The organism is Pseudomonas gingeri, from assembly GCF_013386115.1.
Classification (GTDB): domain Bacteria; phylum Pseudomonadota; class Gammaproteobacteria; order Pseudomonadales; family Pseudomonadaceae; genus Aquipseudomonas; species Aquipseudomonas gingeri.
This window is the reverse complement of sequence record NZ_JACAOR010000002.1, coordinates 71111-121730: the sequence shown is the minus strand read 5'-3', so window position 1 is coordinate 121730 and position 50620 is coordinate 71111. Positions and strand designations below refer to the sequence as shown.

The 50620-nt window shown below is 64.9% G+C and carries 48 protein-coding genes and 1 pseudogene (1 of these 49 only partly in view); 14 read left to right on the top strand and 35 right to left on the bottom strand.

What is annotated here, in order from left to right:
* Positions 1-280, bottom strand: a pseudogene (locus tag HX881_RS05445) (hypothetical protein); the annotation flags it as partial.
* A gap of 361 nt (positions 281-641) precedes the next feature.
* Here HX881_RS05445 and HX881_RS05440 point away from each other — a divergent pair.
* The gene (locus HX881_RS05440; protein WP_177083315.1) at positions 642-2711 is read left to right on the top strand and encodes an AsmA family protein; all 2070 of its coding nucleotides are present in this window, start codon (positions 642-644) and stop codon (positions 2709-2711) included.
* Positions 2712-3011: 300 nt separating this feature from the next.
* On the opposite strand, the gene HX881_RS05435 is transcribed toward HX881_RS05440, so the two are convergent.
* Entirely contained in the window at positions 3012-3542 is a 531-nt protein-coding gene (locus HX881_RS05435) for a ferritin-like domain-containing protein (protein ID WP_017125680.1), read from the bottom strand.
* Between the two features lie 87 nt (positions 3543-3629).
* Entirely contained in the window at positions 3630-4574 is a 945-nt protein-coding gene (locus HX881_RS05430) for a LysR substrate-binding domain-containing protein (RefSeq protein WP_177083312.1), read from the bottom strand.
* Between the two features lie 126 nt (positions 4575-4700).
* Here HX881_RS05430 and HX881_RS05425 point away from each other — a divergent pair, with 126 nt between their 5' ends.
* The 3 genes from HX881_RS05425 (at position 4701) to HX881_RS05415 (ending at position 6645) form a co-directional block, all read left to right on the top strand.
* Complete coding sequence (locus tag HX881_RS05425) at positions 4701-5339, top strand: FMN-dependent NADH-azoreductase (RefSeq protein ID WP_017125678.1); 639 nt, start codon at positions 4701-4703, stop codon at positions 5337-5339.
* A gap of 9 nt (positions 5340-5348) precedes the next feature.
* Positions 5349-5654, top strand: a complete 306-nt coding sequence (locus HX881_RS05420) for a DMT family transporter (protein WP_042935172.1) — start codon at positions 5349-5351, stop codon at positions 5652-5654.
* 100 nt (positions 5655-5754) lie between these two features.
* The gene (locus tag HX881_RS05415) at positions 5755-6645 is read left to right on the top strand and encodes an esterase/lipase family protein (RefSeq protein WP_177083310.1); all 891 of its coding nucleotides are present in this window, start codon (positions 5755-5757) and stop codon (positions 6643-6645) included.
* Between the two features lie 15 nt (positions 6646-6660).
* Here the strand turns inward: HX881_RS05415 and HX881_RS05410 are convergent, their stop codons facing one another.
* Positions 6661-7539: a DMT family transporter gene (locus HX881_RS05410; protein ID WP_017125675.1), complete on the bottom strand. Its 879-nt coding sequence runs from the start codon at positions 7537-7539 to the stop codon at positions 6661-6663.
* A gap of 98 nt (positions 7540-7637) precedes the next feature.
* Here HX881_RS05410 and HX881_RS05405 point away from each other — a divergent pair, with 98 nt between their 5' ends.
* The 4 genes from HX881_RS05405 (at position 7638) to HX881_RS05390 (ending at position 10715) form a co-directional block, all read left to right on the top strand.
* A complete protein-coding gene (locus tag HX881_RS05405) occupies positions 7638-8423 on the top strand; it encodes an AraC family transcriptional regulator (RefSeq protein ID WP_017125674.1) in 786 nt (261 codons plus the stop codon).
* An 86-nt stretch (positions 8424-8509) separates the two neighbouring features.
* Positions 8510-8806: a PsiF family protein gene (locus tag HX881_RS05400; protein WP_017125673.1), complete on the top strand. Its 297-nt coding sequence runs from the start codon at positions 8510-8512 to the stop codon at positions 8804-8806.
* Positions 8807-9013: 207 nt separating this feature from the next.
* Positions 9014-9643: a hypothetical protein gene (locus HX881_RS05395; RefSeq protein WP_177083309.1), complete on the top strand. Its 630-nt coding sequence runs from the start codon at positions 9014-9016 to the stop codon at positions 9641-9643.
* 61 nt (positions 9644-9704) lie between these two features.
* Entirely contained in the window at positions 9705-10715 is a 1011-nt protein-coding gene (locus tag HX881_RS05390) for an AI-2E family transporter (protein ID WP_017125671.1), read from the top strand.
* A gap of 164 nt (positions 10716-10879) precedes the next feature.
* On the opposite strand, the gene HX881_RS05385 is transcribed toward HX881_RS05390, so the two are convergent.
* On the bottom strand, positions 10880-12145 hold the full coding sequence (locus HX881_RS05385; RefSeq protein ID WP_177083307.1) for an Hsp70 family protein: 1266 nt from the start codon (positions 12143-12145) through the stop codon (positions 10880-10882).
* 300 nt (positions 12146-12445) lie between these two features.
* On the opposite strand from HX881_RS05385, the gene HX881_RS05380 reads away from it, so the two are divergent.
* Positions 12446-13399 carry a DnaJ C-terminal domain-containing protein gene (locus tag HX881_RS05380; RefSeq protein ID WP_177083305.1) on the top strand — a complete coding sequence of 318 codons (954 nt, stop codon included), beginning with the start codon at positions 12446-12448 and terminating at the stop codon, positions 13397-13399.
* Positions 13400-13401: 2 nt separating this feature from the next.
* Entirely contained in the window at positions 13402-13710 is a 309-nt protein-coding gene (locus HX881_RS05375) for a chaperone modulator CbpM (protein WP_017125668.1), read from the top strand.
* A 12-nt stretch (positions 13711-13722) separates the two neighbouring features.
* Here HX881_RS05375 and HX881_RS05370 read toward each other — a convergent pair whose 3' ends face one another.
* From HX881_RS05370 to cbiE, 26 genes are all read right to left on the bottom strand, one after another.
* Positions 13723-14868 carry a sensor histidine kinase gene (locus HX881_RS05370; RefSeq protein ID WP_177083303.1) on the bottom strand — a complete coding sequence of 382 codons (1146 nt, stop codon included), beginning with the start codon at positions 14866-14868 and terminating at the stop codon, positions 13723-13725.
* Positions 14869-14945: 77 nt separating this feature from the next.
* Positions 14946-16646 carry an urease subunit alpha gene (gene ureC, locus HX881_RS05365; RefSeq protein WP_177083301.1) on the bottom strand — a complete coding sequence of 567 codons (1701 nt, stop codon included), beginning with the start codon at positions 16644-16646 and terminating at the stop codon, positions 14946-14948.
* A complete protein-coding gene (locus tag HX881_RS05360) occupies positions 16643-16963 on the bottom strand; it encodes an urease subunit beta (protein WP_017125665.1) in 321 nt (106 codons plus the stop codon). The genes ureC and HX881_RS05360 overlap by 4 nt, the downstream gene beginning before the upstream one ends.
* Positions 16960-17493 (bottom strand): GNAT family N-acetyltransferase, encoded by a 534-nt coding sequence (locus HX881_RS05355; RefSeq protein WP_177083300.1) that lies wholly within the window; start codon positions 17491-17493, stop codon positions 16960-16962. The genes HX881_RS05360 and HX881_RS05355 overlap by 4 nt, the downstream gene beginning before the upstream one ends.
* A 7-nt stretch (positions 17494-17500) precedes the next feature.
* Positions 17501-18034 (bottom strand): GNAT family N-acetyltransferase, encoded by a 534-nt coding sequence (locus HX881_RS05350; protein ID WP_177083299.1) that lies wholly within the window; start codon positions 18032-18034, stop codon positions 17501-17503.
* 8 nt (positions 18035-18042) lie between these two features.
* Positions 18043-18345, bottom strand: a complete 303-nt coding sequence (gene ureA, locus HX881_RS05345) for an urease subunit gamma (protein WP_007937143.1) — start codon at positions 18343-18345, stop codon at positions 18043-18045.
* Between the two features lie 53 nt (positions 18346-18398).
* The gene (locus HX881_RS05340) at positions 18399-19238 is read right to left on the bottom strand and encodes an urease accessory protein UreD (protein ID WP_177083298.1); all 840 of its coding nucleotides are present in this window, start codon (positions 19236-19238) and stop codon (positions 18399-18401) included.
* 30 nt (positions 19239-19268) lie between these two features.
* On the bottom strand, positions 19269-19967 hold the full coding sequence (gene urtE / locus HX881_RS05335; protein ID WP_103033009.1) for an urea ABC transporter ATP-binding subunit UrtE: 699 nt from the start codon (positions 19965-19967) through the stop codon (positions 19269-19271).
* An 18-nt stretch (positions 19968-19985) separates the two neighbouring features.
* Entirely contained in the window at positions 19986-20861 is an 876-nt protein-coding gene (gene urtD / locus HX881_RS05330) for an urea ABC transporter ATP-binding protein UrtD (protein ID WP_042935141.1), read from the bottom strand.
* On the bottom strand, positions 20858-21937 hold the full coding sequence (gene urtC / locus HX881_RS05325; RefSeq protein ID WP_017125659.1) for an urea ABC transporter permease subunit UrtC: 1080 nt from the start codon (positions 21935-21937) through the stop codon (positions 20858-20860). Before urtC ends, urtD begins: the two co-directional genes overlap by 4 nt.
* A complete protein-coding gene (gene urtB, locus HX881_RS05320; protein ID WP_177083297.1) occupies positions 21937-23442 on the bottom strand; it encodes an urea ABC transporter permease subunit UrtB in 1506 nt (501 codons plus the stop codon). Before urtB ends, urtC begins: the two co-directional genes overlap by 1 nt.
* 159 nt (positions 23443-23601) lie before the next feature.
* Positions 23602-24867, bottom strand: a complete 1266-nt coding sequence (urtA, locus tag HX881_RS05315; RefSeq protein ID WP_177083296.1) for an urea ABC transporter substrate-binding protein — start codon at positions 24865-24867, stop codon at positions 23602-23604.
* A 423-nt stretch (positions 24868-25290) separates the two neighbouring features.
* The gene (locus HX881_RS05310) at positions 25291-26301 is read right to left on the bottom strand and encodes a FecCD family ABC transporter permease (RefSeq protein WP_042935140.1); all 1011 of its coding nucleotides are present in this window, start codon (positions 26299-26301) and stop codon (positions 25291-25293) included.
* Complete coding sequence (locus HX881_RS05305; RefSeq protein WP_177083295.1) at positions 26298-27248, bottom strand: ABC transporter substrate-binding protein; 951 nt, start codon at positions 27246-27248, stop codon at positions 26298-26300. Before HX881_RS05305 ends, HX881_RS05310 begins: the two co-directional genes overlap by 4 nt.
* Positions 27245-28033: an ABC transporter ATP-binding protein gene (locus HX881_RS05300; RefSeq protein WP_177083294.1), complete on the bottom strand. Its 789-nt coding sequence runs from the start codon at positions 28031-28033 to the stop codon at positions 27245-27247. Before HX881_RS05300 ends, HX881_RS05305 begins: the two co-directional genes overlap by 4 nt.
* A gap of 136 nt (positions 28034-28169) precedes the next feature.
* On the bottom strand, positions 28170-30287 hold the full coding sequence (locus HX881_RS05295; protein ID WP_177083293.1) for a TonB-dependent receptor: 2118 nt from the start codon (positions 30285-30287) through the stop codon (positions 28170-28172).
* A gap of 153 nt (positions 30288-30440) precedes the next feature.
* Positions 30441-31823 carry a PepSY-associated TM helix domain-containing protein gene (locus tag HX881_RS05290; RefSeq protein ID WP_177083291.1) on the bottom strand — a complete coding sequence of 461 codons (1383 nt, stop codon included), beginning with the start codon at positions 31821-31823 and terminating at the stop codon, positions 30441-30443.
* A gap of 144 nt (positions 31824-31967) precedes the next feature.
* Complete coding sequence (locus tag HX881_RS05285) at positions 31968-34097, bottom strand: TonB-dependent copper receptor (protein WP_177083289.1); 2130 nt, start codon at positions 34095-34097, stop codon at positions 31968-31970.
* 93 nt (positions 34098-34190) lie between these two features.
* A complete protein-coding gene (locus tag HX881_RS05280; RefSeq protein ID WP_425503460.1) occupies positions 34191-34634 on the bottom strand; it encodes a DUF2946 domain-containing protein in 444 nt (147 codons plus the stop codon).
* 12 nt (positions 34635-34646) lie between these two features.
* Positions 34647-35132, bottom strand: coding sequence for a copper chaperone PCu(A)C (locus HX881_RS05275; protein ID WP_177062623.1), 486 nt, complete (start codon positions 35130-35132; stop codon positions 34647-34649).
* Positions 35133-35179: 47 nt separating this feature from the next.
* Positions 35180-35584 (bottom strand): DUF2946 domain-containing protein, encoded by a 405-nt coding sequence (locus HX881_RS05270; protein WP_042935138.1) that lies wholly within the window; start codon positions 35582-35584, stop codon positions 35180-35182.
* Between the two features lie 147 nt (positions 35585-35731).
* On the bottom strand, positions 35732-36055 hold the full coding sequence (locus HX881_RS05265; protein ID WP_017125648.1) for a helix-turn-helix domain-containing transcriptional regulator: 324 nt from the start codon (positions 36053-36055) through the stop codon (positions 35732-35734).
* A gap of 5 nt (positions 36056-36060) precedes the next feature.
* Positions 36061-36396, bottom strand: coding sequence for a type II toxin-antitoxin system RelE/ParE family toxin (locus HX881_RS05260; protein ID WP_177083285.1), 336 nt, complete (start codon positions 36394-36396; stop codon positions 36061-36063).
* A gap of 54 nt (positions 36397-36450) precedes the next feature.
* Positions 36451-37173 carry a cobalt-precorrin-6A reductase gene (locus tag HX881_RS05255; protein ID WP_177083284.1) on the bottom strand — a complete coding sequence of 241 codons (723 nt, stop codon included), beginning with the start codon at positions 37171-37173 and terminating at the stop codon, positions 36451-36453.
* Positions 37170-38267 carry a cobalt-precorrin-5B (C(1))-methyltransferase gene (locus HX881_RS05250; protein WP_177083282.1) on the bottom strand — a complete coding sequence of 366 codons (1098 nt, stop codon included), beginning with the start codon at positions 38265-38267 and terminating at the stop codon, positions 37170-37172. Before HX881_RS05250 ends, HX881_RS05255 begins: the two co-directional genes overlap by 4 nt.
* Positions 38260-39471 (bottom strand): precorrin-6y C5,15-methyltransferase (decarboxylating) subunit CbiE, encoded by a 1212-nt coding sequence (cbiE, locus tag HX881_RS05245; RefSeq protein ID WP_177083280.1) that lies wholly within the window; start codon positions 39469-39471, stop codon positions 38260-38262. Before cbiE ends, HX881_RS05250 begins: the two co-directional genes overlap by 8 nt.
* A gap of 117 nt (positions 39472-39588) precedes the next feature.
* Between cbiE and cobG the strand changes: the two genes are divergently transcribed.
* The 4 genes from cobG to cobJ are packed head-to-tail and all read left to right on the top strand — an operon-like array spanning position 39589 to position 44039.
* Positions 39589-40986, top strand: coding sequence for a precorrin-3B synthase (gene cobG, locus HX881_RS05240; RefSeq protein WP_177083278.1), 1398 nt, complete (start codon positions 39589-39591; stop codon positions 40984-40986).
* Complete coding sequence (locus tag HX881_RS05235; protein ID WP_017125642.1) at positions 40979-41605, top strand: precorrin-8X methylmutase; 627 nt, start codon at positions 40979-40981, stop codon at positions 41603-41605. The genes cobG and HX881_RS05235 overlap by 8 nt, the downstream gene beginning before the upstream one ends.
* The gene (locus tag HX881_RS05230) at positions 41605-42336 is read left to right on the top strand and encodes a precorrin-2 C(20)-methyltransferase (protein WP_017125641.1); all 732 of its coding nucleotides are present in this window, start codon (positions 41605-41607) and stop codon (positions 42334-42336) included. Before HX881_RS05235 ends, HX881_RS05230 begins: the two co-directional genes overlap by 1 nt.
* Positions 42333-44039, top strand: a complete 1707-nt coding sequence (gene cobJ / locus HX881_RS05225; RefSeq protein ID WP_177083276.1) for a precorrin-3B C(17)-methyltransferase — start codon at positions 42333-42335, stop codon at positions 44037-44039. The genes HX881_RS05230 and cobJ overlap by 4 nt, the downstream gene beginning before the upstream one ends.
* A gap of 30 nt (positions 44040-44069) precedes the next feature.
* Here cobJ and HX881_RS05220 read toward each other — a convergent pair whose 3' ends face one another.
* The 4 genes from HX881_RS05220 to purH form a co-directional block, all read right to left on the bottom strand.
* The gene (locus HX881_RS05220; RefSeq protein WP_017125639.1) at positions 44070-44666 is read right to left on the bottom strand and encodes a MarC family protein; all 597 of its coding nucleotides are present in this window, start codon (positions 44664-44666) and stop codon (positions 44070-44072) included.
* Positions 44667-44727: 61 nt separating this feature from the next.
* Complete coding sequence (locus tag HX881_RS05215) at positions 44728-47508, bottom strand: hybrid sensor histidine kinase/response regulator (RefSeq protein WP_103033005.1); 2781 nt, start codon at positions 47506-47508, stop codon at positions 44728-44730.
* A 100-nt stretch (positions 47509-47608) separates the two neighbouring features.
* On the bottom strand, positions 47609-48904 hold the full coding sequence (gene purD, locus HX881_RS05210; protein ID WP_177083274.1) for a phosphoribosylamine--glycine ligase: 1296 nt from the start codon (positions 48902-48904) through the stop codon (positions 47609-47611).
* 134 nt (positions 48905-49038) lie between these two features.
* Positions 49039-50620, bottom strand: partial view of a bifunctional phosphoribosylaminoimidazolecarboxamide formyltransferase/IMP cyclohydrolase gene (gene purH, locus HX881_RS05205; protein ID WP_042935135.1) — the 3' portion only. 26 nt of this gene lie beyond the right edge of the window; 1582 of the gene's 1608 nt are visible here — the last part of the coding sequence; its start codon lies beyond the right edge, outside the window — the gene reads right to left on this strand; the stop codon is at positions 49039-49041.

Genomic DNA, 50620 nt, shown 5'->3' with positions numbered 1-50620 from the left:
TACCATCGGCAGCCAGGGTCTGACCTTGTGGAGTGCGCTCGGTACCGTCGGAAGCCAGGGAGCGGATTTGTGGGGCACGGTCAGAGGTGTCGTCGGCAGCAGCCTGGGTCTGGCCTTGTGGTGTGCGATCCGAACCATCCGCGGCCAGGGTGTTCAGCGACTGGCTGACAGTGGCGTGGCTGGCTTGTGCCTGGGGTGCGGCTTGTTCGCGGGCTGGCAAGGCATAGGCGTTGGCAGCAAGGACGGCAAGGGTGAGGCTGAGCAGTAATTGGCGTTTCATGATCGGTTGCTCCGTAGGAGGGCGAGAAAGTGGGTACGAAGCTAATGCTACTCTTGCAAAGTCGATATAAAAGTTCATAAAGACAATGGTAATAATCAACGGAATTGATTGTTCTACCCAAACCCCTCTAGGTCGGTGCTTTCCGGGCGTTACCGGTGCTCCGTATTGGGTATTTTCTACCCATGCTTGCGCCATGGCAGGGCGTCGGCGGAACAAAAAACTGTCTGATTGGTCAGCTCCGGCGGCCGTGGATTTGTCGATCAATGGTCTTTTTCATTAAACCTTGGCGGGTGTTTGTCAGTCGTAAAGGTATTCCGCGTCGCTTTTTGGACGTTCAGTTGTCATCAGGAGCCCCCGTGCAATGACGCGCACTCGAAAAATCCTCGCCTGGACCAGCGCCAGCCTTGTCCTGCTGCTGGCGGTGCTGGTGGCGATCATCGCGTTCTTCGATTGGAACCGGGTCAAGCCACCGATCAATGCCAAAGTCTCCGAGATCCTGCATCGGCCGTTCGCCATCAATGGCGACCTGGCGGTGCGCTGGCAGCGTGAGCCCGACGAGGGCGGCTGGCGGGCCTGGGTGCCCTGGCCCCATGTGATTGCCGAAGACCTCACGCTGGGCAATCCGGACTGGTCGAAGACCCCGCAGATGGTCGAGCTCAAGCGCGTCGAGTTGCGGCTGTCGCCGTTGCCGCTGCTGGCGCAACGGGTGGTGATCCCGCGGATCGACCTGACCGAGCCGAATGCGAGCCTCGAACGCCTGGCCGATGGTCGCGCCAACTGGACGTTCCAGTTCGACCCCAAGGACCCGAACGAGCAGCCATCCAGCTGGGTGGTGGATATCGGTGCCATCGGCTTCGACAAGGGCCATGTGACCCTGGATGACAAAAGCCTGAACACCCGGCTCGACCTGCTGATCGATCCGCTGGGCAAGCCCGTTCCGTTCAGCGATATCGTCGGTGACAGCGCGGCGAAGAAGGCCCGGGAAAAGGGCGTCGCGCCGCAGGACTATGCGTTCGCGCTGAAGGTCAAGGGCCAGTACCACGGCCAGAATCTCGCCGGTACCGGCAAGGTCGGCGGCCTGCTGGCGTTGCAGGACGCGACCAGGCCCTTCCCGGTGCAGGCCGATGTGAAAATCGCCGACACCCGTATCGCCGTCGCCGGTACCCTGACCGACCCGCGCAACCTTGGCGCCCTGGACCTGCGCCTGACGCTGGCCGGGAGCAGCCTGGGCAACCTCTACCCGCTGACCGGGGTGACCCTGCCCGACTCGCCGGCCTATGAAACCGACGGCCATCTGATTGCGCGGCTGCATGAGCCGGGCGGGGCGACCTTCACCTACGAGAAGTTCAACGGCAAGATCGGCACCAGCGACATCCACGGCGACCTGGCCTATGTCGCCAGCCAGCCGCGGCCCAAGCTCAGTGGCGTGCTGGTGTCGAACCAACTGCTGATGACCGACCTGGCGCCGCTGATCGGCGCCGATTCAAATGCCAAGCAGAAGGCCCGTGGTGGCGAAAGCAAGCAGCCCGCGGACAAGGTCCTGCCGGTGGAAGAGTTCCGTACCGAGCGCTGGCGCGATATGGATGCCGACGTGGAGTTCACCGGCAAGCGCATCGTCCACAGCGCGGAGTTGCCCTTCACCGATCTCTATACCCACCTGGTGCTCACCGACGGCGAACTGAGCCTCGAGCCCCTGCGTTTCGGCGTGGCGGGCGGCAAGCTCGATGCGCAGATCCGCCTCAATGGCCGTACGGCGCCGATGCAGGGGCGGGCCCGGTTGACCGCGCGCAATTTCAAGCTCAAGCAACTGTTCCCGACCTTCGAGCCGATGAAGACCAGCTTCGGCGAGCTCAATGGCGATGCCGACCTCAGCGGCACCGGCAACTCGGTGGCCAAGCTGCTGGGCACGTCCAATGGCGACCTGAAGATGCTGGTCAACGACGGTGCGATCAGTCGTGGCCTGATGGAGATCGCCGGGCTCAATGTCGGCAACTACGTGGTCGGCAAGATCTTTGGCGACAAGGAAGTGAAGATCAACTGTGCGGCCGCGGACCTGGGGATCAAGAGCGGTCTGGCGACTACCCGGCTGTTTGTCTTCGATACCGAGAACGCGATCATCTATATCGATGGCACGGCGAATTTCGCCAATGAGCAGCTGGACCTGAAGATCAGTCCCGAATCCAAGGGCTTCCGCTTGTTGTCCCTGCGTTCGCCCCTGTATGTGCGTGGCAAGTTCATCAAACCCGATGCCGGTGTGCAAGCGGTGCCGCTGTTGCTGCGGGGCGCGGGCATGGTTGCCCTGGGCGTGATCGCCGGCCCGGCGGCGGGATTGCTGGCGCTGGTGGCGCCCAGTGGCGACGTGCCGAATCAGTGCGCGCCGTTGCTGGAGCAGATGAAGTCGGGCAAGGCGCCCAAGACCGTCCGCAATTGAAGACCGGCCTCGGCCTGCTAGGCGTTGCAGGGTCGGTTTGTGGGAGGGGTGTGGGAGCGGGCCATATAGGAACGGGCCATGTAAGAGTGGGCCTGTGGGAGCGGGCTTAAGGTAGGAGCGGGCTTGTGTGGGAGCGGGCTTGCCCGCGAATCCTGAGAACGCCGCGCTGTATCAGGTACACCGCGACATCTTCTTCGCGGGCAAGCCCGCTCCCACAGGTGCGCCCCCAGGCTTCCACAGTTGCCCTCATGCTCCCGCAGGTACTCCCATCCTCCCACAAGGTCCAGATAGTTCCTGGACTCAGAGGTCTTTCAGGATATCCGCCATATCATCGGCATGTTCTTCTTCCTGGGCGAGGATGTCCTCGAAGATCCGCCGCGTGGTCGGGTCCTGGTCGCCGATGAACTGGATGATCTCGCGGTAACTGTCCACGGCGATGCGTTCGGCCACCAGGTCTTCATAGACCATTTCCTTGAGGGTCTTGCCGGCCACGTACTGGGCATGGGAGTGCTGGGACAGCAGGTCCGGATTGAATTCCGGTTCGCCACCCAGTTGCACGATGCGTTCGGCCAGGCGGTCGGCATGGGCCATTTCCTGGTTGGCATGCTCGAGGAACTCGTCGGCGGCGACGCTGGCCTTGAGACCGGTGGCCATGAAGTAGTGACGTTTGTAGCGCAGGGTGCAGACCAGCTCGGTGGCCAGCGATTCGTTGAGCAGCCGCAGGATCTCGTCGCGGTCTGCGCTGTAGCCTTCGGTGACGGCACCGTTTTCGACGTTCTTGCGGGCGCGTTCACGAAGGGTGGTTACATCGGACAAATGCATGTCGCTCATCTCGATCTCCTGACTAATCCGGTTAGGCGCCTCGCTCTGCTGGCGAGATCGCTACCTGGTTGTGAGTCTCGGGCGACGGGAAAAGTTTTATCCGATTGTCTCTTCGACCGCGAGGGGGCGGATCGGCCGGTGTCCGGACGCCCGCGCCTCTTGCGCCAACCACTGGAAAAACGCCCGCACCGGCGGATGCCGTTCGCGTCCGGGCACGCAGAGGGCGCTGTAGCCGGCACCGTCGACGCTGATGTCCGGGCGATAAGCCTGCAGCAGGCCACTGGCGACGCTTTCCGAGACCAGGATCGAACTGGCCAGCACCAGGCCCTGTCCGCCGATCGCCGCCTGCAATGCGTAATGCTCCTCATCGTATTCGCGAATGACCGGTTGTCCCTGCATCCAGCTTTCCCCCGCCAGGTCGCACCAGGCTTCCCAGCCCCTGGCGTAGAGCTTGGAGTTGTGCCAGTGGACGCTGATCAGGGTCGGCTGGTGTTGTGCCGCCAGGGCCACCTGGGCCGGTGAGCCGTAGACCGTGAAGCATTCGTCGAACAGGCATTGGCCGTACAGGTTCGGCCAGTCGTCGAGGCTGTAGCGGATCACCATGTCGATGCTGGCGTCCTGGTGCAGGTCGTGGACTTCGCAGTGGGTGTCGAGGCGCAGGCTGATGTTCGGATGACTGGCATAGAAACGTCCCAGGCGCGGCACCAGCCAGAGGGCGGCAAAGGCCGGGGTGGTGGAAATCGTCAGGCTGGTGCCGCTGCGTTGCGGGCGCAGGGTATCGACGCTCTGGGCGATCTCCAGCAGCGCGCCATGCAGGCTGCGGAACAGTCGCTCGCCCGCGTCGGTCAGGCGCACCTGGCGTGGCAGGCGCTCGAACAGCGGTACGCCGAGCCAGCCTTCCAGCGACCGGATCTGATGGGACACGGCGGTCGGCGTCACGGTCAGTTCTTCGGCGGCCGCCTTGAAGCTGCGCAGGCGCGCGGCGGATTCGAAGGCGCGCAGCGCGGTGAGTGGCAGGCTGGCGAACATGCTCGGTTCCATGGATGAATTGAACTCATCCTGAATGACTATTGCTCATTTGTTCCGATGAGGCGTTGCCTCTAGCTTCTGCGGCAGAAGGCAGGTTCATTCTGAGCTGGCCAGCAGTGTTCGGTAAAGGGGAAACAGATGAGCAGGATTCTTGTTGTCGAAGCCAGTCCACGGGGTGAGCGTTCCCAGTCGCGGCGTCTGGCCGAGGTGTTTCTGGGGGCCTATGGCGAGGCGCATCCCCAGGCCCGCCTGACGCGCCGGGAGACCGGGCGGGCGTTGATTGCTCCGGTGAACGAAGCGTTTATCGCCGCGGCGTTTTATCCACGGCCCGCCGAGCGCCCACAGGCGATGCAGGCGGACCTGGCGTTCAGCGATGAACTGGTGGGCGAGCTGCTGCTCAACGACCTGCTGGTGATCGCCACGCCGATGCACAACTTCAGTATTCCCAGCGGGCTCAAGGCCTGGCTGGACCAGATCGTGCGGGTCGGGCTGACCTTCGACTTCAGCCTCGACAATGGTGTCGCCCAGTATCACCCGCGGGTGCAGGGCAAGAAGGCGTTGATCATCAGCAGCCGTGGCGGGCACGGCATGGGGCCGGGCGGACCGCTGGAGGCGATGAACCACGCCGAGCCGTTGCTGCGTACGGTGCTGGGCTTTATCGGAATCGAGGAGGTCACGGTTGTCGCCGTCGAGGGCGAGGAGTCCGGCGGGGCATCGTTCCAGGCCGCCCTGGCCGACGCCGAACGGCGCCTGCTGGACCTGGCGCGGACGCTCTGAGGGATGGCCATGCCCTGGATCCATCTGCTGATCGCGGCGGCCTTCGAAGTCACCTTTGCGCTGGGCATGAAGTACGCCGAGGGTTTCACCCGCCTCTGGCCCTCGCTCGCCACCGTGATCGCGGCGGTGGGCGGGATCTACTTCCTGACCCTGTCGCTGCGGGTGCTGCCGGTCAGCATCGCCTATCCGATCTGGACCGCCATCGGTTCATTGGGCACGGTATTGCTCGGGTTCCTGCTGCTGGGGGAAAGCCTGACGGCGGTCAAGCTGGTGTCGGTCGGACTGATCGTGGTCGGCGTGGTGGGGTTGAAATAAGCCTTGTGTCGCCGTGTTGTCATCTTCAGTACCGATGCTTTTGCACCTGGCCGGTGCATTGCGGCTAGGCTCTATTTCTTCCCGTCATGGATGGTCGTCGATGTCGCAAGAACTCGCCACGCGTTATCCGCTGGTGCTGGTGCCGGGCATGCTCGGATTTGTCCGGCTGCTGCTGTTTCCCTACTGGTACGGTATCGCCGAGGCCTTGCGCCAGGGCGGGGCGACGGTATTCCCGGTGCAGGTGTCGCCGCTGCACGCCAATGAAGTGCGTGGCGAGCAGTTGCTGCAGCGCATCGAGCAGATCCGCCGCGAAACCGGGGCCGACAAGGTCAACCTGATCGGTCACAGCCAGGGGGCGTTGACGGCACGTTATGCGGCGGCCAGGCGTCCGGAGTGGGTGGCTTCGGTGACCTCGGTGGCCGGGCCCAACCATGGTTCGGAGCTGGCCGACCACTTCCAGCGACACTACCCGCCGACCAGCGTGCGCGGGCGCCTGCTGACCTTCGTGCTCTGTGTCGTCGCGCGGATCATGGGCTGGCTGGAAACCGGCTATCGCGGGCCGGGCCTGCCGATGGACCTGGCCGCCTCCCATCAGTCGTTGACCAGCGAAGGCGTGGCCCTGTTCAACCGGCAGTACCCGCAAGGGTTGCCGGGCAGTTGGGGCGGGCAGGGGCCCGAGCTGGTCGACGGCGTACGCTATTACTCCTGGTCCGGCACCTTGCAGCCGGGCATCACCGATCGCGGACGCAATCTGTTCGACGGCACGAATCGCAGTTGCCGCCTGTTCGCCAGGACCTTTATCCGCGAAGCCGGGCAGTGCGATGGCATGGTCGGGCGCTACAGCTCGCACCTGGGGACGGTGATCGGCGACGACTATCCCCTGGACCACTTCGATATCGTCAACCAGTCAATGGGCCTGGTGGGCAAGGGGGCCGCGCCGATCCGCCTGTTTGTCGAGCATGCCCGGCGCCTGAAGGCGGCGGGGCTGTAGCGCCCCGCCAGGCACTCAGCGGGCCTTGCCCAGTGGTGTGGTCCAGCGCTCGGAGAGGATCACCCCGCCCAGGGTCAGCGCCCCGCCCAACAGGTGGAACAGCGCCAGTTGTTCGTGCAGTACCGCGGCGGCGATGAGGGCGGTGAGGATCGGCAGCAGGTTGAAAAACAGCACCGTGCGGCTCGGCCCCAGCTTGCCCACCGCGCTCATCCACATCAGTGGCGCGAGCATCGACGCCAACAGGCAGGCGTACAGCACCAGGCCAGCGTTCTGCAGGTTCGGCCCGACCTTGGGCGAGAGCCAGAACAGCGGGAACAGCACCACCACCGCCACCAGGATCTGCAGGTACAGCAGTTGCAACGGTGGCAGGCGCAATTGCCACTTCTTCAGCAGCGTGCTGTAGATCGCATAGGCCAGGGTCGCGATCAGCATCATCGCATCGCCCAGGTTGACGCCGTGGGTCAGCAATGAGCCGAGGTTGCCGGCCGAGACCACCACCAGCACGCCGGCGAAGGACAGCACCGCGCCGGTCAGCGCCCCGGCGGTCAGGCGCTGGCCGAGGCTGATGATCGCCAGGGCCAGGGACATCAGTGGCATCAGCGAGAGGATGATGCCCATGTTGGTCGCCGTGGTCAGGGTCGCGGCGTAGTAGGCCAGGCTCTGGTAGACCGCCATGCCGAGCACGCCGAGGACGACGATCTTGCCCAGGTGCGCGCGGATCGCCCCCCAGTTGGCGATGACCGGACGGAGCATGAAGGGGGTGAACAGCAGCGCGGCGAGCAGCCAGCGGTAGAAACCGATCTCGGCGGGGAAGATCGAGCCGACGGCCATCTTGTTGACGACGGTGTTGCCGGCCCAGATGAAAATGGCGAGCAGGGGAAACGCGTATTGCATGGGGTGACGACCAGAGCAGTAGTGAGCGGGAATTATCCATCTGTCCGGATCAAAGCCTATACTTCGATCCGGTCAATCAGCGTCGGAATCCGGACAGCATGCGCAAGATCCCCATCGAGATCCCCCGTTTCCCCGATCTGCCGGCGCCGGTGTACTTTCGTTATGCCGAATTCGGCCCCGGCAGCCATGCCGAGTCCCATCGGCATTCCTGGGGTTCGCTCGACTACGTGTCCCATGGCGTCATCCACTACGAAGTGGCCGGCCAGCGCTTCATGTCGCCGTCGCGCTACGCCCTGTGGATTCCCCCCAACACCGAGCACAGCGCCTACAACGCCCACGCGATCGTCTACCGTTCGGTCTACCTCGCCGAGGAGCACTGCCACGGGATGCCCGAGGTGGCGAGCACCCTGGCGATCAGCGATATCCTCAAGGCGATTCTCAGCGATTTCGCCCGCCGCGACGTGAAGATCCCCAGCGATCCGGCCGATGTGCGGCTGGCCCAGGTGCTGGTGGACCAGTTGCACCTGGCCAAGGTCCACAGCTGCTACCTGCCGTATTCCGATGAGCCGGGGTTGCTCTCGGTGCTCGAAGGCTTGCAGGACGATCCGGCGGACAACCGCTCGCTGGGGCAATGGGCGGCGAGCCTGCATGTCAGCGAGAGGACCCTGGCGCGTCTGTTTGTCCGCGAGCTGGGCGTGAGTTTCGGCGAATGGCGCCAGCGCCTGCGCTTTGTCTGGTCGATCCAGGCCCTGGAAGGGCCGCGCAGCGTGCAGGAGATCGCGTTCGACATGGGCTACAGCACCGCCTCGGCCTTTATCGCCATGTTCCAGCGCCAGGCCGGTTGTTCGCCGGAGCAGTATCGCCGGCAGTCGCGCTCACTCTAGGGCGCCTGCGGCTGGAGGTGTAACAGTGTTTGTCTACACTCCTTCAGAGGCCGTGCCCATCGGCGCGGTAACAAGGAGAAAACTCCATGAAGATGCTGCGTATTCCTTTGTTGATGGTAGGCCTGCTGCTGTGTTCCCAGGGCTTTGCCGCCACCGCCGCGCAACAGGCCCAGCAGGACAAGATGAAGTCCTGCAACGCCGACGCCACCACCAAGGCGCTCAAGGGCGATGAACGCAAGGCCTTCATGAGCAACTGCCTGAAAGCCGCCAAGCCCGCCACCCAGCAGGACAAGATGAAGACGTGCAATGCCGATGCGACCACCAAGGCGCTCAAGGGCGACGAACGCAAGGCCTTCATGAGCACCTGCCTGAAGAACAAGTAGCCCTGCCCGGCAAGGCCTCCCCCGTGGCGGTGGGAGGCCTTGCCGTATTCCTCGTCGGTTTGCGAAATCCCCGCACTTCAGGCTGTCCCTTTGGTTATGATTCGGCGCGATAGTGGCGTTTTGTTATTGTGCGCCGCGGATGAGACGATACCCCTCCCTGGGGGCGTCCATTGGTCACCATAGGGATGTGCCGTGAAGAGAATCGTCTTGCTGCTCCTGGTCCTGACCCAATGCGCTTGCAGTGGCGCCCAGCTCCAGCGTTGGAGACCGGATTTTCGCCTGCCCCCCCGGCCTGAAGACCAGCCGTTGGTGGTGGACGCCGAGCATGCGAAAGTCATCCTGCAGGTGGCCGGGGATACCTTCAACCCGGTGCAGTTCTCGGCGAAGCGCGGCAGCGATGCGCAACAGAGCCCGGAAGAGCTGGGGACTCTGGTCAAACCCTCGAAGTGGGGATGGCTTCGTACCAGGCGCGAACTGCAGGTCGCCCCCGACCAGCGGTTCAAGGTACTTGGCTATTCGCAGTTTAATGGCCGCAAACCGGCACCGGGCTATATCAGCGAGTACACGACGGAGCACACGTTCAATTATTCGAGCAACAAGTGGGAGCAGAAACAGGTCGCCAATCCGACAGTGCCTACCTCCTACAGCTGCGGAACCCTTGGCAGCAGCTTTGTGCCGCAGAAGCAGAAGGTCTATCTGGTGGAGTTCAGCTTTATCCATGACGGCGATGCGTGCCGGCAGCAGGTTTATGACGTCACCCAGGCTGGTCAGCGCATCCCTGTCACGTTGCTCGATGACTTTCCCGCTTCGTTTGCCGAGGCGTCCAAGTCCCCCTAGTCCTGCCGGTGGAACGCTGGCAGACTGCCTATCCTTTAGCTGCATTTTGTTTTGAGGCTGTATGTCAGCGTTTTCCCAGCGTTACGTAGTCTTGGCCAGTTTGATCATCGTCTTCGGTGGGTTGCTGCTGGTATTGCCGTTGAAGTTGCTGCCGAGCCTGCTGGCCGGCCTGCTGGTGTTCGAGCTGGTCAATATGCTCACGCCCAAGCTCGAGCACCTGATTGCCGGGCGGCGCGCGCGCTGGCTGGCGGTGGCCTTGCTGGGCACGTTGATCGTCAGTGTGCTGAGCCTGATCTTTGCCGGCGCCATCAGCTTCCTGTTGCATGAGGCGGAAAACCCCGGGGCCTCCCTCGGCAAGTTCATGGTCGTGGTGGACAAGGCCCGCGGACAGTTGCCGCCGGTGATCGACGCCTACCTGCCGGCCAGCGCCGCGGAGTTCCAGGTGGCCATCGGCGAGTGGTTGAGCAAGCACCTGAGCGAATTGCAACTGGTGGGCAAGGATGCGGCGCATATGTTCGTGACCCTGCTGATCGGTATGGTGCTGGGGGCGATCGTGGCCTTGCAGCATGTCTCGGATGTCAGCCAGCGCAAGCCCCTGGCCGCAGCCCTGTTTGATCGCCTGCGCCTGCTGGTCCAGGCGTTTCGCAATATCGTCTTCGCCCAGATCAAGATTTCGGCGCTCAATACCGCCTTCACCGCGATCTTCCTGGCGGTGATCCTGCCGCTCTGCGGGATCAAGCTACCGCTGACCAAGACCCTGATCGTGCTGACCTTCCTGCTCGGGCTGCTACCGGTGATCGGCAACCTGATGTCCAACACCCTGATCACCATCGTCGGCCTGTCGCTGTCGATCTGGGTCGCGGCGGCGGCCCTGGGCTACCTGATGTTTATCCACAAGCTGGAGTACTTCCTCAACGCGCGGATCGTCGGCGGGCAGATCAGTGCCAAGTCGTGGGAGTTGCTCATGGCAATGCTGGTGTTCGAGGCCGCATTCGGCTTGCCGGGGGTGGTGGCGGGACCGATCTACTATGCGTATCTCAAGAGCGAGCTGAGGCTGGCGGAGCTGGTCTGAGTCGAACCCCGGGCGTGGTTCGAACCTTGTGGGAGTGGGCCTTGAGACTTGGAGCGCCGCTGATGGCCCCTTCGCTGGCAAGCCAGCTCCTACAGGTTCGGGGGCGCCGCTGATGGTGGTGGGCGACATAGAGTCCAGTGAGAGCCTGCCAGCTCCCGTGATTTTCAGCCGTAGCGCTTGCGCGCATCGATCGCCAGGCCGCTGCCGATGCTGCCGAAGATATTCCCCTCCACATGCCGCGCGTTCGGCAGCATGGCCGAGACGCTCTGGCGCAGTGCCGGAATCCCGCTCGAACCGCCGGTGAAGAACACCGTGTCGACCTGTTCGACGCTCACGCCGGCATCATCGAGCAAGCGGGTGACGCTGTTGCGAATACGCTCCAGCAGGTTGTCGATGGCCGCTTCGAACAGCGCCCGGCTCAACTCCACGCTCAGTCCCGGCTCGATGCGATCCAGCGGTACATGGCGGCTTTCGGCGTGGGTCAGCTGGATCTTGGTTTCTTCCACTTCCATCGCCAGCCAGTGCCCGGCGCGCTGCTCGATCAGCTTGAACAGGCGGTCGATGCCACCGGTGTCCTCGATGTCGTAGCGCATGCTGCCCAGGGCCAACTGGGACTTCTGCGAGTACACCGAGTTGATGGTGTGCCAGGTCGCCAGGTTCATGTGGTGGCTGGTGGGCATGTAGGCGCCGCTTTTCATCCGGCTGCCGTAGCCGAACAGCGGCATCACGCCCTGCAGGCTCAGTTGCTTGTCGAAGTCGGTCCCGCCGACATGCACGCCGCCGGTGGCGAGGATATCGTCGTGGCGGTTATCCAGGCCACGGCGCTCCGGCGACAGGCGCACCAGCGAGAAGTCGGACGTACCGCCGCCGATGTCGACGATCAGGACCAGCTCTTCGCGCTCGATGGTCGACTCGTAGTCGAAGGCCGCCGCAATCGGTTCGTACTGGAAGGACACGTCCTTGAAGCCGATCTTCTTCGCCACTTCCACCAGGGTGTCTTCGGCTTCCTGGTCGGCGACCGGGTCCTCGTCGACGAAAAACACCGGGCGGCCCAGTACCACCTGGTCGAACTCACGACCGGCGGTGGCTTCCAGGCGGCTTTTCAGCTGGCCGATAAACAGTCCGAGCAGGTCCTTGAACGGCAGGGCGGTGCCCAGCACGCTGGTGTCATGCTTGATCAGCTTGGACCCCAGCAGGCTCTTGAGCGAGCGCATCAGCCGGCCTTCGTAACCTTCCAGGTACTCGTGCAGCGCCAGACGGCCGTAGACCGGGCGGCGTTCCTCGATATTGAAAAAGACCACCGAAGGCAGGGTGATCTTGTCGTCCTCCAGCGCGATGAGCGTTTCCATGCCGGGGCGCAGCCAGCCGACCGTGGAGTTGGACGTGCCGAAGTCGATACCGCAGGCACGGGCTGGAGATGCGCTTTTCATGTCTTTCGAGTTCCGGTTAAAAAACGGCCGCGCAGTGTATGTCAGTCGGGCGCGGAATCGAAGGCCGACTATCCGCTAAATCGTGCCTTGTCGACTTGAAAGGCGGGCCATCACCCCCAAACTTGCAGTCATTGGTTCGACTTGTGTAACGGCGATGACAAGAAATCGCCGGCACGGCCGATAAACTTTTGCCGCACCGCCCAGTCACAGCCTTGAGATCGGTCAATCCTCGTTGCGCCGAAAAGCGCATGCTGTGGGCTGTCGGACGGTGCGATATCGATAACGCAGGGTGATCCTTAGATGGACTTCAAAGACTATTACAAGATCCTGGGTGTTGAGCCGACGGCGGACGACAAGACCATCAAGGCCGCGTACCGCAAGCTGGCGCGCAAGTATCACCCGGATGTCAGCAAGGAAAAGGACGCCGAGGCGAAATTCAAGGACGCCTCCGAAGCCTATGAAGCGCTGAAAAGCGCCGACAAGCGCGCCGAATATGACGATCTGCGCAAATACGGCCAGCATGGCCAGCCGTTCCAGGGCCCACCGGGCTGGCAGGGACGTGGCGCTGGCGGCGGTTTTGGTGGCGCTGGCGGTGGTGACTTCTCGGACTTCTTCAGTTCGATCTTCGGCTCGCGCGGTGCCGGTTTCAGTAGCGGACAATCGGGCCGCAGCGCCGGTCGTCGAGGGCAAGACGTGGAAATGGAACTACCGATCTTCCTGGAAGAGAGCCTGACCAACGAATCGAAGAAGGTCACCTTCCAGGTCCCGCAGTACAACGCGGCCGGCCAGCATGTGAGCAACACCAGCAAGAGCCTGAACGTGAAGATTCCGGCGGGGGTGACCGACGGCGAGCGCATCCGCCTCAAGGGCCAGGGCGCGCCGGGGCTCGGTGGTGGGGCCAATGGCGACCTGTACCTGACGATCCGCTTCGCACCCCATCCGAAATTCGATGTCGAAGGTGAAGACCTGATCATCACGCTGCCCCTGGCGCCGTGGGAACTGGCACTGGGCACCGAAGTGGCGGTGCCGACCCTGACCGGCAAGATCAACCTCAAGGTCCCGGCGGGCAGCCAGAACGGCCAGCGCATGCGCGCCAAGGGCCACGGCCTGCTGAACAAGGCCGGGCAGCGCGGTTATCTGTTCGTGCAACTCAAGGCGGTCATGCCCAGGCAGAGCGACGATGCCGTGAAGGCGTTGTGGCAGGAACTGGCGAAGAAGGCCGCATTCGACCCGAGAGAGCAATGGAGTAGCTGATCATGAGCCCAGCCCTGAGCGTCGTTCAACTGGATATGCAAGCCTTCTGCGAGGCGTCCGACCTGCCGGTCGCCTACGTGATCGAAATCGTCGAACACGGCATCCTCGAACCTCAGGGCCGCTCACCGGAGGCCTGGCGCTTTCTCGATCATGAACTGGTCATCGCCCGGCGCGCGGCGAAGCTGCGCCACGACCTCGAACTGGAGTGGGAAGGCGTCGCCCTGGCCCTGGAGCTGCTGGGCGAGGTCCGTGAGCTGCGGGCGGAAAACCGCATGCTCAGGCAGCGCCTGGACCGGCTGGTCGACGAGTAGCCCGGCAGCCGCTCAGGATTCGGCGCGCGCGACTCGCGGCAGCACGACCCTGAACCGCGTGCCTTCTTCCTCGCTGGAGCTGACCTCGACACTGCCCTGATGGGCCGTCACCACTTCCTTGACGATAAACAGGCCCAGCCCCAGGCTGGTCGAGGCGCCCGTCTGGCCGAGTTCCTCGGCGGCGTTGCGTACCAGCGGATCGAAGATCGTCGCCAGCGACTCGGCCGGAATCGGCGGGCCGAAGTTGTGCATGGACAGGCTGACGCTGTCTTCGCCGCCGATCAGGGTCAGGGTCACCTTGCGCCGGCTGGCCCCGTGCTGCAGGGCATTGCCGATCAGGTTCTGCAGCATCTGTTCGATTCGCCCCCGATCCCAGACCCCATGCATATCGCCTTCGACCTTCAAGGTCGGGCGACACTCCGGCTGGCCGGCCCAGGCTTCGTTGAGGGCAGCTTTCGCCGCGCTCACCAGGTCCATGGGCGCCGGGTCTATCGGCAACTGGCTGCCCAGGCGGCTGCGCACGAACTCCAGCAGGTCGTTGACCATCGCCCCCATGTGGCGGGCGCTGCTCTTGATGTTCTTCACATAACCCATGGCGGTCTCATTGAGCTGGGTCTTGCGCACCAGCATTTCCGCGGACATGGTCACCGCCTGCAAGGGCGCGCGCAGGTCGTGTCCGAGAATGGCGAGGAAGATGTCCCGCGAGCGATTGACCTGCTCGGCATAGGCGACGGTGGACTCGGCGAGGGCTTCGTCGATGGCTTCGTTGAAGCGGATCATGTCCTGGAAGTAGGTCAGTTCCGGCGAGGACAGGTTGTTGACCCAGCGCCGGATCACGCAGGCGCGCAGGTGACGGAACTCCGACGTCATCTGGACCAGGTCGAAACCGACGTTATGGCGCAATTCACCATGGCTGGCGGCGGCGATATCGAGGCTGGGGCTGTTCTCCGGGCCTTCGCCCTTGGCCTTGTCCGCCTGCTGGCTGGCGCTCTGGGCGGTTTCCATGTCCCGCGCGGCCGCCAGCAGGATCGACTTGGCATGATCGCGCAGGGCGACCCGGCCCATGCTGTCCGCCGCGGGCGTCAGGGTTTTGGCAAATTGCTCCCAATCATCGACGATGGCGTCAACATGCTGCACGATAAAGTCAGACAGGCGCATGACCGATACCTTGATGAAGACTGCGAAAGGGGCTGGATGTGTTGCATCTTAGCCCCTAATCATTGCCCTGCCTGCTCCTAGAAGAGGAAATACCTCTGCGCCATCGGCAGCACCTCCGCCGGCTCGCACCAGAGCAGTACGCCATCGGCCTTGACCTGGTAGGTCTGCGGGTCGACGTCGATCTCCGGCAGGTAGTCGTTATGGATCAGGTCGGTCTTCTGTACCGTACGGCAACCCTTGACCACGGCGATCCGTTTCTTCAGCCCCAGGCTCTCGGGCAGGCCCGCATCCCGGGCCGCCTGGCTGATGAACGTCAGGCTGGTGGCGTGTAGCGAACCGCCATAGCTGGCGAACATCGGCCGGTAGTGGACCGGTTGCGGCGTCGGGATTGAGGCGTTGGCGTCGCCCATGAGGCTGGCGGCAATCGCCCCGCCCTTGAGGATCAGGGTCGGCTTGACGCCGAAGAAGGCCGGGCGCCACAGCACCAGGTCGGCCCACTTGCCGATCTCGATGGAACCTACCTCATGGCTGATGCCGTGGGTGATCGCCGGGTTGATGGTGTACTTGGCGATATAGCGCTTGACCCGGAAGTTGCTGTTGCCCTCGCCATCGCCCGGCAGCGGCCCGCGTTGCTTGTGCATCTTGTCGGCGGTCTGCCAGGTACGGGTGATGACTTCGCCGACCCGGCCCATGGCCTGGCTGTCGGAACTGATCATCGAGAACGCACCGAGGTCGTGGAGGATGTCCTCGGCGGCGATGGTTTCCCGGCGGATGCGGCTTTCGGCGAAGGCCACGTCCTCGGCGATGCTCGGATCGAGGTGATGGCAGACCATCAGCATGTCCAGGTGTTCGTCGATGGTGTTGCGGGTGAAGGGCCGGGTCGGGTTGGTCGAGCTCGGCAGGACGTTGGCGAAGCCGCAGGCCTTGATGATATCCGGCGCATGGCCGCCACCCGCACCCTCGGTGTGATAGGTGTGGATGGTACGGCCCTTGAACGCGCCGAGGGTGGTTTCGACAAAGCCGGATTCGTTGAGGGTGTCGGTGTGGATCGCCACCTGCACATCGTACTGGTCGGCCACGCTCAGGCAGTTGTCGATGGACGCGGGCGTGGTGCCCCAGTCTTCGTGGAGCTTGAGGCCGATGGCGCCGGCCCTGACCTGCTCGACCAGCGGTTCCGGCAGGCTGGCGTTGCCCTTGCCGGTGAGACCGATGTTCATCGGGAAGGCATCGGCGGCCTGCAGCATGCGCGCCAGGTGCCAGGGCCCGGACGTGCAGGTGGTGGCGTTGGTGCCGGTGGCCGGCCCGGTGCCGCCGCCGATCATGGTGGTGACGCCGCTCATCAGCGCTTCTTCGATCTGCTGCGGGCAGATGAAGTGGATGTGGGTGTCGATGCCGCCGGCGGTGAGGATCATGCCTTCGCCGGCGATGACTTCGGTGCTGGCGCCGATGGCGATGGTCACGTCGGGCTGGATGTCCGGGTTGCCGGCCTTGCCGATGGCGGCGATGCGTCCGTCCTTGAGGCCGACGTCGGCCTTGACGATGCCCCAGTGGTCGATGATCAGGGCGTTGGTGATCAGCGTGTCGACCACCTCGGCGGCCAGCAACTGGCCCTGGCCCATGCCGTCACGGATGACCTTGCCGCCGCCGAACTTCACTTCTTCGCCGTAGGTGGTGAAGTCCTTTTCCACTTCGATCCACAGATCGGTATCGGCCAGGCGCACCTTGTCGCCGACCGTGGGGCCGAACATGTCGGCGTAGGCTTGTCGGGAGATTTTCATGCGGGTTCCTTGTCCAGGTCGCCCATGACGCGTCCGGCAAAGCCGAACACCCGGCGCAGCCCCGCCAGGTCCACCAGTTCCACTTCGCGGGCCTGGCCCGGTTCGAAGCGCACGGCGGTGCCGGCCGGGATGTTCAGGCGCATGCCGCGGCTGGCGGCACGGTCGAAGTCGAGGGCATCGTTGGTTTCGAAAAAGTGGTAGTGGGAACCGACCTGGATCGGCCGGTCACCGCTGTTCGCCACGTTCAGGCGCAGGGTGCGACGACCGGCATTGAGCTCGATCTCGCCGGGCTGGATCTGGTATTCGCCAGGAATCATGCAGGTAACCCCAGTGTCTTGTAGTAGAGGGTGGTCGCCTGGTGGCGACCGTCCGGTGTCATGCAGTAGTTCGGCAGCTCGCCGACGCGGGTATAGCCCAGGGCGCTGTAGAACGCCTCGGCGTCGGAGCCGGCCTGGGTATCGAGGTACAGCAGGCCGCGCCTGTGGTCCCGGGCCGCCTGCTCCACGGCCTGCATCAGTTGCTGGCCGAGGCCATGGCGGCGCGCTTCGCTGAAGACCAGCAGTTTCTGCACTTCGGCGCGGTTCAGGCCGTTGGGCTTCTGGCACAGGCCCAGTTGCACGCTGGCCTGCACCTGCTCGTTGCGCACCACCACCCAGAGCAGCAGGCTGCCGTCCCGCAGGGCGGCCTGCACCTCGTCGAAGTAGGCGCGGGCCTGGTGGGCGTCGAGATCGGCCATGAACCCCACGGAAGCGCCATGCCCCACGGCATCGAGCAAGAGATCGATCAGACCCTGGCGGTAGTGCGCAAAGCTTTCGGCATTGACGCGACGCAGTTGGGCGGCGTTCATCGGCGGATCACTCCTGGTTGGCGTTGGGCGGTTCTGCGCCCGGATTCAGGCAGAGCTGCATGAAAGTCAGGTCGAGCCAGCGGCCGAACTTGACGCCCACCTGGGGCATCTGCCCGGTGCTGGCGAAGCCCAGGCGCTCGTGCAGGCGGACGGAGGCGGCGTTACCGCTTTCGATCGCGGCCACCATGATGTGCTTGCCGCCTTCCCTGGCGCGCTCGATCAGCGCCGCCATCAGCCTTGGACCGAGGCCGTTGCCGCGCTGGTCGTTGCGTACGTAGACCGAGTGTTCGACGGTGTGGCGGAAACCTTCGAAGGGCCGCCAGTCACCGTAGGAGGCGTAGCCGAGCACGCTGTCCGTGGCATCGACGATCACCAGGATCGGATAGGCCTGGGCCTGGCGGGCGCTGAACCAGGCCTGGCGATTGCCCAGGTCGACCGGTTGCTCGTTCCAGATCGCGGTGGTGTTGAGCACCGCGTCGTTGTAGATGTCGCGAATGGCCGGCAGGTCGGCATGCTGGGCGTCGCGGATAACGTAGGACATGAAGAGCCTCAGGCAATCGGTTGGTGGACGGTGACCAGCTTGGTGCCGTCGGGGAAGGTCGCTTCCACCTGGATCTCCGGGATCATCTCCGGGATACCTTCCATCACTTGTTCCCGGCTGAGCAGGGTGGTGCCGTAGTGCATCAGTTCGGCCACGGTCTGGCCGTCACGGGCACCTTCGAGCAGGGCGGCCGAGATATAGGCCATGGCTTCCGGATAGTTCAGTTTCACCCCGCGGGCCAGGCGCCGTTCGGCAACCAGACCAGCGGTGAAAATCAGCAGTTTGTCTTTTTCGCGGGGAGTCAGGTCCATGGTTCAAGGATCCATTGGCAGGCAGGGAAAAGGCAGGCAGTTGAACAGGCACGTCATGTGTTCCAGATCCTTGGCGGCACCGCCTCACGACCCAGCAGTGCCGGGCGCAACAGCCGCCACAATTTGATCAGCCAGGCCCGGGCATGCAGTGCCTGGCCAGCCAGGCAGCGGGCCACCAGCAGGCCGGGGAGCTGGCTCAGGTCGCCGCGTACGACTGTCGACAGGTTGCGACAGCGCTCCAGCAGCTCGCTGTCGATTTCACCGGTGACCAGCAGGGTGGCGAACACCGGCTGGCCGTCGAGCCCGATTGGCGAATCCAGCAGGCCGTCGCCGCCCTCGATGCGCTGGCGCTCGTGCCACAGCGGCTGGCCGTCGCGGCGGATATCGAGGTGCGCCTGGAAGTGCCCGCGGTCGAAACGTTCGCCGCTGGCCGGGCGGCCGAGGGCGACCATGTCCCAGTAGAACAGTCGCGCATCGCCCTCCAGCTCGATGCGGGTGGCGAGCTCGGCCTGGGCCGCGCTGAAGACGATGGTTTCCTGGGGCAGCCATTCCAGGGTGGCCCCGGCGGCGACCTTGAGGCTGAGGGTCTGGCTGGCCGGGCCGGTTGCGCGATACCACTTGGCGGCGCCGGGGCTGGTCAGCTGTGCCCAGGCATCGCGTTCGACGCTGGCGCGGATATCCAGGCGATCACCGCCGGCAATCCCGCCCGGCGGGTGGACGATGATGTGCTGGCAGACCTCCGGGCCTTCGGCATACAGGTGCTTCTGCACCCGCAGCGGGCCCTTGTGGCGGCGCTGGACCGGGCGCGTGGTGGCGCCGAAACGGGCGTAGCCGAGCTCCAGCTCGGCGTACCAGCTGGGGGTGAACAGGGCGGTAGAGGCGGGCAGGTTCATGAGTTCCGATTATCGTCAGGACGCTACAGGTTAGATCGTAACCAGGCCGCGTACACCCTCGGCTTCCATATTTTCTCCGCGACCCTGCTGGACGATCTCGCCCCGGGACATCACCAGGTACTGATCGGCCAGTTCGGCGGCAAAATCATAGAACTGTTCCACCAGCAGGATGGCCATGTCGCCGCGGGCCGCGAGCTTCTTGATCACCGCGCCGATCTCCTTGATCACCGAGGGCTGGATGCCTTCGGTGGGTTCGTCGAGGATCAGCAGGCGCGGACGACTGGCCAGGGCGCGGCCGATGGCCAGCTGTTGTTGCTGGCCGCCGGACAGGTCGCCGCCACGGCGTTGCTTCATCTGCAGCAGGACCGGGAACAGTTCGTAGATAAACGCCGGGACTTCCCTGGCTTGCGAACCCGGGAAGCGCGACAGGCCCATCAGCAGGTTTTCCTCCACCGTCAGCCGGCCGAAGATTTCCCGACCCTGGGGGACGTAGGCGATGCCGGCATGCACCCGCTGGTGCGGCTTGAACTGGGTGATGGGCTTGCCTTCCCACTGCACGACACCTTCCTTGGCCGGCAGCAGGCCCATCAGGCACTTGAGCAGGGTGGTCTTGCCCACGCCGTTGCGGCCGAGCAGGCAGGTGACTTCGCCGACCTTCACGTCGAACGACAGGCCCCGCAGGATGTGGCTACCGCCGTAGTACTGGTGCAGCTTGTCGACTTGCAGCATGTTCGGATTCCTTGTGGTTCAGCGCCCGAGGTAGACCTCGATCACCCGCTCGTTTTCCTGCACCTGTTCCAGCGATCCTTCGGCCAGCACGCTGCCCTGGTGCAACACCGTGACATGGTCGGCAATCGAACCGACAAAGCCCATGTCGTGCTCCACCACCATCAGCGAATGCTTGCCGGCGAGGGTCTTGAACAGTTCGGCGGTGAATTCGGTCTCGGCATCGGTCATGCCCGCCACCGGCTCGTCGAGCAGCAGCAGTTGCGGGTCCTGCATCAGCAGCATGCCGATCTCGAGGAACTGCTTCTGGCCGTGGGACAACAGACCCGCCGGGCGATTGACCGAGGCCGTCAGGCGGATGGTTTCCAGGACCTGGGCAATGCGGTCCTTCTGCTCGCCGCTCAGGCGCGCCCGCAGGCTGGCCCACACCGACTTGTCGGTCTTTTGCGCCAGCTCGAGGTTCTCGAACACGCTGAGGGCCTCGAACACCGTGGGTTTCTGGAACTTGCGGCCGATCCCGGCCTGGGCGATCCGCACTTCGCTCATCTGCGTCAGGTCGAGGGTTTCGCCGAACCAGGCCTTGCCGTGGCTGGGCCGGGTCTTGCCGGTGATCACGTCCATCAGGGTGGTCTTGCCCGCGCCGTTGGGACCGATGATGCAGCGCAGTTCGCCGACGCCGATATACAGGTTGAGGTCGTTCAGCGCCTTGAAGCCGTCGAAGCTGACGCTGATATCTTCCAGGGTCAGGATGGTCCCGTGGCGGGTGTTCAGGCCCGTGCCGGCGGCCTGGCCGAGACCGATGGCGTCGCGGCTGCTGCCGGCGTCCCGATTGGCATCAAAGGCAGGGGGTTCGAGAATGGGTTCCAGCATGAACTGCGCCGTTGCTGTGATTCTCATTGTTCACCCCTTTTCTTCAACAGGCCGATCACACCCTTGGGCAGGTACAGGGTCACGACGATAAACAGCGCACCGAGGAAGAACAGCCAGTATTCCGGAAAGGCCACGGTGAACCAGCTCTTCATGCCATTGACCAGGCCAGCGCCGAGCAGCGGGCCGATCAGCGTGCCGCGCCCGCCGAGGGCGACCCAGACGGCGGCCTCGATGGAGTTGGTCGGCGACATTTCGCTGGGGTTGATGATGCCCACCTGTGGCACATACAGCGCCCCGGCCAGGCCGCACAGCACCGCGCTCAGGACCCAGACGAAGAGCTTGAAGCCGCGTGGATCGTAGCCGCAGAACATCAGGCGGTTTTCCGCGTCGCGCAAGGCGGTCAACACCCGGCCGAACTTGCTCCGGGCCAGCCGCCAGCCGCAGTACAGGCTGGCGACCAGGAGCAGCACGGTGGCGAGAAACAGGACCGCGCGGGTGCCCGGCTCGGTGATGCCGAAACCGAGGATGCTGCGGAAGTTGGTGAAGCCGTTGTTGCCGCCGAAGCCGGTCTCGTTGCGGAAGAACAGCAGCATGCCGGCGAAGGTCAGGGCCTGGGTCATGATCGAGAAATACACGCCCTTGATCCGCGAGCGGAAGGCGAAGAAACCGAAGACCAGGGCCAGCAGTCCCGGCGCCAGCACCACCAGGCACAGGGCCCAGAGGAAATGGCTGGTGCCGGTCCAGTACCAGGGCAGCTCGGTCCACGACAGGAAGGTCATGAACGCCGGCAGTTCATCGCCGGAGGCCTCGCGCATCAGGTACATGCCCATGGCATAGCCGCCCAGGGCGAAGAACAGGCCATGGCCCAGGGACAGCAGGCCGGCATAACCCCAGACCAGGTCCAGGGCCAGGGCGACAATGGCGTAGCAGAGAATCTTGCCCACCAGGGTCAGGGTATAGGCGGAGACCTGCAGCGGGTTTTCCGGCGCCAGCAGCGAGAGCAGCGGCAACGCCAGCAGCAACAGCAGCACCACGGCGCCGACGATCAGGGTCACCTTGGGCCCGGCCTTCTGGCTCGCGGTCAGTATCAGGGGCTGGTTCATCAGTCGATCACCCGTCCTTTCAGTGCGAACAGCCCTTGCGGACGTTTCTGGATAAACAGAATGATCAGCGCGAGGATCAGGATCTTGCCCAGCACGGCGCCGATCTGCGGTTCCAGGATCTTGTTGGCGATGCCCAGGCCGAAGGCAGCCATGACGCTGCCCGCCAACTGGCCGACGCCGCCGAGGACCACCACCAGGAACGAGTCGATGATGTAGCTCTGGCCCAGGTCGGGGCCGACGTTGCCGATCTGGCTCAGGGCCACGCCGCCGAGGCCGGCGATGCCGGAGCCGAGGCCGAAGGCGAGCATGTCGACGCGACCGGTGGGCACGCCGCAGCAGGCGGCCATGTTGCGGTTCTGGGTCACCGCCCGCACGTTCAGGCCCAGGCGGGTCTTGTTCAGCAGCAGCCAGGTCAGCACCACGACAAACAGGGCGAAGGCGATGATCACGATACGGCTGTAGGGCAGGACGAGGTTGGGCAGGACCTGGATGCCGCCGGACAGCCACGCCGGGTTGGCGACTTCGACGTTCTGCGCGCCGAACACCAGGCGCACCAGCTGGATCAGCATCAGGCTGATGCCCCAGGTGGCGAGCAGGGTTTCCAGGGGGCGGCCGTAGAGGTGGCGGATCACCGTGCGTTCCAGGGCCATGCCGATGGCCGCGGTGACGAAGAACGCCACCGGCAGGGCCACCAGCGGGTAGTAGTCGATGGCCTGCGGCAGGAAGCGCTGGAACAGCAACTGCACCACGTAGGTGGCGTAGGCGCCGAGCATCAGCATCTCGCCGTGGGCCATGTTGATCACCCCGAGCAGGCCGAAGGTGATCGCCAGGCCGAGGGCCGCCAGCAGCAGGATCGAACCGAGGGACATGCCGCTGAAGGCCTGGCCGAGGATCTCGCCCACCATCAGCTTGCGCTTGACCTGGGCCAGGCTGGTCTCGGCGGCGGTATGCACGCCGGCATCGGCTTCGACGCCGGGGGCGAGCAGGCCTTCGAGGCGGGTCCGGGCCAGGGGATCGCCGGTCTCGCCGAGCAGGCGTACGGCGGCCAGGCGCACGGCCGGGTCGCTGTCCACCAGTTGCAGGTTGGCCAGGGCCAGGCTCAGGGCCGCGTGGACATCGGCATCGGTCTCGCCGGCCAGTTGTCGGTCGAGGAAATTCAACTGTGCGGGCTTGGCGCTTTTCTGCAGTTCCCGGGCGGCGCCCAGGCGCACCTTGGCGTCGGCGGCGAGCAGTTGCTGGGCGGCGACGGCGGTCTCGATCAGGCCGCGCAGGCGGTTGTTCAGGCGCACGGGTTGCGGGGGAGCGCCGTCGACGCTGATCTCGCCCTGTTGCAGGCTGTTGATCAGTTCGACGCGCGCGGGATCGGGCTGGGCGGCCCAGCTTTCCAGGAGCTTGGCCTGTTGCAGCGGATTGGCCGCGACGAAGTCGCTGGCATCGCTGGCGTGGGCGGCCATCGGCAATAGCAGCGCGAGGGCGAGGAACAGACGGTATAGGGCAGTGGACATATCATCGGCCTTGCATAAGACCCTGTAGGAGCCGGCCTGCCGCGATGAGGCCGACAAGTCCTGCGTCGACCTTGCGGCCGCCATCGCCGGCAAGCCGGCTCCCACAAGTGGTGTGGTTCAGCCCGCGAACAAGCGTCGGGCTCGACCTTCAGCGGCGGTTCAGTTGCTCTTCACCGCATAGTCCGGCTTCTTGTCGTTGCCCGGGATGAACGGGCTCCACGGCTGGGCACGGATCGGCCCTTCGGTCTGCCAGACCACGTTGAACTGACCGTCCGGCTGGATCTCGCCGATCATCACCGGCTTGTGCAGGTGATGGTTGGTCTTGTCCATGGTCAGGGTGTAGCCCGACGGCGCGGCGAAGGTCTGGCCGGCGAGGGCTTCACGGACCTTGTCGACGTCGGTGGACTTGGCTTTCTCGACCGCCTGGGCCCACATGTGGATACCGACATAGGTGGCTTCCATCGGGTCGTTGGTCACGGCCTTGTCGGCACCCGGGAGGTTTTTCTTCTTGGCGTAGGCTTTCCAGTCGGCGACGAATTTCTTGTTCGTCGGGTTATCCACCGACTCGAAGTAGTTCCAGGCCGCGAGGTTGCCCACCAGCGGCTTGGTGTCGATACCACGCAGTTCTTCCTCGCCCACGGAGAACGCCACCACCGGTACGTCGGTGGCTTTCAGGCCCTGGTTCGCCAGCTCCTTGTAGAACGGCACGTTGGAGTCGCCGTTGACAGTGGAGATCACCGCGGTCTTGCCGCCGGCGGAGAATTTCTTGATGTTGGCGACGATGGTCTGGTAGTCGGCGTGGCCGAATGGGGTGTAGACCTCTTCGATATCCTTGTCCGCCACACCCTTGGAGTGCAGGAACGAACGCAGGATCTTGTTGGTGGTGCGCGGATAGACGTAGTCGGTGCCGAGCAGGAAGAAGCGCTTGGCGCCGCCACCGTCTTCGCTCATGAGATATTCCACCGCCGGGATCGCCTGCTGGTTGGGCGCGGCGCCGGTGTAGAACACGTTCGGCGACATTTCCTCGCCTTCGTACTGCACCGGGTAGAACAGCAGGCCGTTGAGTTCCTCGAACACCGGCAGCACCGATTTGCGCGATACCGAAGTCCAGCAGCCGAACACCACCGCGACCTTGTCCTGGGTCAGCAACTGGCGACCTTTCTCGGCGAACAGCGGCCAGTTGGAGGCCGGGTCGACCACCACCGGTTCGAGCATCTTGCCGTTGACGCCGCCCTTGGTGTTGATCTCGTCGATGGTCATCAAGGCCATGTCCTTGAGCGAGGTTTCGGAGATCGCCATGGTGCCGGACAACGAATGCAGGATCCCGACCTTGATGGTTTCGGCGGCCTGGACGGTCCAGGTCATGCCCATGGCGGCAATGGATGCCGTCAGTGTGAAAGCCTTGATCAAGCTACGACGCTTCATGGTGCGATCTCCAGATTCTCAACGTTTTTTTTGGTTGGCAGATGCAGATGCTGAAGGGGCTTTTGCAAGGGGTGTGCCGAGTGGCCTGTGTGACCGGTCAACTTCGGCGCCATAAGCCCTCGCCCTGTGTTGCCGTTCCTCGCCATGGCGGGCCATGACTCGTCACAGCGCCTTGGCCAGGAACTTCCGGCATCCGAATCTGAGCCGGCTGACAGGTGGTTTTTGTGGGGCGCGTGGTCTGAACAGTTGCACCAGGCGGGGGCGACATTGGCGTTGTGGTGCGCGAGGAGCGCCAGATTGGTGCCAATGACCTTGGCGGTGGGCTTGTCGGGACGCCGCACCGCCACGAAGAGGACCTTGCGACCGCCAGCGCAATAGCCGCGGCAGTCGAACACTGTGGGAGCGGGCTTGCTCGCGAAGCTTTTAGCGACGGCGCATCAAGCCAATGAAGAACAGCCCGCCAATGGCCGCGGTCGCCACGCCGATCGGCAAGTCCTCGGGGGCGATCAGGGTCCGTGCCGCGACATCGACCCAGACCAGGAACACGCTGCCCAGCAGTGCCGACACCGGCAGCAGGCGGCGATGCTCGGCGCCCACCAGGCGCCGGGCAATATGCGGCACCATCAAGCCGACGAAACCGATGGAGCCGCTGATGGCGACCAGCACGCCGGTCATCAGCGAGGCGATCAGGAAGACCCGCAAGCGCACATTGCGTGCATTCAGGCCAAGGGTCACGGCGGTCTGTTCGCCGGCCATCAACGCATTCAGCGAGCGGGCCATACTCAGCAGCAGGACCAGCCCCAGCAGCACGATCACCGACGGAACCGGCAGCAGTTCCCAGCGCGCCAGCCCCAGCCCGCCGAGCATCCAGAAGAGCACCGCGGAGCTGGCCCGGTGGTCGCCGAGAAACAGCAGCAGGTTGGCGATCGCCATCATCACGAAGGACACCGCCACCCCGCACAGCAGCAGGCGATCGCTGTCCAGCCGGCCCTTGCGGCTGGCGATGGCGAGCACCGCCAGCATGCTGCCCAGGGCGCCGATAAAGGCGGCGATGGGCAGCGTCAGCAGGCCGATGATTTCACCGACGTGCAGCACCACGATCACCGCGCCGAGGGTGGCGCCCGAAGTCACGCCCAGCAGGTGCGGGTCGGCCAGCGGGTTGCGGGTAACGGCTTGCAGCACCGCGCCGATCAGGGCCAGTCCGGCGCCGACCAGGGCGCCGAGCAGCATGCGCGGGACGCGGATCAGCCAGACGATATGTTCCTGGCCGGCGCTCCAGTCGACCGTGCCGGTGCCCAGCAGTTTGTACAACAGGATCCGCCACACCACGTCCACCGGCACCCGCGCCGGGCCGAAGCCCAGCGACACCACGCACGACACCAGCAACAGTGCACCGAGGGCGACCAGCAGCAGGGGGTAGCGGCGGCTCATCATTGTGGGTGGAAACCCTTGGCCAGGGTTTCGATGGCCTTGACGTTATCGATCCCCGGCGTCGCCTCGACATAGGGAATGACGATAAAGCGCTTGTTGCGAATCGCATCCACCGACTGCAGGGCCGGGTTGGTCTCCAGGAAGTGCTGTTTCTGCTCGGCGGTGACTTCGCTGTAGTCGACGATGACGATCACCTGCGGGTTCTTCTCCACCACGGTTTCCCAGTTGACCCGGGTCCAGCTGGCGTCGACATCGTTCAGCACGTTGCGCCCGCCCGCGGCTTCGATCAGCGCCTGGGGCATGGCCAGGCGGCCGGAGGTCATGGCGCGGTCCTCGCCGCTGTCGTAGAGGAATACCCGTGGACGCTCGGCGGGCAGGTTCTTGCGCACTGCGGCGACCCTGGCCTGCATCTGGCTGATCAGGGCTTCGGCGCGGTCCTGGACATCGAAGATGCGGCCCAGGTTACGCAGGTCGTTGTAAGTGTCGTCGAGACTGGCGCCCGGGCGCTTCATCACGAAGGCACAGGACTCGGTCAATTCGTAGACATTGATGCCCAGCGGCGCCAGGGTCTGCGGGGTGAGGTCGCCGCCGATGCGCATGCCGTAGTCCCAGCCGGCGAAGAAGAAGTCGACGTTGGCATTGAGCAGGGTTTCCACGGACGGGTACTTGGCCGCCAGTTCCGGCAGGCCGTCGAGGATCCTGGCCATTTCCGGGGTCACCGCTTTCCAGCCGCTGATGCCGCTGTAGCCGGCCATCCGCGACTTGAGACCCAGGGCGAGCATCATCTGGGTCATGTTGATGTCGTGGCTGACCGCGTGTTTCGGTGCCTCCTTGAAGGTCACCTGGCGGTTGCAGCTCTGCACCGTCAATGGGTAGTGGGTGGGCTCGGCCAGGGCGGTGAGGGAGGCGAACAGGGAACCGAGGCAAAGCGCCAGACGCAGTAACTTCATGGTTGGGTTATCCAGGTGATTCGTGGGTAGCCGCAGAGGGGGTGGCTGTCGATCAGGGCCTCGACGCCGAACACGGCGCGCAGCAGATCCGCCGTCAGCACCTCGTCGGGCGTGCCGCTGGCGACGATGCGGCCATGGTTGATCACATACAGCCGGTCGCAGAACGCGGCCGCCAGGTTGAGATCGTGGATGCTGGCGAGCGTGCCGATCTTCAGGCGCTTGACGAGGGTCAGCAACTCCAGCTGGTAGCGCGGGTCGAGGTGGTTGGTCGGTTCGTCGAGGATCAGCAGTTGCGGCTGCTGGGCCAGGGCGCGGGCGAGGATCACCCGCTGTTTTTCACCGCCGGACAAGGTGGCGAAGGCGTGCTCTTCGAAGCCCAGCAGGCCGACCGATTCCAGGCATTGGCGAACCAGCTGGCGATCGAGCCCGCTGTCGCCGTCGAACAGTTTCTTGTGGGGCGTGCGGCCCATGGCGACCACTTCGTCGACGGTCAGGCCAAAGGCATCGGGAAACTCCTGGAGCACCACCGCGATACGCTGGGCGCACCAGCGGGGCGACTGTTTCCAGACGTTCTGGTGTTCGAGCAGGACCTCGCCGCTTTCCGGCTGGCTGAAGCGATAGGCGCACTTGAGCAGGCTGGTCTTGCCGCTGCCGTTGGGGCCGATCAGGCCGACGAATTCACCCGCCGCCACCCGCAGGTTGGCGTCACGCAGCTGGAACTGGTGATGGCAGTGGTTCTGGCCCAGGGGTGTCCAGGCCAGGTTGGCGAGGGTCAGCGAGGTCATTCCATTCCTGTCTGTGATTGATCGTTCCCACGCTCGGCGCGGGAACGCATACCGTGACGCCCTGCGTCACAAGAGCGGACGCGGAGCGTCCATGGCGGCGTTCCCACGCCGGAGCGTGGGAACGATCCCAGTACTGTCAAAAGGTGTAGTCCGCGGTCACGAAGAACGAGCGTGGCTGCCCCATGATCCATTGTTGGCCGCTATTGTATTGGCTTTGCGCGTACTGGCGGTCGAACAGATTGTTCAATTGCAGGCCCAGGGTGGTGTTGCGCAAGGCTTTCCACGACACGTTGGCATCGACGACGGTGTAGCTCGGCAGTTCGGCGGTATTGGCGAGGTCGGCATAACGCGCGTCGACATACCGCACACCGGCACCGGCTTTCACCTCGTCGGTGATCGCCTTGCTCAGCCAGAGGTTGGCGGTGCGGCGGGGCACATCCACAGGACGGTTGCCCTTGTAGGACACGACCGTGCTGCCGACCGACTGGTCGAAGTCATCGTATTGCGCCCTGAGGATCGAGGCATTGGCCTGCAACTGCCAGTCGCGGGCCAGTTTCAGGTCGAGGCTGGCCTCCAGGCCGTCGGACGATTGCTGGCCGACCTGCAACTGGTTCTGCGAGTTGCCCGGGTCGGTGGTCAGCAGCTTCTTCTTGACGATGTGATAGGCCGCCAGGGTCCACTCGCCGCGCTGGTCCCAGAACATCTGCTTGAGGCCCACTTCCGATTGCCTGGCGGTGGACAGGTCGAAATTCTGCGCCTTCGGCCCCAGGGTCACCAGGCCGTCGACGCCTTCGGTGCTGGTGGCGTACTGGCCGTAGAGCGAAGTGTCTTCGCTCAAGGCGAACACCAGGCCGACTTTCCAGTTGTTGCCGGCCAGGCTCTTGTCGCTGCGGGTGTCGTTGATCTGGTCGTCATTTTCGATATGCACATAGTCGCGGCGCACCCCGGTCACCAGCGACCAGCGCTCGCTCAGTTGCGTGCGGTTTTCGGCGAACAGCGAGAACTGCCTGGTGGTCGTCGCGAACTGGGGCTGGTAGGCGTCGGCACTTTCGAACTGGCCGGGTTGCGGGTGGTTCAGGTCCAGTGGCGGGCTGCCGGGCAGGTCGTCGAAGCCGGCGTTGCTGTTGAGCTGGAAGCGGATACGGTTGATATCCACGCCGGTCAGCGTCTGGCTGTCGAGCCCGAACAGGCTGTGCTTGAAGGTAAAGGTCTGGCGGTCGCCGGTCTGCTCCTCCTCGTGCTTGATGCCGATATAGCTGGCCCGCGACAAGGTCTGCGTCGCCGGGTCGAAGTTGTAGTTCTCGGCGTTCTGCCAGCGGCGTCGGGCCTTGAGGTAATACAGTTCGTTGCTGGAACTGATGGCATCGGAGATCTGCCAGTCGGTACGCAGGCGGGTCCATTGGTCGTTGTAGTGCAGCTTGTCGTTGCTGACGTTGTAGTTCTTGAAGCGCAGGCTCTTCTGGTAGCTGCCGTTGATCAGTGGCGAACCGAAGTAGTCGGTGGGCTGCTGGTCGCCATAGTCGGTGGACAGGGTGAACACCAGGTCATCGCTGGCCTGCCAGCGCAGGGCAGCGCTGAAGAAATTGCTGCTCGATTCGCCACGGTCGACCCAGCCGTTGCTGGCCAGGCGGTTGATATTGACGCGATAGCTCAGGTTGTCGGTCAGCGAGCCGCCGCTGTCCAGGGCCTGCTGCTGACTGTCGTAGGAACCATAGCCGAGGCGCACATGGTTTTCGATTTCGCCCGAGAACGGTTTTTTCGGGAGGGTGTTGATCACCGCGCCGGTGGCGCCTTCGCCATAGAGAACCGAGGCCGGGCCGCGCAGGACGTCGACCCGCTCGACCGACCAGGCATCCACCGGAAAGGTCACGGTGCCCGCGCCGCTGTACAGGCGGGTGCCGTCATACAACTGCATCACCGAGTTCTGCCCGGTGAAACCACGGGCCTGCAATGACGTGCCGCCATCGCCGGGCGTGCCGGTGCGGCTCAGGCCGGTGCTACGCGACACCGCGTCCTGCACGGTGTTGTCGCCGCGTTCGCGAATACGTTCGCCGGTGAGACTTTCCGTGCTGGCCGGTGTTTCAAGCGCGGTCAGGCCCAGGCGCGAGCCTGCCGTGGTGGGCGTCTTCAGATCGACTGCGTCGCTATCGACGGCAGGCGCGGTAATGGTGCCGATGGGCAGGGTCAGCGTGGCATCCGCCTGGGCATGGTTGACCGCCAGCAGGCAGAGGCCGGATACGAGGTACTTGTTCATCGGGGTGGTAAGTCGCTTATCTTTGGGAAGACCCGCAGCGGGTGGCTGCGGGTCGGGCATCTCGCGATATTGTTATACTATAACAATATGGGATTGCAAGACGATGCTCCCGAAAGTTTATAGAACCCTCTGTTTCGCGCATCTCAACGCTTTTCAGGATGAAGGTGAGGTCGATTCATGTTGGCGGTTCAGGCGCGACAGCACCAGCTTGTCGACCACCCAGACCACGATCAGCGAGACGCCCACCAGCGGGAACAGGATCGCCAGGGCAAACATGATCAGCATCGCGCTTTTCCACTTCGGCAGGTCGTGACGCAGCGGCGGAACCCCGAGGCCACCTTGCGGGCGCCGTTTCCACCACATGATCACGCCGCTGATCGAGCTCAGCAGGATCATCAGGCAGATCAGCAGGATCGCCAACTGGTTGAGCGGCCCGAAGAGTTTGCCTTCGTGGAGCATCACCCCCATTTCCGTGGCCCGGGCGACATTGCCGTATTGCTGCCAGCGCACGTCGGCGAGAACCGTGCCGGTGTACTGGTCGACATGCAGGGTGGCGTCGTTGCGCGGGTCGTCGGCGAACACCGCGATGGTGAACACGCCTTCGGCGGTACTCGGCGGGGTGATGCTGTAGCCGGGTTCGATGCGGCGCGCCCGCGCGATCTCGACCACCTGTTGCAGGGTGATGGTCGGCGCGGCCGGACCGGCGTGGGCCGCGCCGTGGTTCATGTGCTCGGCGTGGTCGCCGGACATCGGCATCGGCGTGTTTTCCATGGCCCAGGGCACGGTCTGGCGGGTGGCGGTGTTGAGGCTGCGGGCCTCGACGTCGGACTTGGGCACGCTGTTCCACATGGCATCCGGGAACTTGTTCCAGACCTCTGCATATTGCTTGCCCCAGAAGCCGGTCCAGGTCATGCCGCTGAGCAGCATGAACAGCAGCAGCGCCGCGCCCCAGAAACCGGTGACCGCATGCAGGTCGCGCCACAGCAGTCGGCCACGGCTGGTCAGGCGCGGCCAGAGCACGCCGGCTGGAGAGCGCCCGCGCGGCCACCAGAGATAGACCCCGGACACCACCAGCACCACGCCCCAGCCGGCGGCCAGTTCCACCAGGCGGTCGCCGACCGTGCCGATCATCAGTTCTCCGTGCAGGGCGCGGGCGATGGCTTGCAGGTTGCGCTTGGCATCCTGGTCGCCGAGGACGTTGCCGCGGTAGGGGTCGATGAACACGTTGAGTTCCCGCGCATCCTGGATCACCACGAACTGCGCGCTGTGCCCGGCGTCGACCGGCGGCAGGTACTGCTTGATGCGGCCCTGTGGATAGGCGGCCTGGACCCGCTGTAATTGTTCATCGGCACTGATCAGGTGATGACCGGGCTCGACCTTCAGCAGATTGCCGTACATCAGTGGGTCGAGCTGGGGCTTGAACAGGTAGATGATCCCGGTCAGGGCCAGCAGGATCATGAACGGGGCGACGAACAGCCCGGCGTAGAAATGCCAGCGCCAGGCGAGGTTGTAGAAGGATATCTTAGGTTGGCTCATCGGGAGTGCTCCGCAAGATTTGGGTTTATTTGAGGCTGTACCCTGTGGGGGCGGCTTGCTGGCGATCCAGGCGACGTGATCCAGCGAGGCCGCCGCGTCGATGCCATCGCCGGCAAGCCGGCTCCTACAGGTTCTGCGGTGTGTTTAGAAACTCATGTCCACCTTGGTCCAGAAGGTCCGGCCCGGTTCGTTGATGGCCCGCGGGTCATTGGCCGGATACCCGAACCCGGCATTGCCCGCCAGGTTCAGGTGTTCGGCGTAGGCTTTGTTGAACAGGTTGTCGACGCCGGTGCTGACCTTCAGGTGCCGGTTGATCCGGTAGGCGCCATTGAGGGAGAACACACCGAACCCGGCACTGTTGGAGAAGTCCTTGCCGACCACGTTGCCCTTGTCCGGGTCGATGCGGTTCTGCGCCGAAACCATTCGCCACAAGGCACCGGCACTCCAGTCATCCTGGCTGTAGGTCAGGCCCAGGCGGGTATCGAGTGGTGGTATCTGCGGCAGCGCCCTGCCGTCGCTGGTGTTCTTGCCCCAGGCATAGGCCAGGGTCGCATCGGCCTTCCAGTTGGACGTGAGCGCGTAGGCCGCGCCCAGTTCGCCGCCCATGATCCGTGCATCGATGTTCCGTGCCTGGGAGGTCATGCCCATCATCCCCGGCTGGTAGTCGAACAGGATGAAGTCGCGCACCTGGCCGACGTAGCCCGAGGCCCAGGCTTCCAGGTCGGCGGTCTTGTACTGCACGCCGAAGTCCAGTTGTGTGGTCTTCTCCGGCTTTATCCCGTCGAAGGCGTTGGCTGAACCGGCCGGGCCGCTATCGGGGGAGAACAGCTCCCAGTAGTCGGGGAAACGTTCGGCGTGACCGAGACCGGTATAGAACGTGGCCGGGCTGTCGGCGAGGTCGTGTTCATAGCGTACGAAACCGCTGGGCAGGGTATCGGCGCGGGTGTCGTTGGCGGTCGGGTTCGCGCGGGCGCCCATGCCTGAGCCGATGCGTTGCCGAAAGTCCCGGGCCGAGGCGCGGTCCACGCGGGCACCGCTGATCAGGCGGTCATGTTCGGCGGCGTACCAGGTCAGCTCGCCGAATACCCCGTAGTTGTGGAAGTCGGCGTCCCTGGTGCGTGGCAGGTCCTTGTAGGTATCGATGCCCATGCTGCTGCGGGCGCGATGTTCGTTGGTCTGGGCATCGAGGCCGCCGATCAGTTGCCAGTCGGCCCAGCGCCAGGTGGCCTTGAGCCGCGCACCCAGGGTACGTCGGTCGACATTGGAGGCCATGGGGCCGGCCATCATCCCCGTCCCGGAGGGTTGGCGCAGGGTGTAGTTGTCCATCACGTGGTCGGCGTAGTTGTAGTAGACCTGGGCCTCGAGCTTGTCGAGCACGTCGCCGATATCGGACTTCTCGAAGCGCAGGCCCAGGCTTTCGCGCTTGAACTGCGAGCCGTCCATGCCCCGCCCGGCGTAGCGCGCCTCGCCGTCGCCCTTGCCGGCGGTCAGCTCCAGCAGGGTGTCGGCGTCCGGGGTCCAGCCAAGGGCGACATCGCCGTTCCATTTGTCGTAGCGCGAAGCCACGGTGTCGTTGTTGCCGTCCTTGTAGTCATCGGCGTGGGCCTGGTTGCCGATCACCCGCAGATAACCCAGGGGGCCGCCGGCGGCGGCGTCGATCACCTTGTCGAAGCGGCCGTTGGAGCCGGCCAGGACGCTGGCGTCGAGCCGCGTGCCGAGTTCACCGAAGTGCTCGGGCTCACGCTCGAAGAGGATGGTGCCGGCCGAGGCGCCGGGTCCCCAGAGCACGGTTTGCGGGCCCTTGATCACGGTCAGCCGGTCGTAGGTTTCCGGCGAGATGTAGGACGTGGGCGCGTCCATCCGGCCAGGGCAGGCGCCGAGCATCATGCTGCCATTGGTCAGGATATTCAGGCGCGAGCCGAACATGCCACGCAACACCGGATCACCGTTGGTGCCGCCGTTGCGCACCAGGGCGAAGCCGGGGATGGTCTTGAGGTAGTCGCCACCGTCGCTGGCCGGTACCGGCTGGCGCGGATCCCCGGGGTTGGTGACGATTGTCAGTGGCGAGCTGGGGGCGACGGCGGTAATGACTGTCGGACTGATTTCCCGGGCTTGCGGCGAGGGATCGTCGACCGTCTCGGCGGCGAACAGCGTCGGTGCCAGCAGAGCCCCGCACACCAGGGTGGTGGCCTGGCGCAAGCGGGCACGGGGTTCGGCGGGAGCGAAAGGGAGTGCCGCCCGCGTAGCGCGCAGGCGAGTGTTTGCTGTGGACATAAGCGTTCCATCATTCAAGCGAATACAACACAGTCACCGCGCAGCAGCTGTTTGCCACCGTGCGGGACGACCGTGTGAGCGTTGTGGGATTGCCTAGCCGAATGCGGGTGGGGCGCGGGTGCGGGCACCGGGGAAGATGGTGCGCTGGGCATGGCCCAGGCGGGTTTGCGTGGCGGTCTGCGCCGTGGGCCGGGGGCCGTCGAGGGCGGCGAAGGTCAGGGTCTGGGGCAGGGCCGGGCAACTGAACAGCAGTGTGCAGTAGCCGCACTTTTCCCAGAGGGCGTGATGTTCGCCGCCGCTGCCGTGATGTCCTCTACCGGCATGCCCTGCATCCGCGTCCTCCTGTCCGGGCATGTCCATGGGCATTGCCATGTTCATGTCCATCGACATCGACATGGCGTGATGGTCCATCGGCATCGCCTGGGATATCAGCGGGCCGACAAAGATCATCAACATGGCGAACAGGCTCAGCCAGCCGCCACGTACCTGGACGTGGGAGGGCTTGGGCCTGAGGTGGGAACGGCGCATGGCGCTCAGTGGGATCGTCGGTTACTGGGCGTGCTGATGTTCCGTGTCGCCCGTCGTGGCGGGCGCCTGTTTCTGCACCGCGACCTCGACGGTCACGCTGCCGGCCTTTTCAAAATGCAGGGTCAACGGGAAGTGCTTGCCGTCCTGCAGCAGGCTGCGATCCTTCAGGTCCAGCAGCATCACGTGGTAGGCCATGGGCGCGAATTTCACCTCGCCCTTGGCCGGGATGTCGACGCCCGGTACCTGCTGCATCTTCATCAGGTCGCCCTGCATCACATGTTCATGCAACTCGGCCTTTTTGGCGATGGGGCTGTCGACGCCGGTCAGGCGGTCGGGTGTGGCTCCCTGGCTATGAATCACGAAATAGGCGGCTACGGTCGGCGCGTTGGGCGGTAGTTCCTGTGACCACGGGTGGGTGATTTGCAGGTCGCCAACCTTGAATTCATGAGCATGGGCAAAGCAGGCAGGCAACATCAGCGCCATCAGGAACAGGGCATTCTTGAGCATGGGAGTTCTCCATAACGATTCAAAACGCAAAGGGTTGCGAGTATGAATCAGCTTGGCGGAGAGGCTCGGGGGTTGAGCGAGGGCCATTGCTGGCGGGGTGTGGGTGTATCGACAGGTTGGCCGGCACGGCTGTGGCTGGCGTCCAGGCGCGCAACCTGTAGCTGGGGCATGTGTCCGGGTAACGCCACCAACGGCGCCGAGCCGGAACAGCACCAGCAGTGCTGCATATTGGAGTGTTCGTCGCTCGCCGGGGCCTTCTGCTCCAGCTTGCCGAGGTCGATGGCAACGAGTCGGCTGCCGCTGGCGGAGCAGAAGCTGCCCCACAGCAGTTGTTCCGACACGGAGCGATCCAGCGATTGCGCCATGGCCCCGGAAATCGGCATGGCGAGCAGATTGAACAGCACTGCGCAGCAGGCGATCCAGGTAGCTACTGCGAGCCGTTGTCGGGACATGGAAGGATTTCCGTCAGATGTTTCAAGGCAGTGGGTTATTTAGCCTGAACGTCCTTCATAAGTAAAAGCAGGCGCTGCGGTGAAAGGTCGCAACAAGGCAGGGGATTTATCCCCCGGCAGGCTTCGATGAAGCGTAGCAGCAAGCACTCAGGTTGCCGGCACCGCGTGTACTTCAATGCTGACCCCCAGTGTTGTGCGGATCACGGAAAAAATGGCTGCCAGGTTGTCCATGCTGGGATTGCCGTTGGCGGAGAGCATGCGGTGCAGGCTTTTGCTGGGTTTGTCGGTTTCCCTGGCCAATCCCTCGAAGCCGACTGTCGCGTTGACCAGGTCGCGCAGGATCACCCGGGCCATTTCCGGTTCGCCATTGAGAAACAGGCTGGCGGCTTCGTCCAGCAACGCCTCGGCGAATGCCGGATCGCGTTGTGCCCGTTCGGCGACGGTTTGCTTGAAGCTGCGGGTCAGGGCCATTGGCGTTACCTCGTATGCAGTTCTGCGCTTTTGCGGCGCTTGTATTCGTCAACCAGCAACCTGGCGCGCCGGATGTCTTTTTTCTGGCTGGACTTGTTGCCCCCGCCAAACAGAATGATCAGGCGCTTGCCATCCTGTATCAGATAGATCCGATAACCAGGGCCCCAGTCGATACGGTATTCCCCGAGCCCGTCAAACCATTTGATATTGGAGGTATTGCCCATTTCCAGCCGAAGGAGGGCGGTGGAAACCTTGGCGGCCGCTTGCACATCCAGTGAAGCGAACCACTTTTCGAACGGGTTGCCGTGGTTGTCCCGTATGTATTCTTCGACATCGATCATCCGTGTCCTCAAGGTAACAAATAAGTTACTATTTTGACAAGCGACGATCGTGATCTATTGAAGGGCGATTGCCAACGCCTCAAGTGTTTCCTCGAGCGTCTGGAATTCGCGTGTCGCAGCCGGTAATACCGGGCGCTTGAGGATCAGTACCGGCAGTGCGCGTTCGCGGGCCACCTGCAGCTTGGGCTCGGTCGCGCTGCTGCCGCTGTTCTTGCTGATCAGCACGTCGATGGCGCGACGCTCGAACAGGGCTCGCTCGTCCTCCAGGCGGAACGGGCCACGGGCACCGATCACTTCGCAGCGTTCGTTGCCGGGGTACTCGTCGAGCGCGCGCAAGGTCCAGAATTGTCCGGCGGGGATTTCGTTCAGGTGTTGCAGCGGTTCGCGGCCGAGGGTGAACAGCGGTCGCTGGAACGGTTTCAGGGCGTCGACCAGTTCGGCCCAGGCCGCGACTTCCCGCCAGTCGTCCCCGGGCTCGGCCACCCAGGCCGGGCGGCGCAGTGCCCAGCAGGCAATGCCGCTGATAGCGGCCGCCGCGACGGCATTGCGGCTGATCTGCGCGGCATAGGGATGGGTGGCGTCCAGCAGCAGGTCGATGCCCGCTTCGCGGATAAAACCCGCCAAGCCCTCGGCCCCGCCATAACCGCCGACCCGTACCTGGCAGCGCAGGTCGCCCGGCACCCGGCCAACCCCCGCGAGGCTGTAGATATGCCGCGGACCCAGCGTACGGGCGATCGCCAGGGCTTCAGTGACGCCGCCCAGCAGCAATACCTTCATCGGAAAGCTCCCGCATGACCCACGACACCGCCCTGGCGATCGATGGCGAAGACTTCGACCTGTACCTGCGCCGGAACCACGCTGCGGGCAAAGTCCAGCGCATGCCGGCAGACCGCGTCGCCGAGGGCGATCCCGGCGGCGCTGGCCATGGCGAGGGCCTGCTGGCTGGTATTGGCCTGGCGGATGGCGTCCTGCAAGGTCTCATCGGCCCCCACCGCCGCGGCCCATTCGGCCAGTTGCGGCAGGTCGATGCTCGAATGCCGGCTGTGCAGGTCCATGTGCCCGGCGGCCAACTTGCTGATCTTGCCGAAGCCGCCGCACAGGCTCAATTTATCCACAGGCACTTTGCGCAGGTGCTTGAGCACGGCACCGACGAAGTCGCCCATTTCGATCAGGGCGATCTCCGGCAGGTTGTACACGCGGCGCATGGTGTCTTCGCTGGCGTTGCCGGTGCAGGCGGCGATATGCAGGTAGCCGTTGGTCTTGGCGACGTCGATGCCCTGGTGGATCGAGGCGATATAGGCCGCGCAGGAAAACGGCCGGACAATGCCGCTGGTGCCGAGGATCGACAGCCCGCCGAGAATGCCCAGGCGCGGGTTCATGGTCTTCAGGGCCAGGGCTTCGCCGCCCTCGACGTTGACGGTCACCGAGAATCCACCGGCATAGCCGTGTTCGGCCGCCAGTTGCCGCAGGTGGTCGCTGATCATCTTGCGCGGCACCGGGTTGATCGCCGGTTCGCCGACCGGCAGCACCAGGCCCGGGCGCGTCACGGTGCCGACACCGGCACCGGCGTGAAACTGCACGCCGGGCTCGGCGATCAGGCGGACCCGCGAATACAGCAGTGCACCGTGGGTGACATCCGGATCGTCGCCGGCATCCTTGAGGGTCCCGGCCTCGGCACCGTCTTCGTGCAGGCGGCAGAACTCCAGGCGCATTTCCACCTGCTTGCCCTTGGGCAGGATGATCCGCACCGCATCGTGGCTGACGCCGGCCAGCAGCAGCCGCGCCGCCGCCAGCGAGGTGGCGGTGGCACAGCTGCCGGTGGTCAGGCCGCTGCGCAGGGGGGCGGGTTGTTCGGCGGTTTCGTCACGCATCGCGAGACTTGACCACATCGAGCAGGGTGATGGGCAGCGCCTGGCGCCAGGTATCGAAGTCACCGAGGGGCTGGGCCTGGGCGATATGGATACGGGTCAGCTCGCCGCCATGGACCTGCCGCCAGTGCATCAGGAGCGCTTCGCTTTGCAGGGTCACGGCATTGGCCACCAGGCGTCCGCCGGGCTTGAGCCGGGCCCAGCAGGTGTCCAGCACGCCGGGGCGGGTCACGCCGCCGCCGATAAAGATCGCGTCCGGCGGCTCCAGGTCCGCCAGGGCCTCCGGCGCGCTGCCGCGCACCAGGCGCAGGCCGGGCACGCCGAGGGCGTCGCGGTTGTATTCGATCAGTTGCTGGCGACCGTCGTCCGCCTCGACGGCAATGGCCCGGCAACCGGGGTGGGCACGCATCCATTCGATGCCGATGGAGCCGCTGCCGGCGCCGACATCCCACAGCAGTTCGCCGGGCACCGGGGCGAGACGGGCCAGGGTGATGGCGCGGACGTCGCGCTTGGTCAATTGGCCGTCGTGGCGGAAAGCCGAGTCCGGCAGGCCGCCGATCCGCGACAGGCGCGGCGTCGTCGGATCGGCCAGGCAGTCGATGGCGACCAGGTTCAGTTTGGCGATGGTGGGCTTCTGCCAGGTGTCTGCCACTCCGTCGACGCGACGCTCCAGCGCACCGCCCAAGTGTTCCAGTACGCTGATACGGCTCGGCCCGAAACCCCGTTCGCGGAGCAGGGCGGCGATCGCGGCGGGACTCTGCCCGTCATTGCTCAGCACCAGCAGGCGCACGCCCGTATGCAGTTGCGCACTCAGGGCCGCGACGGGCCGGGCGACCACCGACAGGCATACCACATCCTGCAGGGCCCAGCCCAGGCGGGCGGCGGCCAGCGAGTAGGCGGAGGGTGCGGGCAGCACCTGCATGTCCTCTGCGCTCACCTGGCGCGACAGGCTGGCACCGACGCCGAACAGCATCGGGTCGCCGCTCGCCAGCACGCATACCGACGTACCGCGCAGGGCCAGCACCGGTTCGATGGAGAACGGGCTGGGCCAGGCCTGGCGTTCGGCACGGATGCACGCCGGCAGCAGGTCGAGCTGGCGTTGCCCGCCGAATATCCGCGCAGCCCCCAGCAGTGCGCGCCGGGCATTTTTGCCCAGGCCACTGAAGCCGTCTTCACCGATTCCCACTACTGTCAGCCAGGGCGTCATCTAAAATCCTCAAAACACGGCTGTTCCGACGGGCAGTCTTTTCATGCCTTCGGACAAAGCAGGCATAATACCGCGCCTTCGACGGCGAAACGCCTTTCCCTTACTGTCGGTTGCCCCTTGAACGAACACCCGCTTGCCAATGCCATCCGCCCCTCGGCCTGTCCGGGGTTGTTGCGCATCGTCCCGGCACTGGATGGCGGTATCTGTCGGATCAAGCTGGCCGGGGGCGTGATCAGCGCCGCCCAGGCCCTGGCCGTCGCCGAGGCCGCCGAGCGTTATGCCGGCGGGGTGATCGAGGCGACCAACCGGGCCAACCTGCAGATTCGCGGGATCGGCGAGCAGCATGCGGCCCTGGTCGCCACCTTGCTGGCGGCCGGCCTCGGGCCCGACGCCGAGGCGACGGACACCGCTCCCACAGGAGCAGTGATCTCCACAGGGGGGCAGATTGCCAATCAGGCGCAGACCTCCGGCGCCGATGACGTGCGCAACCTGATGCTCAGCCCCAGCGCCGGTATCGACGCCCGGATGCTGATCGACACGCGCCCCCTCGCCGCGCAGATCCTCGCCACGTTGCAGCGCCACCGGCGCTTCCATGAGCTGTCGGCCAAGTTCGCGTTGCAACTCGACGGCGGCGAAGCCCTGGCGATGCTCGAACATCCCCATGACCTGTGGCTGTCGGCGCTGTCGATCGAGGGCAGGCCGTGGCTGGCATTCGGTCTCGCCGGCTGTCCGGCCCATGACGCGCCCCTGGCCGCGGTGCCTCTGGAGCAGGGCCACGACCTGGTGGTGGCGGTGCTGGAACTGTTCCTCGACCTGGCCCGAGCGGAGCAGACGCGCATGCGCCACCTGCTGGGCGAGGTGCCGGTCGAGTCGTTCCTGGCGCAGTTGGCCGCGCGTCTCGGCAGCGCACTGACGCCGGTCCCGCACTGGCAACGGCCTGCCGCCACCGACCTGCGGCATATCGGCACTTATCCACAGCGCCAGCCGGGCCTGGTGCATATCGGTGCCGTGTTCCCGTTGGGACGCCTCGATGCCCCGATGCTCGACGGCGTGGCCCGGCTGGCGCTGCAACAGGGCGATGGCAGCCTGCGCCTGACGCCCTGGCAGAGCCTGCTGCTGCCCAATATCCGCGAGGAGGACGCGGCCAGCGTCACCGCGCGCCTGCGACAACTCGGCCTGCTCTGCGACGCTGACCAGGCGCTGGCCCGGATCATCGCCTGCACCGGGGCCGGCGGCTGCGCCAAGGGCCTGGCCGACACCAAGGCCGATGCCCGGCGCCTGGCGACGTTGCTGTCCGGGCGGGCCCAGGCCGTCCACCTGTCCGGTTGCGGCCGCTCCTGCGCCGCGGCCCATGTGGCGCCGAGCACCTTGCTGGCGGTCTCGCCCGGCCACTACGACCTCTATTTCCGCGATGCAGCCCAGCCCGGCTTCGGCCTGCTGCACGCGCGCAACCTTACTATTGATGCGGCGGGCGCGTTGCTCGAAGCCCGCTCACGGAGCAGTACCGATGATTGATTACATCCGCGATGGTCAGGAGATCTATCGCAACTCCTTCGCGATCATTCGCGCGGAAGCGAACCTGGCGCGTATTCCCGCCGATCTCGAAAAGCTCGCCGTGCGGGTCATCCACGCCTGCGGCATGGTCGATGCCATCGACGGCCTGCAGTTCTCGCCGGGTGCCGGCAAGGCCGGGCGCGATGCCCTCGCGGCCGGCGCGCCGATCCTCTGTGACGCGCGCATGGTTTCCGAAGGCATCACCCGCGCCCGCCTGCCGGCGAACAACCCGGTGATCTGCACCCTGCGCGACGAGCGTGTGCCGGAGCTGGCGCGGGAGCAGGGCAACACCCGCTCGGCGGTGGCCCTGGAGTTGTGGCGGCCGCATCTGGAAGGCAGCGTGGTGGTGATCGGCAATGCCCCGACCGCGCTGTTCTACCTGCTGGAAATGCTCGATGCCGGCGCGCCGAAGCCGGCGCTGATCCTCGGTTTTCCGGTGGGCTTCGTCGGTGCCGCCGAGTCGAAGGCGATGCTCGCCGCCGACAGCCGTGGCGTGCCGTTCGTGATCATGCAAGGCCGCCTGGGTGGCAGCGCCATGGCCGCCGCCGCCGTCAACGCACTCGCCACGGAGATTGAATGATGCAGCAGCCTGGACGTCTGATCGGCCTCGGCGTGGGGCCGGGTGACCCGGAACTGATCACCGTGAAGGCGCTGCGCCTGTTGCGCGAGTCGCCGGTGGTGGCGTACTTCGTCGCCAAGGGCAAGAAGGGGAATGCCTTCGGTATCATCGAGGCGCACCTGCAGCAAGCACAGACCCTGTTGCCGCTGGTCTACCCGGTGACCACCGAGGCCCTGCCGGCGCCGCTGTCCTACGAGCAGGTGATCAGCGATTTCTATGACGAGGCCAGCCTGGAAGTGGCCGCGCACCTGGATGCCGGCCGCGACGTGGCGGTGATCTGCGAAGGCGATCCGTTCTTCTATGGCTCCTACATGTACCTGCACGACCGCCTGGCCGAGCGCTACGACGCCGAGGTGATTCCCGGCGTGTGCTCGATGCTCGGTGGCGCTTCGGTGCTCGGTGTGCCGTTGGTGTATCGCAACCAGAGCCTGTCGGTGTTGTCCGGCGTGCTGCCCCATGACGAACTCAAGCGGCGCCTGGCCGATGCCGATGCGGCGGTGATCATGAAACTGGGGCGTAACTTCCACAAGGTCCGCCAGGTGCTCGAAGAGCTGGGCCTGGCCGGTCGCGCGCTGTATGTGGAGCGGGCGACCATGGCCAACCAGAAGATCGTGCCGCTCGATGAGGTCGAGCCGATGTCCTCGCCTTACTTCTCGCTGATCATCGTGCCCGGCGAACGGTGGCAGGGATGAGTCGCCCGCAACCGGCCATTGTCATCCTCGGCAATGGCAGCCTCGCGACGGCCCGCAGGCTGCAACAGATCTATCCGGATGCCCTGGTCTATGGCCTGGCCGAGCGGGTCGATGGCGCGGACCGGCTGTATCACGAGTTTGGCGCGACGATGCGCCAGCTCTACCAGCAGGACACGCCGATCATTGCCCTGTGCGCCGCCGGCATCGTGATCCGCACGCTGGCCCCGGTGCTCCTGGAAAAAGGCGCCGAGCCGCCGGTACTGGCCGTGGCCGAGGACGGCAGCGCGGTGGTGCCGCTGCTGGGAGGGCTCGGTGGAGTGAATGTCATGGCCCGGGAAATGGCGGCAGGCCTGGGTGTGGCGGCGGCCATCACCACCAGCGGCGAGCTGCGTTTCGGCACCTGCCTGCTGAACCCGCCCAGTGGCTACGCGCTGGGCGACCTGGAGCTGGGCAAGCGGTTTGTCTCGGACTTGCTGGCCGGCGAAAGCGTGCGTATCGAAGGGGCGGCGCCCTGGCTGGCGCAGGCGCACTTGCCGGAGGACCGTCAGGCGCGCCTGTCGATTCATGTCGGCAGCGCCGAGCGTGCGCCGGTGGCCAATGAGTTGCTGATCTATCCGCGCAGCGTCCTGGTGGCGGTGACGGCCGCGGTGCCTGGGCTGGCCGGTGCGGTTCGTGACGCCTTGCACGGGGCGAATATCGCCTGGCAGTCGCTGGCCTGCCTGCTGGCGGCGGACAGCGAAATGGCCAGCCCCGCGCTGCGTGAAGCGGCGGCCGAGTTGGGCGTGCCGCTGCGTTTTATCGCTTCGAACGGCTCTATCGCGGCCATGGCGCAACAGGCGGTACCGCAGTTGCTGCCGCCGATCTGTGTCGGCGAGGGCCTGGCGATTGCCGTCGCCAGCCAGCCGCTGGAACCTGAGCGCATCGGTCGTCCGCGCGGTCGCCTGGCGGTGATCGGCCTCGGGCCCGGCGCTGCCGAGCTGATGGTGCCGGCGGTCAAGGCCGAGCTGGCCCGGGCCAACGACGTGCTGGGCTATGAAACCTATGTGCGCATGGCCGGACCGTTTCGTGCCGACCAGGTGCTGCATTGCACCGACAACCGCGAGGAAATGCAGCGCGCCCGGCATGCCTTCGAACTGGCGGCCGAGGGCCGTTCGGTGGTGGTGGTGTCATCCGGCGATCCGGGCGTGTTCGCCATGGCCGCAGCGGTGCTCGAAGCCCTGCATGAGTCCGACGATTCGGCCTGGCACAACGTCGAGCTGGAAATCCTCCCCGGCGTTTCCGCCTCGCTCGCCACGGCGGCTCAGGCCGGTGCTCCCCTGGGGCATGACTTCTGCGTGATGTCCCTGTCGGACAACCTCAAGCCCTGGACGATCATCGAGAAACGTCTCGACCTCGCGGCCCAGGCCGACCTGGCCCTGGCGTTCTACAACCCGATCTCGCGCTCGCGTCCGTGGCAACTGGGTCGTGCGCTGGAAATCGTCGCCCGACACCGCACGCCGCAGACGCCGGTGGTACTGGGACGGGATATCGGCCGGCCGGGACAGACCTTGCGGGTGACCACCCTGGGTGAGCTGACGCCGGAGCAGGTGGACATGCGCACCATGGTCATCATCGGCTCGTCCACCACCTGCGTCTTCCCGCGGGCCGAGGGCGGCGAGTGGGTCTATACGCCGCGCTGGTACGGTGAAAAGCCTGGTTCCTGAGGGCGTCGGCGACCGTACCGGGTCCTGATTTCACGGTACCAGGTAGCCGCGCACCCCGGTGAAGATGATCTGCGCCGCCAGGGCGCAGACGAACAGTCCCATCAGGCGGCTGACGATCTGCAGGCCCTGGTCGCCGAGGATCCGTTCGATCCGGTTCGACAGGTACAGCACCACGCCGACGGTAAAGCTCGCCAGGGCGATACTGACGATGGCGGTGAGCTTGTCGTCCCAATGGGGCTGGCTGACGCCCATGACCAGCAGGGCGCCGATGGTGCCGGGGCCGACGGTCAAAGGAATGGTCAGCGGGACGATGGTCACGTCTTGCTGCACGTTGTCGGTCTGCACGGCCGACTTGCCCTGGGCCATGCCCAGTGCCGAGATGAACAGCACGCTCCCCGCGCCAATGCGGAAGGCGTCCACGGTGATGCCGAACACACTGAAGATCACTCTCCCGAACAGATACAGCAGCACGCTGGAGACCAGGGTGGCGAGCGCCACTTTCCAGGCCAGGCGCCGGCGCTCCTTGCTGGAGTAGCCGCGGGTCAGGCTGATAAAGCAGGACAGGACGAAGAACGGGCTGTAGAGCACCAGCATCTTCAGGTAAACGCTGAACAACACGTGGAGCATGGCTTGAGCTCGAACGGAGGAGGGCGGACGCAGTCTATCAGGCGCCGCGCGGTCTGTCGGCTCAGGAGGTGGTGGGGGCCTGGACTTGCTGGCTGTCGCGTTGGGCGACCCAGTGCTCCACCAGCTCGCGCAGTTGCGAGAGTTCCACCGGCTTGGCCATGTGGCCGTCCATGCCGGCCTGGCGCGCCCGTTCCTTGTGCTCGCTGAGGATATGCGCGGTCAGCGCCACCACCGGCGTGCGCACGCGCTGGTTGCCGACTTCCCATGCCCGCAGTTGCTGGGTCGCGGAGAAGCCGTCGAGGATCGGCATTTCGCAGTCCATCAGGACCAGGTCGTAGCGCTGGGCCTTCATCGCGCGCAGGGCTTCTTCGCCGTTGCTGGCGGTGTCGGGCTGCAGGTTGAGCTTGCCCAGCATGCCGCGAATCACCTTGGTGGAGATGCTGTTGTCTTCGGCCACGAGGATGCGGAAATCGCTCGGCACGGTGATGGGGGCCACGGCCGGCGTGCTCGGGGCGGGCACCGCGGCCGGGCCCTTGCTGCGCTGGGTCAGTTCGTCCGCCAGGGTGGTCTTGAGGGTGTAGCCGGCCACCGGCTTGGCGAGGATGCGCTTGATACCGGCATTGCGCGCGATGATCTTGCTCGGCGCATTGCTGATACCGGTCAGCATGATCAGCAGGATGTCGTGGTTGAGGCTCGGGTCTTCCTTGATCTTCGCCGCCAGTTGCATGCCGGTCATGCCGGGCATGTTCTGGTCGAGCAGGACCACGTCGAAGTAGTCGCGCAGGTGCGCCTTGGTGCGCAGCAGGGCCAGCGCTTCCTTGCCCGAAGGCACGGCGCTGACGTTCAGGCCCCAGGCGCTGCATTGCTGCACCAGGACCTTGCGACAGGTGTCGTTGTCGTCGACCACCAGCACCCGCGCGCCCTTGAGGGGGCCGTCGAGGTCGGAGGTCGGGTGTTCCAGGTGCAGCGGATCCAGCGGCAACGTCAGCCACAGGGTGCTGCCCTGGTTGGGGCTGTTCTTGATACCGAACTCGCCATGCATCAGCAGGATCAGCTGACGGGCGATCACCAGGCCCAGATGGCCGCCCAGGCGGGTCGCGGCGAGGAAGTTCTTGCTCTGCAACTCGGCGTGCAGCAGGGCATCGCGCTCTTCGTCATCCATCGGCATGCCGCTGTCCTGCACCGCGATGCGCAGGCGTGGCTGGCCACTGCGTTCGTCGAGGGCGACGACGATGAGGATCTCGCCCTCGTCGGTCTTTTTCAGGGCGTTTTCCAGCAGGCTGAGCAGGGCCTGGCGCAGGCGCGTCGGGTCGCCGCTGATCACCCGCGGGACCTGCGGCTGGATGAAGCTGATCAGTTCGACGTTCTGCTGCTCGGCCTTGGCGCGGAAAATACTCAGGCAGTCTTCGATCAGGGCATTGAGGTCGAATTGCACGTCGTCGAGCTCGATCTGCCCGGACTCCAGCTTGGAGATGTCGAGAATCTCGTTGATCAGGGTCAGCAGTTCGTTGCCGGCGCTGTGGATGGTCTGCACGTAGTCGCGCTGCTTGACCGACAGCGGCGTGCCCAGCAGCAGCTCGGTCATGCCCAGCACGCCGTTCATCGGGGTGCGGATCTCGTGGCTGATCTTCGCCAGGAACTCGGCCTTGGCGGCGATTTCGGCGTTGCTCGCGGCCAGGTCGCGGCTGACGCTGAACTGGTCTTCGGTGATGCTGCGGCGGCGCTCGCCGAGGGCGATGCTCATCAATAGGCCGCTGATGCAGATGAAGATCAGCAGGGCGACGATCAGGCCCTGCGGCGGCACCAGGGTCAGGCCCAGCAGGGCGGGGAGGATGACCAGCGTGCCGATATTGAAGATGACCATGGCGACGACGAACAGTCGCGCCGGACGATAGCCCTTCTGCCAGTGATAGGCGGCGACCAGCAGGATGCTCAGGCTGGCGAGCCCGACCAGGCCGTAGGTCATCACGTTCAGGGGCAGGGTGTCGACGAACAGCAGCAACAGCCCGCCCAGGCAGATCACCAGGATGTCGCCCAGCAACAGCTTGTTCAGCGGATGCGGTCCCAGGGGGGAGAAGAAGCTGTAGGTGAACATCAGGCCGCAGGGCGCGGTGAGCAACAGCGCCAGGTAGGCGCCGGGCGTCTGCGCGCCGTGCCAGTCGGGCAGCCACGGCCCTGCCAGGTTGAGCAGGAACAGGGCGCTGAGCAACAGCAGGGCCTCACAGGACGCCAGCCACAGGCTGCTGCGCGAACGGGTATAGGCGAAGCGGGTCAGGTTGTGCAGGATCAGCATCGACAGGCAGCCGAACAGCAGGCCGTAGAGCAACGTCTGGCCCTGGTCGGCGGCGCTCATCACCGCCGATTCGAGGGTGATATGGGGACGCAGTTCGTGTTTCGAGACCAGCCTCAGGTAGATGTCGAGGGGCTTGGGGCTTTGTATCAGGGGCAGCATGAAATCGCTGCTGGGCAACGGTCGTTCGGCTTTCGACAGGTCATTGCCGCTGCGGACCTGGTCGATCAGCGTGTCGCCGTCGAGGGTGTACAGGTCGAGGCGGGCGAGGTCGGGGGCAAAGACCCGCAGCAATTGTTCGTGTTTGCCCGGCTGCAGACGGAAGCGCAACCACAGCGCGCCATCGGGCTCGGCGGCGGTCAGGCGGTCGAGTTCGACGGGGCTGAATTGGTTGATGTAGCGCGAAGAGCGGATATCGCTGAGTTGCAGGTCGGCCTGATCGTCGAACAATACCGCCCAGCCACTGCCTTGCGAGGCGTGGGCGGCCGATGCGAGGCAAAGCAGGGTCAGCAGGCTGACGGTGAAACTTATGGCAATCCTGAGCCAGCGCACGGCGAAATCCCTTCGTAGGTTGATGCCTGAGTCATAACTATGCGCGGGGCGGGAATAAGACGGCAAGGGCCTGAAGCCCTTGCCTATCCGATCGGATAGCTTATTCCTGGCTTTCTGCGCGTTCGCGTGCAATTGCACGATAGCCGATATCGCTGCGGTAGAAGCAGCCTTCCCAATTGATTTTAGCTGCCAACCGGTAAGCCTGCTTTTGTGCCGCGTCGACGCTGTTGCCCAGCGCCGTGGCGCAGAGCACCCGGCCACCGGAAGTCACGACCTGGCCATCCTTCAGCGCGGTACCGGCGTGGAAGACCTTGCCTTCCAGACCAGCGGCATCTTCCAGGCCATTGATCGGCGCGCCCTTGGCGTAATCGCCCGGGTAACCGCCGGCGGCCAGGACGATGCCCAGGCTCGGACGCGGGTCCCACTGGGCTTCGACTTTATCCAGGGCCTGGGCCAGCGCGGCCTCGACCAGCAGCACCAGGCTCGATTGCAGGCGCAGCATGACCGGCTGGGTTTCCGGGTCGCCGAAGCGGCAGTTGAACTCGATGACTTTCGGATTGCCGGCCTTGTCGATCATCAGCCCGGCGTACAGGAAGCCGGTGTAGACGTTGCCTTCCTCGGCCATGCCGCGCACGGTCGGCCAGATCACCAGGTCCATGACGCGCTGGTGCACCTCGGCGGTGACCACCGGGGCCGGGGAGTAGGCGCCCATGCCGCCGGTGTTCGGGCCGCTGTCGCCGTCGCCGACGCGCTTGTGGTCCTGGCTGGTGGCCATCGGCAGGACGTTCTTGCCGTCGACCATGACAATGAAGCTGGCTTCTTCGCCATCGAGGAACTCTTCGATCACCACCCGCGAACCGGCTTCGCCGAACGCATTGCCGGCGAGCATGTCGCGTACGGCGTCTTCGGCTTCGGCCAGGGTCATGGCGACGATCACACCCTTGCCGGCGGCCAGGCCGTCGGCCTTGATCACGATCGGTGCGCCTTTCTCGCGCAGATAGGCCAGGGCCGGCTCGATCTCGGTGAAGTTCTGGTAATCGGCGGTCGGGATCTTGTGGCGGGCCAGGAAGTCCTTGGTGAACGCCTTGGAACCTTCCAGCTGGGCGGCACCGGCAGTCGGGCCGAAGCAGTCCAGGCCGCGGGCCCGGAACAGGTCGACAACACCGGCCACCAGCGGCACTTCCGGGCCGACGATGGTCAGGGAAACGTTTTTCTCGGCAAAGTCGGCCAGTTGCTCCAGGGCCAGGACGTCGATGGCGACGTTCTCGCACTTGGCTTCGATGGCAGTGCCGGCGTTGCCCGGGGCGACGAAGACTTTCTCGACACGCGGGTCCTGCGCCACTTTCCAGGCCAGGGCGTGTTCACGGCCACCGCTGCCGATGATCAAAACATTCATTTCAAAAACCTCGATGACGCTGAATTCTAAGAGAGCATTGCGGGAGCCGGCTTGCTGGCGATAACGGCCGCAAGCTCAATGCCAGGCTCGCTGGCCTCATCGCCAGCAAGCCGGCTCCCACAGGGGCTGTGTTATCAGTGACGGAAGTGGCGCATGCCGGTGAATACCATCGCGATACCGGCTTCGTCGGCCGCGGCAATCACTTCATTGTCACGCATCGAGCCGCCCGGCTGGATCACCGCGGTGATACCGACCTTGGCCGCGTTGTCGAGGCCGTCGCGGAACGGGAAGAACGCGTCCGAAGCCATGACCGAGCCCTGCACCTGCAGGCCAGCATGCTCGGCCTTGATTGCAGCAATGCGAGCGGAGTTGACGCGGCTCATCTGGCCGGCGCCGACACCGATGGTCTGGCGGTTCTTGGCGTAGACGATGGCGTTGGACTTGACGTACTTGGCGACTTTCCAGGCGAAGATCAGGTCATGGATTTCCTGTTCGGTCGGTGCGCGCTTGGTCACCACCTTGAGGTCTTCGCTGCCGATCATGCCGATATCGCGGCTCTGTACCAGCAGGCCGCCGTTGACCCGCTTGTAGTCCCAGGCCGGGGCGCGGTTGGCATCCCACTGGCCGCAGGCCAGCAGGCGCACGTTGGCCTTGGCGGCGACGATGGCACGGGCCTCTTCGCTGACGGACGGGGCGATGATCACCTCGACGAACTGGCGCTCGACGATGGCCTTGGCAGTTTCGGCATCCAGCTCGCGGTTGAAGGCGATGATGCCGCCGAAGGCCGATTCGCTGTCGGTGGCGTAGGCCAGTTCGTAGGCCTGGCGGATACCGCCCTCGGCGTCAGGGCTCACGGCCACGCCGCACGGGTTGGCGTGCTTGACGATGACGCAGGCCGGCTTGACGAAGCTCTTCACGCATTCCAGCGCGGCATCGGTGTCGGCCACGTTGTTGTACGACAGCTCCTTGCCTTGCAGCTGGGTCGCGGTGGCGATGCCGACTTCGGCCGGCCTGGCTTCCACGTAGAACGCCGCGCTCTGGTGCGGGTTCTCGCCGTAGCGCATTTCCTGGGCCTTGATGAACTGGCTGTTGAAGGTGCGCGGGAATTCGCTGCGGCCTTCGGTGCTCAGGGTTTCGGCGGCCTGGTTCACGGTGCCCATGTAGTTGGCGATCATGCCGTCGTAGGCGGCGGTGTGTTCGAAGGCCTTGAGCATCAGGTCGAAACGTTGGGCGTAGGTCAGGCCACCGGCCTTGAGGCTTTCCAGGACCTGGGCGTAGTCGCCGGCATTGACCACGATGGCGACGTCCTTGTGGTTCTTGGCCGCCGAGCGGACCATGGTCGGCCCACCGATGTCGATGTTCTCGATGGCGGTCGGCAGGTCGCAGCCCGGCTTGCTGATGGTGGCTTCGAACGGGTAGAGGTTGACCGCGACCAGGTCGATCGGGCGGATGCCGTGCTCGCTCATGATGTCATCGTCGATGCCGCGACGGCCGAGGATGCCGCCGTGGATTTTCGGGTGCAGGGTCTTCACCCGGCCATCCATCATTTCCGCAAAGCCGGTGTAGTCCGCGACTTCCACGGCGGCGACGCCGTTGTCCCGCAGCAGCTTGAACGTACCGCCGGTGGAGAGGATTTCCACGCCCAGGGCTTCCAGTTCACGAGCGAAATCGAGGATTCCGGTCTTGTCGGAAACGCTGATCAGGGCGCGGCGGATC

Excerpts from the sequence above, each read along its gene's own strand:
- HX881_RS05440 (WP_177083315.1), top strand. The coding sequence starts at position 642 with ATGACGCGCACTCGAAAAATCCTCGCCTGGACCAGCGCCAGCCTTGTC.
- HX881_RS05435 (WP_017125680.1), bottom strand. The coding sequence starts at position 3,542 with ATGAGCGACATGCATTTGTCCGATGTAACCACCCTTCGTGAACGCGCC.
- HX881_RS05430 (WP_177083312.1), bottom strand. The coding sequence starts at position 4,574 with ATGGAACCGAGCATGTTCGCCAGCCTGCCACTCACCGCGCTGCGCGCC.
- HX881_RS05425 (WP_017125678.1), top strand. The coding sequence starts at position 4,701 with ATGAGCAGGATTCTTGTTGTCGAAGCCAGTCCACGGGGTGAGCGTTCC.
- HX881_RS05420 (WP_042935172.1), top strand. The coding sequence starts at position 5,349 with ATGCCCTGGATCCATCTGCTGATCGCGGCGGCCTTCGAAGTCACCTTT.
- HX881_RS05415 (WP_177083310.1), top strand. The coding sequence starts at position 5,755 with ATGTCGCAAGAACTCGCCACGCGTTATCCGCTGGTGCTGGTGCCGGGC.
- HX881_RS05410 (WP_017125675.1), bottom strand. The coding sequence starts at position 7,539 with ATGCAATACGCGTTTCCCCTGCTCGCCATTTTCATCTGGGCCGGCAAC.
- HX881_RS05405 (WP_017125674.1), top strand. The coding sequence starts at position 7,638 with ATGCGCAAGATCCCCATCGAGATCCCCCGTTTCCCCGATCTGCCGGCG.
- HX881_RS05400 (WP_017125673.1), top strand. The coding sequence starts at position 8,510 with ATGAAGATGCTGCGTATTCCTTTGTTGATGGTAGGCCTGCTGCTGTGT.
- HX881_RS05390 (WP_017125671.1), top strand. The coding sequence starts at position 9,705 with ATGTCAGCGTTTTCCCAGCGTTACGTAGTCTTGGCCAGTTTGATCATC.
- HX881_RS05385 (WP_177083307.1), bottom strand. The coding sequence starts at position 12,145 with ATGAAAAGCGCATCTCCAGCCCGTGCCTGCGGTATCGACTTCGGCACG.
- HX881_RS05380 (WP_177083305.1), top strand. The coding sequence starts at position 12,446 with ATGGACTTCAAAGACTATTACAAGATCCTGGGTGTTGAGCCGACGGCG.
- HX881_RS05375 (WP_017125668.1), top strand. The coding sequence starts at position 13,402 with ATGAGCCCAGCCCTGAGCGTCGTTCAACTGGATATGCAAGCCTTCTGC.
- HX881_RS05370 (WP_177083303.1), bottom strand. The coding sequence starts at position 14,868 with ATGCGCCTGTCTGACTTTATCGTGCAGCATGTTGACGCCATCGTCGAT.
- ureC (WP_177083301.1), bottom strand. The coding sequence starts at position 16,646 with ATGAAAATCTCCCGACAAGCCTACGCCGACATGTTCGGCCCCACGGTC.
- HX881_RS05360 (WP_017125665.1), bottom strand. The coding sequence starts at position 16,963 with ATGATTCCTGGCGAATACCAGATCCAGCCCGGCGAGATCGAGCTCAAT.
- HX881_RS05355 (WP_177083300.1), bottom strand. The coding sequence starts at position 17,493 with ATGAACGCCGCCCAACTGCGTCGCGTCAATGCCGAAAGCTTTGCGCAC.
- HX881_RS05350 (WP_177083299.1), bottom strand. The coding sequence starts at position 18,034 with ATGTCCTACGTTATCCGCGACGCCCAGCATGCCGACCTGCCGGCCATT.
- ureA (WP_007937143.1), bottom strand. The coding sequence starts at position 18,345 with ATGGACCTGACTCCCCGCGAAAAAGACAAACTGCTGATTTTCACCGCT.
- HX881_RS05340 (WP_177083298.1), bottom strand. The coding sequence starts at position 19,238 with ATGAACCTGCCCGCCTCTACCGCCCTGTTCACCCCCAGCTGGTACGCC.
- urtE (WP_103033009.1), bottom strand. The coding sequence starts at position 19,967 with ATGCTGCAAGTCGACAAGCTGCACCAGTACTACGGCGGTAGCCACATC.
- urtD (WP_042935141.1), bottom strand. The coding sequence starts at position 20,861 with ATGAGAATCACAGCAACGGCGCAGTTCATGCTGGAACCCATTCTCGAA.
- urtC (WP_017125659.1), bottom strand. The coding sequence starts at position 21,937 with ATGAACCAGCCCCTGATACTGACCGCGAGCCAGAAGGCCGGGCCCAAG.
- urtB (WP_177083297.1), bottom strand. The coding sequence starts at position 23,442 with ATGTCCACTGCCCTATACCGTCTGTTCCTCGCCCTCGCGCTGCTATTG.
- urtA (WP_177083296.1), bottom strand. The coding sequence starts at position 24,867 with ATGAAGCGTCGTAGCTTGATCAAGGCTTTCACACTGACGGCATCCATT.
- HX881_RS05310 (WP_042935140.1), bottom strand. The coding sequence starts at position 26,301 with ATGATGAGCCGCCGCTACCCCCTGCTGCTGGTCGCCCTCGGTGCACTG.
- HX881_RS05305 (WP_177083295.1), bottom strand. The coding sequence starts at position 27,248 with ATGAAGTTACTGCGTCTGGCGCTTTGCCTCGGTTCCCTGTTCGCCTCC.
- HX881_RS05300 (WP_177083294.1), bottom strand. The coding sequence starts at position 28,033 with ATGACCTCGCTGACCCTCGCCAACCTGGCCTGGACACCCCTGGGCCAG.
- HX881_RS05295 (WP_177083293.1), bottom strand. The coding sequence starts at position 30,287 with ATGAACAAGTACCTCGTATCCGGCCTCTGCCTGCTGGCGGTCAACCAT.
- HX881_RS05290 (WP_177083291.1), bottom strand. The coding sequence starts at position 31,823 with ATGAGCCAACCTAAGATATCCTTCTACAACCTCGCCTGGCGCTGGCAT.
- HX881_RS05285 (WP_177083289.1), bottom strand. The coding sequence starts at position 34,097 with ATGTCCACAGCAAACACTCGCCTGCGCGCTACGCGGGCGGCACTCCCT.
- HX881_RS05275 (WP_177062623.1), bottom strand. The coding sequence starts at position 35,132 with ATGCTCAAGAATGCCCTGTTCCTGATGGCGCTGATGTTGCCTGCCTGC.
- HX881_RS05270 (WP_042935138.1), bottom strand. The coding sequence starts at position 35,584 with ATGTCCCGACAACGGCTCGCAGTAGCTACCTGGATCGCCTGCTGCGCA.
- HX881_RS05265 (WP_017125648.1), bottom strand. The coding sequence starts at position 36,055 with ATGGCCCTGACCCGCAGCTTCAAGCAAACCGTCGCCGAACGGGCACAA.
- HX881_RS05260 (WP_177083285.1), bottom strand. The coding sequence starts at position 36,396 with ATGATCGATGTCGAAGAATACATACGGGACAACCACGGCAACCCGTTC.
- HX881_RS05255 (WP_177083284.1), bottom strand. The coding sequence starts at position 37,173 with ATGAAGGTATTGCTGCTGGGCGGCGTCACTGAAGCCCTGGCGATCGCC.
- HX881_RS05250 (WP_177083282.1), bottom strand. The coding sequence starts at position 38,267 with ATGCGTGACGAAACCGCCGAACAACCCGCCCCCCTGCGCAGCGGCCTG.
- cbiE (WP_177083280.1), bottom strand. The coding sequence starts at position 39,471 with ATGACGCCCTGGCTGACAGTAGTGGGAATCGGTGAAGACGGCTTCAGT.
- HX881_RS05235 (WP_017125642.1), top strand. The coding sequence starts at position 40,979 with ATGATTGATTACATCCGCGATGGTCAGGAGATCTATCGCAACTCCTTC.
- HX881_RS05230 (WP_017125641.1), top strand. The coding sequence starts at position 41,605 with ATGCAGCAGCCTGGACGTCTGATCGGCCTCGGCGTGGGGCCGGGTGAC.
- cobJ (WP_177083276.1), top strand. The coding sequence starts at position 42,333 with ATGAGTCGCCCGCAACCGGCCATTGTCATCCTCGGCAATGGCAGCCTC.
- HX881_RS05220 (WP_017125639.1), bottom strand. The coding sequence starts at position 44,666 with ATGCTCCACGTGTTGTTCAGCGTTTACCTGAAGATGCTGGTGCTCTAC.
- purD (WP_177083274.1), bottom strand. The coding sequence starts at position 48,904 with ATGAATGTTTTGATCATCGGCAGCGGTGGCCGTGAACACGCCCTGGCC.